We start from the raw sequence: 57,671 nt of genomic DNA, 5'->3' as shown, positions 1-57,671 counted from the left end.
GCAGGAGCGCGCCGAGCGTTCGGAGTAATCCGTCACGCTGACCGACGGTGGCTCACCGCTTGTCAGTTGAATTCTTCCACAGTGAATTTTTCCAGCGTGGTGGTATTGTCGCCTTCATCTCGCAGGCGAATTTGGGTTTCGCTTCTGGGGATGGTGGGTGCGATGTCCAGGTACAGCCGCCTTTCGCCGTCGGCCATAGACTCGAATACTTTCAGCATTTCGTCTTCATCGAAGTGAATGATAAAGAGGTGGCCGTCGCTCTTAAAGCTGATTTCCCGTGGCATAGGTAAGGTGCCATCGCGAGGTTGTTCAACGTTGTAGGGAGGCCGTAGGTGGTAGCGTTCACCGTTCAGGTACTTTAAGTGAACCGGCAAGTGAGGTTCGGGCATTCGATAGAAGCGGGGTTCCCAAGGATATTCTTCACGAAAGCGAGACCACTTGTCGATGGGGACAACACCATTCTGCGCCTCGCTAAGTGCTTTTGAAAACCGGTCTCTGGAGAGTGTTTCCATTCGAAACTGTGCTCTAGGATCGGGGTGCTGACTTTGAAATGTCGACTCCCAGAACTGAGTCCAATCATAGTCAATAGGCTGGGCCTTTCCAAAGAAAATCTCCTCTTGCTTCCCTGAACCCACAAGCCAAACCGCCACATGACCTCCTGGCGTTATACCCGCGACGATTTTTCGGAATGAGGATTGAGGTGCGCCTTCAGCAGCTGCGGTGTATCCCTCATTGAACCTTTTCACAATGAGATTGCGGGGCAAGTCAAATTCCCCTTGGTAAAATTGATCTTCGGTAAACGAGTAGAAAGTGATCGAAAGATTTTCAGGTAGGGGCTTCTTCTCCGGCCCGACGACGTGGGTGGACACGGGTTTTCCCCAGCCGTAATAGAGTAGCTTGCTGTCTGGATTATAAAGACCACTATCTCCGTCCGGGTAGACGAACGTGCCTTTTATGATTTGCATTGGATAGTTTAGAGGGGATGCTTCTGACGCTATCCATTCGTATTCTGCCATGGTCTCCTCGCAGCCTGACAAAGTAAGCAATATTGAAAGGTAAATAATGAGTTTGTAACAACTAGCCGTCATAACGTTTTCTCGACTTTCGGCCGTCCACGATTCTGGGTTCCATACCGATATCTCCGAATCTGGCCGACATGTGGAGGTGCTTGTTTCTGACGATATGCAGGAGAGCATCCTCCCGGTCCCATACGTCTGGCGTGGCGCATTCGCACAAGGATATTCTGGAGTCGATAAAACTCACCTGCTGCTTAAAGCTCACTGACCAACCCTGCTGAGGGGGATAAAGCGCAAACTAAATGAGAAAACATCTTTCAAAAGTATGTCCCAAGACACCACGTTTAAAAGTATGGAGCCCCTATCGGGGTTTCTTGGGTGTGAATGGCTACATAAAATCACCGAACACACTTACTACGACATTCGCGAGCAGGTTCAGGAATGCGCGGAGCGTTCCGAATGATAAGCTACAACTGTCATGAATCGTACTTGCGTAGCTCCTCCACATAGAATTTTTCCAACTTTCGGATGTTGCCATCCTCATTTCTTAGCCTGATCTCGGTCTTTGTTCGGGGTATATACGGAGCAATGTCCAGGTAGAGTCGCTTGTCGCCGTCCGCCAAGGCTTCGAACGCCTCTAGCATCTCGTCTTCGTCGAAATGGATCAAGAATAAGGCGCTGTTGCTGTGAAACGCCAGGTGCTTGGGCATGGGTCGGGTATCGGTGGAGTCTTCTGCATTAAATGGTGGCTCAAGAAAATAGAGCTCTCCATTTACGTAGTCTATGCCGATCCGCTTCTCTGGCACGGCCATACGAAAGAATCGTGGTTCCCAGGGGTAGTGTTTCCTGAGTCGAGCCCACTTGTCGAATGGAACGGTATCGCTCTGTGCCTGTTCGATGGCTTTATGCGCATCAGACCCTTCCATCATTCTAAGGCGGAACTCATCTCTTGGCTGAGCGTGGTTATCCCCAAAGCTTTGCTTCCAAAAAAGCTCCCAATCGTATTCGATCGGATTTGCCTGACCAAAAAAGACTTCTTCACTCTTACCTGCCCCCCTTATCCAGACGGCTACATGACCCCCAGGCGCCACTCCGACGACCAGTTTGCGAAAGTCTAATATCCCTTGATCTTTGATGTTGGACTCATACCCCTCTGCGAAGCGCTGCCGAATAAGGTTGTACGGAAGATCAAACGTACCGTGGTAAAATTGATCCTCGGTAAAAGAGTAAAAAGTGATTTCCAGTCGGTCAGGGAGCGGCTTAACATCTGGGCCTACCACGTGAGTGGAGATGGGCTCTCCCCAACCGTCGTAGATTAGCTTGTGGTTGGGAATATAGAGACCGTTTTCTTGCCCGGGATATAGAAAAGTACCGTTAATAATTTCCATCGGGTATCCCTTCGGGGCCGACTCTGAGGCCAGCCAGTCATAATTTTCCATAGAATCCTCGCAGCCAATAAATGTTTGGGACAGAAGAGCGATTAGTAGTGCTCCGAACTGTTTAACCTTCATAGTACTGTCTCACTCTTATCCCGTCTCTTCGACGAGCACCCATCCCGAAGGATTCCCGTGCGGACATGTGTAAATATTTATTGCGAACGACATTTAAAAGAGGATCGTTCTTTTGCCAAGTCGAAGGGGACGTAATTTCCGGGGATTCTAGCAGTCCCATAATGCGGATCTTGATTGCTTGAAGTTCTTCATCGCTTGCTGGAAGTATTAGAGCGTCATTCATTCTAGCCCGAAAACAAAGAGACTCTTTTTCCATATAATGAACCATGATGTTAAGAGGAATCCGGGAAAACTGATTTCCCACATTGTCCCTGTATACTCGAATATTATAGCCTACCGGGTTTCTAGGGTAGTTCAGGGTCATCTGTTCTTGTTGGTACCAACCCTGTTCAATAAGCCACTGATAATCTTGATTTCGGTCTCTTTGCATTCCAACAAAAACAACCTGTTCCTCGGGGCCTGGCAAATAGCCGCCTCCGACATCAGAGTGGGCTCCCGGAAGGCAAATTCGTTTCCCTTTTGCACCTGCGCTTTCGATTGTGGTTAACGAAAAGTTTTTCCTATATTCCTCTGAGGCCTCTAGCTGAACCACCTTCTTGGCTTGGCTAATGGCGTCTAGTTTAAGAGTGCCTACATCATTGCTAAAAGATAGGCCGTAAGAAGAAACTGTATCGAATAGTCCCACAAAATTGTTAGTGATGGTTTCTGTGGGTATTTTCCAGCTTTCAAGCTGCTCTTTTAGGGGATTGCCGTCCTGGTCGTTTAAGGCATAAATGCAATATCGAGCGCCTGCAGCGCCTCGGCTAAAGCCAAAGTAATCCACATCAATGGTTTTGACAACGTAATTTCCGGAGCGATTTGACAGGTTATCCTGAAGGTCGAGCACTGCTGTTCGGATTCCTCGTTCCACTTTGTTTTTTATGCCGGTTGCGCCCTTCCCAAGTGCGTATCCATAGCGAGAGTCAGCCTCTCTATCCTCGGTGCCTGGTCCTTCCGTGTAAATCGAAACAGTCGCATCATAGCCTGGTGCCTGTTTCTCAAAATTGGCCTCAAGAATGGCAATGTTGGACCGGTCATTTTCATAGCTGCCGTTACCAGCATGCTCTTCATATATGTCAGTGGATTTTTCCCTTTGTTCGACATTGGTTCTATTATTAAGCGTACCGTCAAAGAACAGTAAAAGTCGGACTTTGAGCTCCTGCTGACCCTCTTCACTTTCCATTTCTGGTTTGTCCGGCGGTGGCGGCGCAAAGGCGCCTTCTCCAATTTCCGTCATTCCCTGTCTCCTTCATCCAAACAACTTAGTGATTGCTTCTCCAGCACCACGGCGCCCCTAAGGCCGGCGTCAGAGGAACTGTATACAAGGTATCGCTTGTGATTTGCCCTCCAAAAAAGCTCTTGGCTTGCGAGAGCAATCAGGGCAGGAGCGGTCGCGCAGCCCAGGTCTCCATAGTATTCTGCAGGGTGAACGACGCGAACACTGTTTTGCCAGCGGTCGTTGTTGCGGATTTGCACGACACCCATTTCCTTGGCCCAGTAGCGTTCACCGTTCGCGCTGCTGTAAATGCCGTCGATTTGAGCGTCAGAGACCGGGCCCAAAGCTCCTTTGATGGCCTGGTCCAGCCCTTCGCCGCGGTAGGGCTCGTCGCTGAACCAATGGCCAACCTCCTCTCCTAATGCCGGTGCCCGGACCTGTATTACCTGCCCATTGTGCACCATTGCATTTTCAGCTGAGGCGGTCAGCGCGATGAAGGCCGCGCCCTCACCCGGCGCGTAGCCATCGCAGGGGCCCAGCGACAGGAGCCGGTGTTGTTGATCGGGCACTTCCAGACGGGGGTAGCTGTTTGGGCAGTCACTGCCGCCGATCACGATACCGTCCGGATAATGAGTAACCAAGTGGTCACCAGCGAACTTTATCGCGTCGATGGCGGCGGCTCTGCCTCTGCGGAAGACCCGTAGATTGCGTTCATCGACCCAACCGTGCCCGAACTTGGAAAGGTTCTGTTTCAGAAGCGGTACGTCCAGGGCACTGTCGTTCAGTTCGGGTTCGTTCCCGGTTAAAAGTAATGGGCCGCTTTCTGGCAGAGCCCCCTGCTGTTGCAGTTGAGCGAGTGATTCTTGGCTTCGCTGTAGTGGATGCGCGGTTTTGTGAGGGGAGTCATGGAATGGGAGGGCTGAAGAGAAGAGCTGGTGCGGGCGCTGACAAAAGCGCCCGCACACTCGGGAGAGGGCTTACTGGCGAACACCTTCCACATGCAGTTCCAGGTCGACCACTTCCGAGGCGGGGCCCAGGTTGTAATCGATGCCGAAGTCCTTCAAACGGATTTCGGTGCTGCCTTCAAAACCGGCGCGGTAGCCGCCCCAGGGATCTTTGCCTTCACCGACTTTTTCCGCCTCAATGGTGATTTCCTTGGTGACGCCGTGCAGGGTCAGGTTACCGACGATATCGAACTCTTCGCCACCGTCTTCAATGTTGGTAATGCCGGTGCTGACAAAGCTCGCTTCGGGGTATTTTTCCACGTGCAGGAAATCGCTGCCGCGCAGGTGCTTGTCGCGCTCGGCGTGGTTGCTGTCGACGCTGGCCGGGTCGATGGTGACGTTGACCTTGCTGGCGGCGACGTCTTCGGGATCATAACTGAAGGTGCCTTCGAAATCGTTGAAGCGACCCAGAAGCCAGCTGTAACCCAGGTGCTGGATTTCAAAGTGAATGGAAGCGTGTGCGCCTTCGGTGTCGATCACGTAGTCGGCGGCGAGCGCGGGAACGCTGGCCAGGCCGAGGCTGCTGAGCGTCAGTGCGGCAATGGTTTTTTTCATGGTCATGCTCCTGATGGGTTTGAAAAATCAAAACAGCGAGTGGGTAAATGTCGGTCGTACAGCCTGTTGGGCGACCGGTTCAGCTTTCGGTGCGATCGGGTCTCAACATACGCTTGAGCGTTCGATCGCGGATCACAAAATGGTGCAGTAGGCCGGCGGCGGCGTGGAGTCCGGCCAGAATAATAATCAGCCAGCCCACGATGTTGTGAATCTCCCCCGCCAGGTCGACGCCGTCAGGCCCAAGTTGCCAGGTCGCGGGGATACCGAACCAGTCAAAAAATAGGGCCGGGTCACCTTTGGCAGTGTTGATCAGATAGCCGGTGACGATCATCACAACAATCATCACATAGAACGCGTACTTCATGCTGCTTGAGGCGAGCCGAATCCAGAAGCCGTGTTCCGGAAGAGCTTTCGGGTTACCTTTTTGCCCCAGCCGCCAGACAATGCGAACGAGGGTCAAGAAACCGACCAGCAACCCAAGACTGACGTGCAGCGCCGGCAGGGTGTGATAACCCTCGTCGTAGTAGCTCAGGTCCACCATGTAAAAGCCAATACCGAAAACCGCAGGGATCAACAGTGCGGAAATCCAGTGAAGGGCGATGGTCAACCAGCCATAACTTTGTGGGCGATCGGTCAGCATGAAGGTCATCCTTAATTGTTGCCTGCAACGCTTTTGGGTTGCTTCGGATTGCGTTCAAAACTAGCAGATTCGTGTAAAGACGAGCGTTAAGATTTGTTAGTCGGTGTGGCGAGAGACTGGCCTGGAAGCCCGGGGCGCGCGTCGGCCAGCGACACCCGCGCCCGGCGGAGACATTATTTGGGGACGGGCCGGGTGCGGCCATTGTCGTCTATTGCGACATACACAAACTCACCCTCAGTCACTTTGGTGACTTCCTGCTGTGCGCCATCTTTGATCCAGACTTCAATCAGCGTGCGGATGGAGGTTCGGCCTACATCGATGGTGCTGGCGTAGACGCTCACGGTGGCACCGACCGGCACCGGCCGCAAAAAAACCATACTGCCAACGGCAACGGTGGTGACGCGTCCTCTGGCCACTTCCTGAGCCAGGATGGCGCCACCGAGATCCATCTGGGTCATCAACCAGCCACCAAAGATATCGCCGTAAGGGTTGGTGTCCGCCGGCATGGACAGTGTTTGCAGGGTCAGTTTGCCGTGGGGCGTGGGGTCCTCATCGATGCCTTGCATGGCCATGTACAAAATACCTCGTTCACAATTACAACTGTTGGGGAAGCCAGGTGGCCAGGGTGGGCCAGAGTGCCAGCGTACAGAGTACCAGCAATTGGAGCACAATAAACGGGATCACACCACGATAGATAGCGCCGGTAGGAACGCTATCGGGGGCGACCCCCCGCAAGTAAAACAGCGCAAAACCAAAGGGTGGCGTCAGAAATGAAGTTTGCAGGTTCAGCGCAATCATCACGCCGAGCCAGACCGGATCCACACCCATGGTCAGCAGCACCGGTCCGACGATGGGAACCACCACAAAGGTGATTTCAATAAAATCGAGAATGAAACCGAGCAGAAAAATAATGACCATCACAATCAGCATGGCGGTAAATACTCCGCCGGGAAGCTGATCAAAAAAGTGCGCCACCAGCTCCTCGCCCCCGAAACCGCGAAACACCAGCGAAAACAGCGACGCGCCGATCAAGATCGTAAAAATCATGGCACTGGTGAGGGTGGTGCTGCGGGCGACTTCTTTTAGTCGGGGGACATCCAGCTTGCCTTTTGCCAATGCGAGGATGGCGGCCCCGAGTGCGCCAACGCCCGCCGCTTCGGTCGGGGTGGCGATGCCGGCGAGAATGGAGCCCAGCACCAGCACGATCAGGGAGGTGACCGGTAGCAGGCTCAGCCAAAGGCGCGTCTTCGATACCCCCCTGTCTTCGGCGGCTGGGGCCCGCTCGGGTCGCCAATGGGCGACACTGGCGATATAGACCAGATAGAGCAGAACCAACAGAACACCGGGAATCAGCGCGCCGATAAAAAGGTCGCCCACCGAGAGCGCATCCGGGCTGAACACGCCCTGGGCCAACTGCGCGCGCTGGTAGGCGTTTGAGAGCACATCACCGAGCAGTACCAGCGCGATGGAGGGCGGAATGATCTGGCCCAGGGTCCCGGTGGCGCAAATCGTGCCGGTGGCGAGAGAGGGATGGTAGCCCTGGCGGAGCATGGTGGGTAGGGAAATCAGGCCCATGGTGACGACGGTTGCGCCCACGATTCCGGTGCTCGCCGCCAGCAAGGTACCGACGACCACGACCGACAGCCCCAGCCCCCCGGGCAGGGCGCGACAGGCGCGGCTCATATTCTCCAGCAGTTCCTCGGCCAGGCGGGACTTCTCCAATAGCGTGCCCATAAAGACAAACAGCGGCACGGCTACCAGGGTGTAGTTGGCCATGATGCCGTAAATCCGGCTGGGAAAGGTGCGCAGCAGGCTGGCTTCGAACGTCCCGGTGACGATGCCGACGCCGGCGAACACCAGAGACACCCCCGCCAGGGTGAACGCCACCGGGTAGCCCAACATCAATACCAGGCATACCACCGCGAACATCAGCAGCGGTACCAGTTCAATCAGCATGGCGGCTTGTCCTCCTCGCGCCGGTAGCCCATCAGGAACAGCAGCTCGCGCAGGACTTCCGCCACGGCCTGCAGCGTCAATGTCAGGGCCAGGAGGGGAATGAGGGTTTTCAGCCAGTAGACCCAGGGCAGCCCGCCCGAGTCGGTGGAGACCTCCCGGATGCGCCAGGCGTTACCGACAAAATCCAGGCTGATCCAACCGATAAACACCGCCAGAGGAATCAGGAAGACCAGACCCCCGAGGGCGTCCACCCAGGCTCGGCCCTCAGGTCGAAAACGGCGGTAGAAGATGTCCACGCGCACGTGGTTGCGATGCTTGAGGGCATATCCCGCACCGAGCAGAAACAGCGCGGAGTGCATATAGGTAACCGATTCCTGGAGCGCCACGGAGCCCTCGCCCAGGCCGTAACGCAGAAGCACCACCGCGCAGGTAATCACCACCATCAGGGGGGCCAGCCAGGACACCGCTCTGCCCACCCATTCGGTCAGGGTGTCCAGTGCAGTAACCAGTGTGGCAATGGCTTGGGGCGCCGCCGGGGCGCGGTTCGAAGGCTCTGACATTATGATTATGGCGTTGGTCTTACGTCGGAGCGTGCAGTATACCGAAAATGCCGGGCCGGCGTGCGCCGGCCCGGAGTGGGCTGAGTTACTGAGTCACGCCCAACTGGGACAGTTTGGCCTGGGCCGCCTGGCCCAAGTCGCCGCCACCGGAGGCGGCTTGCTGATAATAATTCACAGCGGCGCTGCGGTCACCGCGCTGTTGTGCCAGTTCGCCCAGGTGGTAGCTGGCCAGCTGGGTGGGCAGGAGGTTCTGGCTGGCTTCCAGGTCGCGCTGCGCCTGTTGGGCGTTGCCCTTCTGCTTGTTCAGCAGGCCACGGTAGACCAGTGGGCGAAAGAACTCGGGGTTGGCCGCCACGGCCCGGTCAAATGCCTTCAGGGCGTCGTCCTCCTGTTCCTGCTCAAGCAACAGACGGCCTTTCAGCTCCCAGAAGAGGTTTTCCCGCGGCTGGTCCTGAATGGCTTTTTCCACCAGCCCGAGTGCTTGACTGTAATTCTCATCAGCCGCCGCTTTCTGGGCTTGTTGATAGTTTTTGTAGGCGTCCTGGTCTTCCCGAAGTTGGGCGATGGCTCTCTGGTAGGCTTCTTCATTGAGGACGCCGTCATTGTATTGTGCGGCCAACTCCCGGTTGCGAGCCACACGCTTCTGAGATGGGGGATGGCTGGACAGAAAACCTTCCAACCAGCCGCTCTGCTTGCCTTCTGACAGGCGCACGAAGGTCTTTTGCAATTCGACGGCTGCCTGTGGGTCGTAGCCGGCCTTGGCCATGTATTCAATACCGTAGCGGTCGGCTTCCAGCTCGTGAGCTTGACTGTACTGCGCTTGCCAGGCGGTGGCGCCGACGCCGACCGCCCCCATGGCGAGCCCGGCGTAGTCGGAATCGGACTGGGAGGCGGCCACGCCCGCGGCGACCATTCCCACCTGCAGCAGCAGGTTCTGGGTCTGTTGCTGGGCGCTGTGGCGGGCGGCGGCGTGAACGATTTCGTGGCCGAGCACCGAGGCCAGTTGGGCCTCATCGTCCAGCTCCATCAGCAATCCGCGATTGATGGCCATTTTGCCGCCGGGCAGAGCCCAGGCGTTGGGCACGTCGTTGTTCAGAACCGTGATCTCATAAGGTAGGCCGGGCCGGTCGCTGACCGCCGCCAGTTTCTTCATGACATCGCTGACATACAGCTCCAGCTCCGGGTCCACCACGTAGCGCCCGCCCTGGGCCTGTCGGCTGGGCAGATAATTCTCGGCGCCGGCGGCAATTTCGTCCTCGGCAGACATGATGGTCAGCTCGCGCTCGCCGGTGACCGGGTTCACCGAGCAGGCGCTAATGCCCAGCGCGAGGGCGACGGCGATGAGGGGAATCAATCGGGTTTTCATTAAACGGGTCCTCCCATGACAGTGGGGGCCGGCATCGGGCCGGCCGGTGTCTGTGTGTATAATGTTGCCCTTTATAGCAGGGGGAACTCCATGACGAAAGCACTGCGCACCATCGAATTGTTTGCCGGCATGCGCCCGGACGGCCAACCCATTGTGGAGCAACTGCCCGTCAGCGAGCAAAAATCCGGTGAGTTGCAGCTGGTGCGATCGCCGGCGTTCGCGCAGGGCATCGCCAGCGGCGACTGCGTTCGCCTGCTGCCTCAGACCCAGGAGGTGGAGCTGGTCCGTCGCAGCGGTAACCTGAGCCTTCGGGTCTACACCAAGGGTGATATGGCGCCTTTGGCGGATGCCCTGGTGCCCGCTCTGGAAAAGCTCGGCGGTGAGCTCGACCTGCACAATGATCGTATGCTGGTGATCTCGATTCACGTCAGCTGCGGCTTCGAGACCATCGAAAAAATCATGGAAGAGACGGTGGGCCGTGACGAGGACAGCACCTGGATGTACGGCAATGTCTATGACCCGGCCGATGGCAGCACGCCCCTGAATTGGTGGCAGGATGTCCTGAAGCCCGAATAATTGGGACACACCCGAAAAATCCCCTGTGTGATCCTGCCTCTGGAATGACCCCGTTGTTGAGAGTGGCCCCTTATGTTGATGTTGATTTCCCCCGCCAAAACCCTGGACTTCGACACCGCGCCGGTGACCGACAAGGCCACCCAGCCGGATTTCCTGGACCAGTCCCGGGAGCTGATCTCGATTCTCCGGGATTTGGCGCCTCAGGATGTTTCGAGCCTGATGGGCATCAGCGACAAGCTCGGTCAGCTCAATTACGATCGCTACCAGCAGTGGCACACGCCGTTCACGGCGGATAACGCCAAACAGGCCGCTTTGGCTTTCAAAGGGGATGTGTACACCGGGCTGGACGCTGAGCGCTTCAAGGCGGGCGACTTCAGCTTTGCCCAGCAGCATCTGAGAATTCTCTCCGGCCTATACGGCCTGCTCCGGCCGCTCGATCTGATCCAGCCCTACCGCCTGGAAATGGGTACCCGTCTGGGCAACCCGCGCGGGGCGAACCTCTACGACTTCTGGGGCGAGCGGCTGACGGCGGCGATCAATGAGCAGCTCAAAGCCCTGAAGCAGCCCGCGGTGGTCAACCTGGCTTCCAACGAATATTTCAAGGCGGTAAAACCCAAGGCCCTGACCGCCCCGCTGGTCACCCCGGTGTTCAAGGACTGGAAAAACGGGCAATACAAGATCATCAGCTTTTATGCCAAGAAGGCCCGTGGCCTGATGGCCGCCTACGCCATCGAAAACCGCATCAAAAGCGCCGAGGACCTCAAGGCCTTTGATCGTGACGGCTACGGCTTCAATGCCGGGCTGTCCACTGACAAGCAATGGGTGTTTACGCGAGATAGCGCATAAAAACACATTTTCTAAACAACAAAATGATCTTAGTGTCACGTTACATTTGACGACGTGATAGGTAAAATTGTGATGCAGGTCAGGAAACTTGCGTCGCCGTCCACCCTCTAATGCGCTGACGGTTTCTCCATTCACTGCATAACCAAAGGAAGTGACCCTTGTCCGTCAGCCATCACGCTCTGAGTCGTGCCCTGCACCATCTGTCTGAGGTGGCTCCGGTGTCGTATCGCCGGATTTTTACCGGAGTCGGGCTCTATCACCAGCACCAGCTGTTTGCCGTGATGGCCAATGATCGCCTGTACTTCCGTGTGGACGAGGATTCGGTGCAGCCCTACCGGCAGCGCTCCATGCCGATGCTCCATCCCCGGGTCGCGGCTCTGTCCGACTGCCACTTTTATCAGTTACCCGAAGCGGTTCTGGAAGACTCCGCCGAGTTGATCTACTGGATGCGCGCGGCGGTGGAAGCGAGCCAGTCTCCCACCCTGCCTGCCAGCGCTGCCCCCGCCGAGCAAACCCCCACCTTGCGCTATCATACCGCCGGTTAGTCACTGCCCAAAAAGCCCGACATCGTCTACCCTTAAATAAGGTTTTCCGTTGTTTCCGGTGTCATTCCGGGTAACATACGCCGAGAGGACGTCCTGCGAGTCGTTTCAGTGGGCTCAAGTCAGCTTATCGGGTCCAGCAAGCCTTCAGATCCAACAAGAGAGTGGTCGCATGGCAATTCGTATTCTGGTGGTGGATGACGCCAGTTTTATTCGCGACATGGTGAAAAAGCATTTGCGTGAGCGTATTCCCGGTGTGGAGGTCTCAGAGGCCGCCGATGGCAACCGGGCGCTGGCAGCGCTCAAGCAAAAGCGGATGGACCTGATCCTTTCGGATTGGGAAATGCCCAATATGAGCGGTGAGGAACTCCTGCGCCACCTGCGGGCTCAACCCGACGGGGGCGACCTGCCGTTTATCATGGTCACCAGCCGGGGCGATCGAAATCATGTGGTGAAGGCTGTGGAAGCCGGGGCCTCGGATTATCTGGTCAAGCCCTTCACCCCGGAAGAGCTGCTGCGCAAAGTGGGCAAACAGCTGGCACGCATCGGTAAAATCCCCAAGGCAGGGCCGCAGGCTGGCGGCCAGGGCTTGGCCGCTGAATCGATCAGTGTGCTGACCGGTGGGCGCGGCGCGAGTGCTCCGGAGCCCGTCAGGAACGACGCCCCGGCCAAATCCAAGAAGCTCAAGGGGCGGGCTCAACTGCGGGTCGGAAACCGGGGCGAGACGTTGCGTTGCGTATTGCGGGAGCTATCGCTGGAGGCGATGACAGTCCTGTGTCAGCGGAGCGAGACCCTGCCCCGTCTGTTTGACCCCGTCGTAGCGGATATTGAGCCCGATCAGGCGGGGGCACCCTCGCAGCTCAACGGGTACATTCACAGCCTTCAGGCGGGGGAGACCTCACCGAATACCCAAGTGATACGCCTGATCGTGCGTTTTGTGGACCAGGATAGCGACAAACAGGAGGCGTTGACGCGCTTTCTAAACTGAATCTCGCAGGCACTGTTTTCCAACAGACTGGTGAGCTGGACAGGACCCTGGCCTCACAGCGACAACAATCATAAATGATGGGTTGATGTATGTTTTGGCGGTTTGAACCCCATCCCGATCAGTTGGAGCCTTTGGTCGCTCACCACCACTTCGGGCTGCTGGCGCTGGCGGTCACCCTGTCGGTGTTGGCCGCTTCCACCTTGCTACCGGTGCTGGAGCGCTATCGAGCGGCGCGCTCGGCCCGCGCCGGTATTGGCTGGGTGCTCGCCGGCGCTCTGGCCATGGGCTGTGGTGTCTGGTCCATGCACTTTACCGCCATGCTTGCGCACCGCCTCCCGGTACCGGTCACCTATGACCCGGCCATCACTTTACTTTCTGTTTTCCCCATCGCCTTGGGAGTGGCAGGCACCTTTGTCTGCGCTCGTCTGAAAATTCCCCGTTCACAGCGTCTGGTATTGGCGTCGGTATGTTTGGGTCTGGGCGTGGGCGCGATGCACTATGTGGGTATGGAGGCGTTGATGGCGCCGGTGGATATGCGCTACCGACCGGGGCTGTTTGGACTGTCGGTGGTGCTGGCGGTGGTCGTGGCCTGGCTGGGACTGGCGAGCAATCTGTTGCTGCTGAAGCGAAACCGGCGCCGCTGGCTGGCTTATCTGGTGGGCGCTGTGCTGTTGGGGCTGGCAGTCACCAGCATGCACTACGTGGCGATGGCGGCCACGCGTTTTTACCTCAAGCCGGAAAAGGTGTTGACCGGACTGCAGATGGACCATCAGGTCCTGGGTGCGCTGATCGCGGTCGCGGTGGTGATCATCGTGGCGTTGTTACTCTTGGCGGTCATGGTGGATCGGCGCTTCAGTCATATTATCCGCTCGCTGAGCAGTAGCGAACGGCGTTTCGAATTGTTGGCTGAAACCAGTGAAAGCGGCATCTTCACCTGCGATAAGGCCTTTGACTACATCAATCCCGCCATGAGGGACATTACCGGCTACAGCGAAGGTGAACTGTATCAGATGCCGGTGGCGGATCTGCTCGGGTTCGAACCGGGCGTGGAATTGGCGCGACAGGCGTCGGAGGACCACCTGTTCAGGGAAACCTTTATTACCACCAAGGGCGGCGCTCACCGCTGGCTCTACATCACCCTGAGTCGGCTGCATGGCGACGGGGAAAGCCGCTACCTGGGTAGCGCCTTTGACATCACCGAGCGCAAGCAGATGGAGCAGGAGCTCCGTTACCTCGCCTTCAATGATCCGCTCACGGATCTACCCAATCGAAAATTCTTCATGAATCGGTTGAATGCGCTAATGCAGGCGGAAGATGCCCAGGCAAGCTCCCCGGACGCCTTTGCCGTGATGTTCGTCGATGTGAACCGGTTCAAACTCATTAATGACAACTTCGGACTGAGCAAGGGCGATCAGTTGCTGAAAGTGATCGCTCGCCGGATCAAGTCGGCTTTGCCCAAAGCTCTTCTGGTTTCCCGCGTGGGGGGCGATGAGTTTGCTTTGTTGTTTGAAGGGGCCGCTCGGGTACAGCAGGTGGAGCGCGAAGCCAAGCGCCTGCACCAGAGCTTCGAGCAGGCTTTCCGGCTCGGGGAGCAGGAGTTTTTTCTGTCCCTGAGTGTCGGGATTGCCCCCTTCCAGCCTCGCTACGTCGACGCCGAGCAGCTTTACCGCGACGCGACGCTGGCCAAAGACGTGGCCAAGCGCGAAGGCCCGGGCAGCACCTGCGTGTTTGACCGCGAAATGCACCAGAGCGCCCAACGCCACCTCGAACTGGAGCGCGATTTGCGCCAGGCGTTGAAGGACGGTGCCTTTGAGCTGTTGTACCAGCCCATTGTGCATCTGCCAGGCGGTGAGCTGCGCGGCTTTGAAGCACTGGTGCGCTGGCGTCAGAGCGATGGGACATTGGTGGCCCCGGGGGAATTTATCGGGCTGGCAGAAGAGACCGGCCTGATCAACCCGCTGGGTGATTGGGTGTTGCGCGAGGCTTGCCGACAGATCGGTGAGTGGCGCCGGGCGGCCATGGGGCCTCAGTCGTTCTACGTCAGTGTGAACCTCTCCAGCGTGCAGTTCTTTCAGGCCGGTTTGATCACCACCGTGGGTGCGGCGGTAGCCCAGCATGGCGTACAGCCGGGGCAGCTCAAACTGGAGCTGACGGAAGGGATTCTGGTGGACGACAACCCGCAGGTGATCGAGCGCATGCAACAGTTACTGGATATGGGTTGTGGCATCATGGTGGACGATTTTGGCACCGGCTACTCGTCACTCAGTTACCTTCAGCGCTTTCCGCTGGAGGTGTTGAAAATCGATCAGAGCTTTACCGCCAAACTGGAAGAAAGCACGGGTCTGCATCTGGTGCGCGCGATCATTTCCATGGCTCACGCCCTGGAGTTGGGAGTGATTGCCGAGGGCATTGAAACCCCGGAAGTGGCCCAAAAGCTTGTGGAGCTCGGTTGCGAGTTGGGCCAGGGTTACCATTTCGCCCGTCCCCTCTCCGCCGGTGCCGCCACCGAGTGGCTGAGTGCCTCCCCGGATGAGCCGCCCCAGGGGGCGCTCTTCCAATAGAAGTAAGGGCCTGATCGTGGCTCTAGAAAGGCCACCATTGCGTGGGCCACTGGCCCTTCTGCAGCAGGGCCGCCATGTCCATACTTAGCGCTACGCCGGCGTGTACCAACACCCCGCCCCAGATCGAGCGCGAACGCAGCGCCAGAATCCCCAGAAACAGCCCAAACAAAATGGCTCCGGTGGCCTCCAGCCAGAGCTTGGGAAAGTGAATCATCAGGTAGGGAACGCACATGATCCAGATGGCATTGGCACCCAGCGCCGGGCGCAACGCCTGCAGGATATAGCCCCGGAAGAAAAACTCGAGCACTACAAACTGGGTCATGTACAGGGCTTCCCAGGCGAGAAAGTCCAGCCAGCTTCGCCCGGCATGTTGGTAAAAGGGGTAGTGATTGACGAAGTCTTCTCCCTGGCTCACCAGGAACACGAAAAACAGAATGGGACTGAGCAGTAGCAGATACCCCGCCCAGTGCCGATGGGTTTCCCCCCAGCGCCAGCCGAACTCCGCCATCGGCAACTTCCAGACGAACCGGATCACCAGCCACGGCAGCAGCACAAAGCAGATCAGGTGCCAGCCGGTCCACCAGGCGTAGCCGATCAGTGACCGCCACTGGGACTCGCGCAACCAGGCGGTATAGGCCCCCGGGCCCTGCCCACGCCACTCGCCCAAAGCCGCCAGGCCGTTATATAGCAGGTAGGAGTTTTTGGCGTAGTGCAGAATCAGCAGGCCGACACAGACGCTGGCCAGGGTGACAAACACCCGCCGCAGGGCGGCGGGGCGGCTCAATGTGTAGGATTCGGGGCCCTGATCAATGTCATCGAGAATGTCGAGAATGTCGAGAATTCGGCCGGGGTGCAGTCGTGGCTTGGGCATGGGTGCGGACACAGGTTCGGATTGGGTGGTCATTACCCGGTCACCGGACCGGAGCGGGTATTTAACCGGATTTAGGCGACCCCGGCCAGCCCAAGCCATTAATCGTTCCGGCGATAGGGCAAATGGGCCCGCGCCTCGTTGCGATAACCCAGCACTTGCACCCGTTCGCGCTCGACAAAATCCTCGACTGCCGCCTGGAAAGCGGGTTCACGCAAACGGTGAAAAGACAGCGTCAGTTGCGGCTCGAAGCCCCGCGCCAGCTTGTGCTCGCCCTGGGCGCCACCATCAAAACGTTGCAGCCCACGGGCCAGCGCGAAATCCAGCCCCTGGTAGTAGCAGGTTTCAAAATGGAGAAATTCGTACTCCTCCCGACAGCCCCAGTAGCGGCCGTAGAGGGTGGTCCGGTCGAACAGAAACAGAGCGGCGGCAATGGCCTGCCCCTCCTTGAACGCCTGCACCATCAACAGCTGCTCCGGCAGATACTCGCCGATCAGGGTAAAAAAGTCTGAAGTCAGGTAGCCGCCGTGGCCGCTACGCTTGAGGTAGGTGAGCTGGTACAGGCCGTAAAACAGAGCCCAGTCCGCCTGGCTTATATCGGTGCCCTCTTTCCACAGAAACTCGATACCCTGCTCTTTGACCTGGCGGCGCTCCTTGCGCAGATTTTTGCGTTTCCGTGAACTGAGCGCCCCCAGGAAATCCTCGAAGTCCCGGTAGCCCCGGTTAAACCAGTGAAATTGACAGCCGGTGCGCTCCGCCAGTGAGGCCTTCCGCCAGGCCGCCGCCTCCCCTTCGCAGGGAAACAGGCAGTGCCAGCCGGAGGCGCCGGTGTCGGAGCTTAATTGATCCAGGGCGGCCACGGCAGGGGGTACCCACCGTGCCTCTTCGCCACCGGCCAATAAACGGGGGCCGGTGCAGGGGGTGAAAGGAATGGCGGCGACCAGTTTCGGATAGTAGTTCAGCCCGTGTTCGGTGTAGGCCTGGGCCCAACCCCAATCAAACACATACTCGCCGTAGGAGTGATCCTTGAGATAGAGCGGCATCGCCGCCCGCAGTTGGCCTTGGTCGTCCCGAAGCAGCAGGTGCCGGGGGCGCCAACCGCTTCGGGCGCCCACGCTGCCACTGTCTTCCAGCGCCGAGAGGAACGCATGCCGGGCGAAAGGATAATCCGAGGGCAGCAGGCGGTCCCAATCTTGGGCGGGAACGTCGCGAATCTGGTCGATAAATTCAGGAATCATGGTCGGACTGCTCGGCCTGTTGCAGAAGGGGTGGGGCCTCGACCTGGCGGTAGTAGTCAGTATAAAGCTCGAGGAACCGGTACACCACTTCCCGAGCGTAACGGTTTTCGGAGTTGGAGAGAAACACCAATCCGAGTTGGTGCTCCCGGTTGAACAGCACCTCGGTGCGCGTTCCCTGAACCCAGCCGCCGTGGTGGACGAAGTGGCGGTTTCCACCGAAATCAAACAGGCGCCAGCCCAGGCCGTAGTGGATGTTGCTCAGCTCCGGGTGGGCCCGGTAATGGGCCTGCCGGTAGCTGGTGGCCACCTGCGGGCTGTGGAGTTGGTCCAGCAGCTCGGGGGGAAGCACATCGGGTCGTTGTCCCAACTGCGCCCGAACCCACAGGGCCATATCCAGGATGCTGGCGTTGGCACCGGCGGCGGGCACCACATGGTAGTAATTGGGGGAAGGCTCTACCGGGTGCCAGCGCCCGCGAACCTTGATGTGCGGTGTGGCCCGATCGGCATTTTGGGTGAAGGCTCTCCACCCGAAGGAGGCATCGTCCATACCCAGGGGTTCGAACAGGCGCCGCTCGACGTAGTCCTCGTAAGTTTCCCCGGTAGCGGCCAGAAGCACATCGCCCACCAGACTGAACGCCACGTTCTGATAGCTGTAGCAGCTCGAGGGCGGGCAAATGAAAGAGACTTCGTCCAGTCGGTCAATGACCTCCCGGTAGGGAACGTTCGCCTCAATCAGGTTGGTATACGCCTGCGGCATCAGGCCTGTGGTGTGGGAGAGCAGGCTCTGCAGGGTGATCTTCCGACTGTATTCCGGGTTCCTGAAGTCCAGCGTCAGATGGTCCTTGACCGGCGTCTCCCAGTGTAAATCGTTGGCGTGCACCGCCAGGCCTGCGGCGGTGCCGGCAATGGTTTTGGAGACCGAGGCCAGTCGAAACACGGTATGGCGCCCGATCGGTTCTGAGCCGCCGTTGCGCTGTGCACCGTACCCCTGGAGCAGCTCGATCTGGCCGTCGGCGATAATGGCCAGGGCGGCCCCGGGGATATGGGGCATCACCTCTTCCACGACGTATTGCTCGGTCGCCAGCACATAGTCGACCGGGCGGTCGGACAACTCACCTTCATCCCCAACAGCCTGGGCCCCGAGCGTCGTAAGGGACCAAAGCGCGGCCAGCTTCAGCCCCCAACAACATCTTACTGCCATCTCAAAAACCTCTGACTGGCGCTAAAAGTTGTGTATTGAACCCCCTTTGGTGTGTGTTCGGCAAGCTAGGTTCCCCGGATCAGTCGCTTTTTGGGGCGGGATCACAGAGTTTTCAGGTACTCCACCAGCGCCCAGCGCTGCTCTTCTGTCATAGCCCGGCGAACGTCGCCGTTGGGCAGCCGGATTTCCCGCGCGCCATATTCGTGGCCTGTATTCTGGTCCCCAAGGCGGTGGGTGGTTTGGGTGAAGCCTTCGTAACCCTCGGTTCGAAAACCCACTTTGACCGGATCGAACTCCCGGCTGCCGACCTGAAATTGCTTTGGTCGGTACTCGCCCTCCTCCGGGTCACCTTCGCGCCGCGAGGGTAGCAACAGGTCGTAGAGCGTGGGGACCGAACCGTTGTGGAGATACGGCGCGGTCGCCCAGATGCCGTTCAGGGGCCGGCCTTTGTAAGCGAGCAGTGAATCATAGGGGCGAGAAGTGGTATCGGGGCGGTAGTGACCGGCCTTCACGCTATATTTAACGTCGTTTTCGAACCAGGACAAGCCCAGGACATAGAACCAGTCCAGACGGCGGCGCGCCCAACTCTTGTCCGCATCCGGCGTGGACACCGCGCCTTTGGTGACGGACGTCAGGATCTGGATGGCCGGCGCCCGGGTTTCCAGCACCAGCGGGCCCACGGTGGTCTTTTGGTAGGTATTTTTGAAGTTTCCGGAGTAGCCTTTGTAATTGACGCTGTTGTACGCCATTGTCGGGTCGGTGCCCAGCACGTCGACATCGGTCATATCGGAGATGGCCACCCGGTCCCAGGCTTTGGGCTCAATAATCTGGTGACAGCTCTGACAGTGGCGGGCGTATAGGCGTCGGCCCAGGGCGACTTTCTCCGGATCGAACTCCCCCAGAATCTCCTGAGGCCATTCGGGCGAGGTTAATCGGCCCAGGTGGGCTTCCAGTCGTTGGAGATTGACCAGGTCAATGCTGGAGGTGAACTCGATGCGCTCCTGTTTGTTGTCCTGCCCCGAAAGCCAGCCGGACAGGCTGAAGCCCGGCTCCTTCACCTGCCAGTCGAGCTTGGCGAATACGCCGATGACTTCGCCCACATTGCGCCCCAACGGCCCCAGCTCGGCGTTGCCCGCCAGGCCGTTCCACTGCACGTAATCCGAATGGGTAATGTCCCAGAGAAAGGGGTAACTCACGGGCGCGTTGGGCTCGTTCAGCAATTGGTTGCGCAGGCGCAGCATATCCCGCTGGGACAGCCCGGGCAGACCTTCTTCCCTGGATTGCAGTCGCTGAACCACCTGAGTGAAATCCCGATCGTCAATCAGCGCCGGGTCCAGCCCCTCGAGCACCCGGTCGACCTGCGCTTCGGTCAACATCAACTGGTCGTCGGGTTTGACGGTGGTGAGCAGCAGCTCGCGCAACTGCTCGCGATTGACCACGTGGCGGAGGACCCGGTTGTAGATCCGACCAAAGGCGTCAAGGCGGGCGTAGCCGTAATCGATATGACTGTGGTTGACGGTGTTGTACATCTGGATCTGATCGGCCCAGTGGGTGATGTCCTCAATCACCGCCTCGCGTTTATCGTAGTCGTTGTCTTCGACGAGCACGCGATCGATGATCCGCTCCTGTTTGGCGGGAATGTCCCGGGCCGCAGTCAGGGCCGCTTCCAGCCCGTGCAGGAAGCCGACCATATCGGCCATGGCCGGTCCACCGTCGATACGAATGGCGTGCCCCTGATAGTTGACCTGGCCCGTGTGGCAGGCGGCGCAGGTGAAGCCCACGTAGTCCGTTCCCTGGTAACTTTCTTTGGCAAAGCCCACTGGCAGTCCGTGAGGGTTGAAGAAAGTAGGCTTCTGGGGCAAGTACCGGTAGCGGTCCATGTTGTGATCGGAGCGGAACAGTTCTTCCGAGTTTTTCTGTTCCAGGGCGAGAAACAGGTCGTAGGGAAGCAGCGCCGAGCCCTGAGTGGTGTTGTAATACCAGAGGGTGTCTGCCGCACTCCAGCCCTGGTCCAGGTAGATGGGGGTGTTGTAGCTCTCGCCGAAAGCGCCGTTTTCCAGGGCGATGGCGCCGCGGTCGGGATCCCGGTCCAGATGTTGGTACACCTTTCCCGAAATGAAGGTGACACCGAGTAGCGCGACGATGACCAGGCCGACAATGGCCAGTAGCTTGAGGCGGTAGCGGGCCGCCATAATACCGAATACCAACAGCCGTAGTAGATGAGGAAGGGGCATAGCAATCTCCTTTGAATGCTGATCCTTACTGCGTGATCACATGGTTGTTATTTCTTGAAAGTCGAATGGCCGGGCACGAGGGCGTGCCCTGTTCTTGGGTCGTGTTAACACCCCGCTACGGCTGAGCGTCCTTGGGCAGGGGCAGGTCGGGCAAGCGCTCGGTGGTGAGCAGCAGGCCCTGCTGATAGTATTCGGTGCTTTTCTTGTGCTCTCCGAGGTGCGCCAGCAACCGGGCCAGTTCGGCGCAGGTTTCGGGGTGACTGTTCAGCTTCAGACTGCTCTGGAAGTAGTCGCGCGCCTTGCCCCAAAGCTGGTTGCGCAAGCTCAGCCGGCCCAGTGTCAGCAGCAGCAGGGGGTCGGCCGGGCGCTTCTTCAACCAGCTTTCAGCGGTAATCAACTGTTGGCCGACATCGCCCGCAGGAATGAGGCCATAGAGTCGCACCAACGCCGGAGACCAGTGCTTGTCCAGAGTTTTCTGGACCAGGTGTTGCGCTTCGATCGGCAGGCCGCTGGCCAGCAGTTGCCGGGCATAGAGCTCTGCCACGTCCGGCTCTTTGCGCAGGGCTCCGGGCACCTCCCGCCACTGGCGGTTTAGCAACTCTTTGGCCCGGTCGGGGCTCAGCCCCCGGGCGCGCTGACCGGCCTGCTCCAGCAGCGCCCGGTGCAGTTGGCTGGCAAGCTTGTCCAGCGCTGCCTCGCCCTGGTTACCGTAAGCGCGCAGGCTTGGCATCAGCGCTTTCAATGCGTCCCAGTCCTGCAGAGCGATATACACCTGACGCAGGAGGTCGAGTACCACCGGATGCTGGGGCGCCTTGCGCTTGACCCGCTCAAGCGTGGCCAGGCACTGTTCGTATCGGCGGCTCATCAGCTGCATTCGGGCCTGAGTCAGGGCCACCGCCAGTTCGCTGTTGGGGCTGCTTTGCTCGGCTTTGTGCAACAGCTCGAGTGCGGTGTGGTTGTCGCCCTGTTCGTAGGAGCAGCGGGCGGCAGCCAGGTAGTTGATCAGGGGCGTTTCGGATTTGGGGGCCGCCCGTAAGAGCTTGCGTTGGGCGTGCTTCCAGTTGCCTTCGATAAAGTCCACCAGACCGCTGGCGGTGCGGCGTTGGGCGCGGGCGCTGGTGCCGGAAAACAGGCTTTCCGAGACTTTGCGCCCGGCTTTGACGCTGCCGCGCAGCAACTTCAGTACCAGCCAAATAAGCCCCCACGTACCCAGCAACAGCAACAGCGCCAGCCAGAAACTCATCTCGACGCTGGTATTGCCCAGGGCAATCAATACATAACCGCTGTCAGCCTGAATGGCGCTCAGGGTCAGGGCCCCGAGCACCATCGCCAGTACCACGAAAATCAGGGCCCGCTTCATGACTCGGCCTCCTCAGCCGGTGCATCCTGAAACCCGGGCGAGAGGCGGTGCTGACGCTCGATATGGGTCTCGAGCAGGTTGAGGGCATCGTCCAGGTCGGGCAATTCCGGGGCGATATCGATCTCGGCGAGCTCCCTCAGCCGCGCCATGACCGTCTCGGTCTGAGGGTTGAGCGCGAAGTGCGCCTCGATCCAGTCGGCGGCGCGGTTCAGGCTGTTCTGGTAGAGCTGACTCTGTTCCCGAAGGAGCGCGGCCTGGGCCTGCTCCAGCATCAGTTGCAATTGCTGGCGCAGCAGGTACTGCTCGCGCGGGTCGGCCAGGGCCTCAATCGGTTTGTCGTGCTGACGGATGCGGATGTGGCTGCTCAGGCGCTCCATCATGCGCTGGAAACTGCCTTTGATGGTATTCCAGACGCCGCCGGCCTGCTCCCCTTGGGCATCGTTGACGGTGCCTTCGCCCTCGGGCGCGCGCATGGGTTCAACAATGGGCAGAGTGGGCAGCTGCTCACCGAGGGCGAGCAAGCGCAGGTAGATGCCTTCCCGGTCCACTTGATCCGCCAGTTTGAGGGCTTCTATATCGCTCGCCAGGGCGCGGCGCACGGGCAGCAGGTCACTGTCGCCCAGATCCCGCAAGATGGCGTCGGCGGTTTCCGCCAGGGCCAGGGCGTTGACGCTGTCCCGTTCCAGCACCAGGCGCTGATTGGCCAGGCGCAAGAGGTACTCGGCTTCCGCCAACTTCCAGTCTTCCCGGTTGGTACTGGCGATCGCGCTCAGGCGCCGGTCGACCCGGTTCATGCGCTGTTCCAGGCTCGACAGCAGTTCGGACTGGCCCCGGCGGGCCTGGTCGAGTTCGGTACTGAACTCGCGTTTGAGCTGTTCGGGTGCCTGGCGGAGTTCACGGTCTTGCCGCTCGAGCGTTTCGCCCTGTTCGGCGATCGTCTCGCGAAGATCGGCGACAGTCGCGCGCTGTTCGTTCAGGTCTTGCCAGACCCACCAGACGCCGTAGCCGGCGGCGAGCGTCAGCCCCACCCAGAATACGGCGAACAGCCAGCGCCCCCAATGCAGGACGCGGCGGCGGCGCGGTTTTTCGCCCTTTGGGGCGGCGGAGGGTGAAGCCGGCCTGGAAGCCTCGGCCGGGGTTTCGGCGGGCTTGTCCTCGGTGTCGGGTTGGGCGTCGGGCTTGTCGTTGTCAGTCACGGTAGCGGGTTCCGTCGGTCTGAAAAAGTGCTGGGTCCTGGCTGGCGGCTCGCAGAGCCTCCAGCATGCTTGGGTCCGTGGCGTTCTCGGCCACCGCCAGGTGGCGGTACCCCAGAGCCCGGGCATGTTGAGCAACACGTTCGCCCGGCACCAGTAAAGGAGCCTGGGCCAGGGCGTTGGGGGCGTCGGTCAGTTGGCACCGCGCCCAATGGTAATTGTCCAGAGTCTCGGCGCTGTGTAAAGCGACGATCAGTCTGGAGGCCGGGCCCTGCGCGATCGCGTTCTGTAACCGCTGTGGGGCGTCGGCGGGGCAACGGCGTTCATACAGTTCGCAGTAATCCACCCGGGCGCCACGTTCGCTCAGAGTCTGGCCGAGCAGACCGCGACCGCCGACCCCGCGAAAAATCACAATGCGCTGTTCGGCCACATTCTGCAACTCCGGCGCTTCCAGCAGCGCTTCGCTGTTCATGGCGCCGCGGGACTGCCAGGCGGTAACTTCGACGTTCTCATCCGCCAGGGCCCGGGCGGTGCGTTCGCCCACGCCGTAGTATTCCACACCCAGAGGCAGTTGGGGCCAGTAGTGATCGAGCCATTCAAAGGCATGGGTCACAGCGTTCTGGCTGACGAAAATCGCTTTCTGGTAGAGGTCGAAGTCCATGATGCAGGCCTTGACCGCCTCTTTGGCCGCCGGCTCCTTCACGGCTTCCAGGCTCATCATCGGCGCCACCAATGGCACGACACCGAGCGCTTTGAGCTGTTCGGACCAGCGCCCGGCCTGGGGTTCCGGCCGGGTCACCAGGACCTGTAGGCCAGAGAGGCTGCTCACCGCGGGCGCTCCTCCCCGTAAACTTCTGCCAGAATCCGGCCGGCGCCTGCGTCCAGCAGACGCTCCGCCAGCGCGATGCCCATGGCCTCGCCCTCGGGGATGGGGCCGCGAATCTCGTCGTAAAGCATTTCGGTCCCGTCCGGCGAGCCCACCAGACCGCGCAACCACAGACCCTCTTCACAGGGAATAGCATAGCAGGCGATGGGCACCTGGCAGCCGCCTTCAAGGCGCCGGTTCATGGCGCGCTCGGCGCGCACCAGCTCGGCGGTGGGTTCGTGATGCAAGGGCTTGATCAGCTCAATGGTGCGCGCATCGTCATTGCGGCACTCAATGCCTACGGCGCCCTGCCCGCCCGCGGGCAGGGATTCTTCCGGGGCGATGCGGCTGCGGATGCGCTCGTCCAGCTCAAGCCGGACCAATCCGGCGGTGGCGAGCACAATGGCGTCGTACTCACCGTCATCAAGTTTGCGCAGGCGGGTCTGGACGTTGCCGCGCAGGAATTTCACATGCAGGTCCGGGCGGGCCGCCAGAATCTGACACTGGCGGCGCAGGCTGGAGGTGCCCACCACACTGCCGGCGGGCATGTCGCTGAGCTGCTCGAACTGGTTGGACACAAAGGCATCGCGCGGGTCTTCGCGCGGACAGATCACCGGCAGGCCCAGCCCTTCAGGGAATTCCATGGGCACATCCTTCATGGAGTGCACCGCAATGTCCGCTTCGTCGTTGGTGATGGCGTGTTCCAGCTCTTTGACGAACAGGCCTTTGCCGCCCACTTTTGCCAGCGGCACATCCAGAATCTTGTCGCCCCGGCTGGTGAGCGGCACCAGCTCCACGGTCAGGCCCGAGTGGTGCTTTTCCAGTTCGGATTTGACATATTCCGCCTGCCACAGAGCCAGCAGGGATTTTCGGGTGGCGATGCGTAAGGTTTCGGGCATAAATCGTCCAGTCGCGGCTGCAAGTAAAAGCGCGATGATACCAGACAGAGGCGGGGGCAACGGGCGCTCTGGTTAGACCGTTTTCCCGCAGCCCTCTAAACTGGACCTTATTCACGAAACCAAGCACGCCGGTTACGGGGCCGAACTGTATGCGAACCATTCTGTCGTTGCTCATTCTGGGGTTGGTGGCCGTCGGCGGCTGGTTCCTGCTTGCCCCGGGGCCTGTCGAGCGCGAGTCAACCGAAATCTCCCCTGCCCCCATTCAGAAGCCGGCGCCCCAAGAGACCGGCGCGAGCGAGCAGGACGAAACCGCCTGGCTCGCCTTGCGGGATAAACTCACGGGTCAAATTGAGCAAAGCACCCAGGCTGACCCGTCGCCCGAGGCGGATGGGCTGCGTGAGCGCATCGCCCGCCTGTCCGATAGCTCCACGGAGGCGGAGTTGGTGGCGGCGGCCGGCATCACACCGGAGGAAGAGGCCGCGGCCCGGGAGTGGGCGCATGCACGTGGGTTTGATCGTGAATCCACCGGCTACCAATACTATGATCAAGAAACCCTGGAGGCTTTGGCGGCCACGGGCGACATGTATGCCCAGCAGCGGTTGGGCTTCAAGGCGGCCCGGGAGCGGGACTTCCTGCGCGCTGAAGTGCTGCTGAAGCAGGCGGCGGTGGGTGGCTCGGTCTTTGCGTTGGATCTGTTGGCGTTCAATGCGACCTCGCGCGCGTTGGAGGCCAATCAGAACGGCCAGAAGGAAGAGGCCCGTCAGCGACTGATGGAAGCGTTCGCCTGGACTGAGATCGCGAACCGGCGTGGATACGACGCGCTCCCCGCCGGCGGGTTTCGGGAAGGGAGTATCGATAGAAACCTGAAGGATATGGGCTTTGAGTTGAGCCCCGAGGATCGGCAGCGGATTGAAAAAATGGCGGAGCGTCGGTATCAGTCACTGGAGCGCGAGCGCGCCGACCGGGGTCACGACCCGTTCGACAACTCAACCCCCGTCCTCTTCGAAAAACTCAACCGGGCCGCTGAGACTTACCAGCAAATCCATTCCGATGATACCGAGTAGCGCGGCCCTCTGCGCTTCTCCTCCCGGACGGACAGTCTGTCGTTGAGGTTATAGGTTCTGAAGCAATTCTTTCAGAGTGCTGGCATGGCGTCGGCTGACCGGGGGCTTTTCCTGAGTGTCCGCCAGCCTGACCCGATAGTGCCCTTCGCTGTCCCGTTCCATGGCCTGAATGTGGGGCACGGACACCAGAGCGCTGCGGTGGGTGCGTAAAAAGCGCTCGCCGAATTCGTCCTCCAGCTCTTTCAGGGTATCGTCCAGCAGGTGTTCGCCGCCGGTGTGGTAGACGGTGACGTATTTCTGGTCCGCCATAAAATAGCGCACGTTCTCAAGCGGTATCAGCTCCACGCCGCGTGGGGTTTTGGCGCTGATGTGATGGCGGCCTGCAGGCGAGCCTTGCTGCGCCTGTTTTTGCAGCTTGTTGGGGGTGCGGGCTTTCTCCAATACCGCTTCGAGCTGTTCGCGGCGCACTGGTTTGAGCAAATACCCCACGGCCCGGGTGCCGAAGGCATCCAGCGCATACTCGTCAAAGGCTGTACAGAAAATCACGGCGGGCGGGTCCTCCAGCGCGCCGATCTGATGGGCGGCTTTGACGCCGTCCTCCCCCGGCATGCGCACATCCAGCAGGACCACATCCGGGTCGTGCTGTTGAATCGCGGTCATGGCGGAGGCGGCATCGCCCGCTTCGGCGACCACACAATAGCCTTCCAGCTGTCCCACCATCCGGGCCAGGCGCGCGCGCGCGAGGGGTTCATCGTCGACGATCAGTACGTCCATGGCTCACTCCATCGGATAAGTGATAATCAGCGTAAACCTACCGCCATCGCGGGTTTCGGACAAGCGGGCGCCCTGGCCGAAGTGGGCCTGCAGGCGGTGGCGGACATTATCCAGCGCCATTTTATTGGTCTGTCGCGCGCTCGAGCGCCCATCGGCGGGCAGGGGATTGTCGATCCGGATCGCCAATTGTGTGCCGGAGCGGGCGATCTGAATCTGGATATCACCGCCCTCCGGGCGCGGTTCGATGCCGTGAAAGACGGCATTTTCCAGCAACGGTTGGAGCAGCAACGCCGGAATCATGATGCGTTCGGGCAGTTCCTCCAGGTGCCAGTCCACCCGCAGCCGGTCACCCAGGCGCAGTTGCTCCATGGCAAGATAGCCCCGGCAGAGTTCCAGCTCCCGGGAAAGCGGGATGAGCGCTGGCTCGGCCAGGCTGGCGCGAAACAATGACGCCAGGTCTTCCACGGCGCGCTCGGCCCGCTCCGGCGCGGTGGTGATCAGACTGGCGATACTGTTGAGGCTGTTGAACAGGAAGTGCGGGCGAATACGCGACTGCAATGCCTGGATGCGGGCGTTGAGTTCGGCCTGCTGCTGGTTGCGCAGTTGTTGCTGCAGGTAAAGGTAGCGCAAACCGATGCCCGCCAGGATGGCGGCAGTCAGCAGGTTTTCGGCCAGGTGCCAAAGGTTCAGTGACCAGGGGGCGCCGAGAAACCCTTGCATCAGCCACTGCCCGAGCAGCGAGAACACCAGTGTCACTACCAGCACCAGCCCGTAGCTGACGATACCGGCGCGCATCGGGGGCCACCGGTTGAGAGCGGGCTGCAGGCGGCACAGCAGTATGGCGCTGACCAACACGATCCACTGCACCTGGAATGAGTAGAGCGCCACGGCATCCCAACTGAACTGCGCGAGACCACGGTTGATCATGGCCAACAGCAACGCCAGCAGTTCCGCCACCAACACCAGGATCAGCACGGCCTGGGGGGCACACAGGTTGGGCAGAAAGCTGTCGCTTTCCGCTCGGTCGGTGCGGCTGGAGGGGGAATCGGTCAAAACAGAGCCCTTCTGGTTTATACTGTGCGCCCTTTTCGAGGCTATCCTACGCGTTTCCCGCGATTTCGGTAGTCCCCGACGCCAAATTTGTTACTCACGTCAAACTACAGCGAGTGTCTTCATGAGTCAGAGCGATCAATCTTCGGAGCAGACCAACCAATCCTGGGGCGGCCGCTTTTCCGAGCCCGTCGACGCCTTTGTCGAACGTTTTACCGCGTCGGTCGGTTTTGATTATCGCCTCTACCAGCATGACATCAAGGGCTCGGTGGCGCACGCCACCATGTTGGCCAAGGTGGGCGTGCTGAGCCTTGAGGAGCGCGACCTGATTCTGGACGGCCTGGAAGCGGTGCGGGCCGATATCGAAGCCGGTCAATTCAAATGGTCGGTGGCGCTTGAAGACGTGCACATGAACGTCGAGGCGGCGCTCACCGAGCGCATCGGCATCGCCGGCAAGAAATTGCATACCGGGCGGTCGCGCAACGACCAGGTGGCCACGGATATCCGCCTCTACCTGCGGGACGAGATTGACGCGGTCAGCGCTGAACTCACCCGGTTGCAACAGGGCCTGCTGGATCTGGCCGAGCGGGAAGCCGACACCATCATGCCCGGCTTTACCCACCTGCAGAGCGCCCAGCCGGTCACCTTTGGCCACCACCTGCTGGCCTGGTTTGAAATGCTCCAGCGCGACCACGGCCGCCTGCTGGACTGCCGCGCGCGCATGAACCAGTCGCCCCTGGGCGCCGCCGCCCTGGCCGGAACCACCTACCCCATCGACCGTGCCATGACGGCCGAGCTACTGGGTTTTGACAAGCCCACGGAAAACTCCCTGGACTCGGTCAGCGACCGGGATTTCGCCATCGAATTCTGCAGCTTCGCCAGTATTCTGATGACCCACCTCTCTCGCGCCAGCGAGGAGTTGGTGCTCTGGACCTCGGCCCAGTTCGGCTTCATCAATCTGCCGGATCGGTTCTGTACCGGCTCCTCGATCATGCCCCAGAAGAAAAATCCGGATGTGCCCGAGCTGGTGCGCGGCAAAACCGGCCGGGTCAATGGCCACCTGATCAGCCTGCTGACATTGATGAAATCCCAGCCGCTGGCCTACAACAAGGACAATCAGGAAGACAAAGAGCCGCTGTTCGATGCGGTGGATACCGTGAAGGATTGCCTGCGCGCGTTCGCCGATATGGTTCCGGCCATCGAATCGCGCAAAGACAACATGTACGAGGCCGCCCGCCGCGGCTTCTCCACCGCCACCGACCTGGCGGACTACCTGGTGCGCAAAGGCACCCCGTTCCGTGACGCCCACGAGGTGGTGGGTAAATCGGTCGCCTACGGCATCAAGACCGGCAAGGACCTTTCGGAAATGACCCTGGATGAGCTCAAGCAGTTCTCCGAGACCATCGAGGAGGACGTGTTCGAGGTCCTGACCCTGGAAGGCTCGGTCGCGGCCCGCAATCACACCGGCGGCACCGCCCCGGAGCAGGTGCGCGCGGCGGTCAAGCGCGCCCGGGCTACGCTAGAGAGCTAAGAGGGGGCGCACAAGCTTTCACTGAAAGACGCCCCAGTAAACCAGCAGGGTGCCGACCGCCGTGACCAGTGTGGCGCCCATCAGGTTCAGTGCCAGCCCGGCAGAGGCCATCTGCCGAACGGTCAATTGGCCCGAGCCGAAAACAATGGCGTTGGGAGGCGTGGCGACCGGCAGCATAAACGCGCAGCTGGCGGCGATCGCGGCGGGCACCGCCAAGGCCTCCGGCGGTAAACCCAGCGCCAGAGCGAGGGCGCCCAGCAAGGGCAGAAACGCCGCCGCCGTGGCGGTGTTGCTGGTGACCTCGGTCAGGAAGATCACCGTAATGGTCACTGTGGCCACGATCGCCACCGTGGGCCACCGGTCCAGGTGCTCCAGGGCGGAGGCGATGGCTTGTGCCAGTCCCGAATCCTGAATGATGCCTGCAAGGGCCAAACCCCCGCCAAATAACAGCAACACACCCCACGGCAGTTTCTGCGAGGTTTCCCAGTTCATCAGACGGTTTTCGCCGTCACCGGCCGGCAGCAAGTGCAATGCGATGGCGCAGGCTATCGCGATCCCGGTATCGGTGAGTGTGTCTTCGGGTAGCCACTGGGCCAGGAACGGCTGAGTGATCCATGCCGCCGCCGTCAGTAAAAAAACCAGAGCGACCCGTTTTTCCATCCGGGTCAGCGGTCCCTGGGCGCTAAGGCGTTCCCGGAACATTGACCGACCGGTGCTGGAGGGAGAGGTATCCTTCTCAATGCCGCCGGTCTTCCCTCGGGCCACCACCTGACTCAGCCAAAACCAGGCGAGTGTCAGCATCACGGCACTGACTGGCAAGCCGATCAGCATCCATTCGCCGAAACCTAATTCAATCTGATGTTGATCGGACAGATAGGCCGCGAGCAGCGCATTGGGTGGAGTACCGATCAGGGTGGCGATGCCGCCGATGCTGGCGGCGTAAGCCACCGCCAACAGCAAGGCGACGGCGTAGGGGTTGCCCTCCAGGGCGTTTTTGTCGGTTCTGACCTGAATCACCGACAGCGCAATCGGCAACATCATGATGCTGGTGGCCGTGTTGCTGACCCACATGCTTAAGAACGCGGTGGCGACCATAAAACCGGCGATCTCGCGCTGGGCTGTTCCTCCCACCACGGAGAGAATCCACAGGGCAATGCGCTCGTGCAGATGCCAGCGTTCCATGGCCAGCCCCAGCACGAAACCACCCAGAAACAGGAAAATCAGCGGGTGGGCGTAGTCCCGCGTGGCCCCCGAGGGCGAGGCCAACCCGAGCGCTGGTCCCAAAACGATGGGCAAAAGCGCCGTAACTGCCAATGGCAGCGTTTCCGCGATCCAGAACACTGCCATCAGCCAGGTTAAACCCAGGGCCCGCCATGCCTCTGGCGAAAGTCCTTCGGGGCCAGGCAGTGAGAGGGTTAACACCAGCCCGGCAATGCCAAGGACACCGCTGAGCCGGGTGGCGTTGAAAAGCGGGAAAGATTGGATATTCATTCAGAATCTCTGTTGCTTTTGGCGTCAAAATCCTTTGGCAAAACGCGTAAAAATGCTCTAGCCTTAAGGCTTGACGGCCCGCTATGTGATAGAGCGTGGCCGGCTTTATGGGCGCCATTGGACATTTTCGGTCGCTCTGGGAGTATAGTGGGCAAAAATGCCGCTGACTTCGAGTGCAAAGGAAGTGATATCAGCGCCGGAATGACCAACCCCATCGGTATGTAACCCATGGCGAGAGATAAGGCATCCCTGCAGGAGCGCATTCGCCAGCTGGAGCAGGAGCTGGCGCAGCTGAAGGCCCAGCAACCGACGGCCAACGACGCCTCGCCGGCCCCAAAGGGGCCGGAGGAGTGGCGTCGTACCCAAGACGCCCTGATTGCCGCCCGAACCCAGGCCGACCTGGCCAATCGCACCAAAAGCGAATTCCTGGCGCGCATGAGCCATGAAATTCGAACGCCGATGAATGCCATCATCGGCCTTGGCCACCTTCTGCGCGACACCCCCCTGAACGACCATCAGCGCAGCTATCTGGACAGCATGGGTGCCGCCGCTGACTCCCTGCTGCATATCATCAACCAGGTACTGGATTTCTCCAAGATCGAGAGCGGGCGTATCGTTCTTGAAAACGCTCACTTTGATCTGGAGCAGGTGCTGGAAAAGCTCTCTCGCCTGTTCGAAGTGAGCGCCATCCATCGTCAGGTGGACATCACCTACGACCTTCATGCCGATGTGCCCCGATTCCTGCGCGGGGATACGGCCCGGCTGGGGCAGATTCTCAGCCACCTGGTCAACAATGCCCTGCAGTACTCCACCAGCCAGCAGATCCTGTTGAGTGTGCGTCAGGTCGACGCTTCGGCGGACGGCGTCAAGCTCCAGTTCGGCATCACCGATTTCGGGGTGGGCATGAGCGCCGAACAGGTGACCCAGCTTGAAGCGAGCTTCAACGCCATGGCCTCGGGGGAGGTGCTCTCCCAGCCCGGCCTGGCCAGTAGCACGGGTCTGGCCATCTGCTACCACCTGATCCGCTTGATGCGCGGGCGGTTGGATATTGACAGCGAACCGGGGAAAGGCTGTCGGATCAGCTTCACCGCCTGGTTCGAGCACAGTCAGATCGGTGCCAAAACCCTGAAAGAGGAACCCAACCGGTTTGAGCATCTGCGCGCACTGATTGTCGATGACAATGCGCTCGCCCGGGAAATCATCGGTCGTACCCTGCAGAGCATGCATATTCTGGCGGACGAAGCCGAGAGCGCCTCAGTCGCGCTCGACAAGGTCCGAGCCGCTGAAGCCGCCGCACTTCCCTACGATCTGGTTCTCATGGATTACCAGATGCCGGAGGTCAACGGTCTGGAGGCGACTGTGCAACTCAAGTCCGACGGGAAATTGAAGCAACCGCCTCAAGTACTGCTGATTTCCTCCTATCATCGGGACGAAATTTTTAACGGTGACGACAATGCCGAACTGGTGGATGGCTTTCTTAACAAACCGGTGAGCGAATCCCGCCTGTTCGATGCGCTCAGCCAGCTTTTCTGTAGCCGCCTGATGGAGCGGGCTGCGGAAACGCCTCCCGTGAGCGAGGAAGACACCCTCGACGGCTTGCGGGTGCTCCTGGCCGAGGATAACCGGGTGAACCAACAGGTGGCTCAGGGCATTCTCGCCAAGCGCGGCGTGGTAGTGACCGTTGCCAGCGATGGACGCGAGGCGCTCGAGCGCTACTATCGGGAAGTGGACCAGTACGATGTGATCCTGATGGACCTGGAGATGCCGGAGGTGGACGGCTACGAGGCCACCCGCATCATTCGCGCCGGCCACCTTCGCCCGGACATTCCCATCGTGGCCCTGACCGCCCAGGCACTGCGCGGTGATCGCGATCGCTGCCTGGCGGAGGGGATGAATGAGTACATCAGCAAACCCATCAAACCGGCCCTGCTGTACCGGACGCTGGCGCAGGTGGTGCAATCGGCCTCGACCGCGCCCGGTAACCAATAGCCGTTGGGGACTGAGGTATGCACTCTCACGTCATTGAGCTGGATGACATTGAATCGGGTCTGGATCGCAAACAGCTTAAACAACTCCGCCAACGTTTTCTCGAGCTGAACCGCGAACGCCACCGCCGGATGCTGGCGGGGTTGAACGAGCGCCAGCAGGACCTGGTGGCGCTATTGCCCCTGATTTTCCACGTTAACCATCCCATGCTGCCGGGTTATGTTTCCCACGGTACGCCCTGTGGTGTGAGCGGTTACAAACCTGAAAAGGACGATATCCGGCGGGCACGGGTCCTTGCGCGCAGTTTCCACCACGGCCGGGACCTGAGCGCCCGAACGCCGGAGATCGACGCCCTGTTTGTGATGGGCAGCATCGGGACCATTGCGCAGAGCGAAGGTAGTGACCTGGACGTCTGGGTTTGCCACCGCCCCGAGCTCGAACGCCAGGGGCGGGACGAGTTGTCGCGCAAGTGTCAGCAACTGTCCCGTTGGGCCCAGGAACAGCTGCGTCTGGAAGTGCACTTTTTTCTGATGGAGCCGGGTCGCTTTCGTACCGGGCAATTGGGCCAGCTGAGTGCCGAAGGCAGTGGCTCGGCTCAGCGTTTTCTGCTGCTTGATGAGTTCTACCGCACAGCGCTCTGGCTCGGGGGCAAGCTGCCCTTGTGGTGGTTTGTGCCGGCAAGCTGTGAAGCGGATTACGCCCAACATGCCCACCGGTTGCTGCACCAGCGTTTTCTGAACGCCAGTGACGTGATCGACTTTGGCGGCTTGCCGGACATTCCCACCGACGAATTTGTGGGCGCCGGCATCTGGCATCTGTACAAAGGGATTGAATCTCCCCACAAGTCGGTATTGAAGCTGATGCTCCTGGAAGCCTACACGCGTGGCCCGGAGCGTCGCCCATTGGCGTTGACCTTCAAGGAGGCGGTCTACCAGCAACCCCCCAACCCGGATAATCTCGACCCCTACATCATGATCTACCGGCGGCTGGAGTCTTATCTCAACGCTGCTGGCGATGACCCATCACGACTGGACCTGGCCCGGCGCTGCCTTTATTTCAAAGTGGATAAGGCCCTGACTCGCCCACCACGCTCGGCTACGAAATCCTGGCAGCGACAATTGCTCGAGCGCTTGGTGGCGGAGTGGGGCTGGAGCCGGGAGGAGTTGGCCCGGTTGGATCAACGGCGCCAGTGGAAGGTGCCGGATGTGATGCGCGAGCGTCGCCGCCTTGTGGTGGAGTTGAGTGCCAGCTACCGGTTGATCAGCGCCATCAGCAAGGACAGTCGCGAAGCCCGAATCAGCGACGAGGAGCTGATGATCCTGGGGCGCAAGCTCCACGCCGCCTTTGAACGCAAGGCCGGGAAAGTGGAATGGCTCAATCCCGATATCTCACAGGACATTGCCGAACCCGCGTTGTTGTTTGTCCAGGAGCCGGAAGCCGCCCCGGGTGCCCAGCGCTTTTGGGAAGTATTTCGCAGTCGAGACGGCCAGCCCGAGGGTCTCCCGCTCAAGCGGGCCCGGCACTTGAGTGAACTGTTGCTGTGGAGCTATGGCAATGGCGTGATGACCGCGGCCACCTGGTACGACGTGGCGGGAGATGAGGTCAGTCTCTCCGCCCCCCAGCGCCAGCAGCTGTGGCAGTGGCTGAGTCACTGGCTACCCCTTCCCCTGGTCACACAGGCCCACGAGCCATTTCAGACCGGCGCCCGCGCCGAGCGCCTGCTGTTGTTGTTCAACCTGGGGGTGGAGCCTCAAAAGCGACTGCATGAGCGCGGCCTGCAAATGCTCAGTGGCCAGAGCGATGCTCTGGATTTCAGCGGCCTGCACGACAATCTGGTGTTGACCCTGGACCTGGTCCAGATTAACAGCTGGCGGGAGGTGCTCTGTCGGCACTACGACCAGGATGCACTCACCAACGGCCTTCAATACTACCTGCGGTTGGCGCCGCCCGGGCGCGGCGTAGCGCCCCCGGAAGTGAGTATTCGCTGCCTCGGCAGCCAGGGGAGCCTGGTGGTCCAGCGTCTGGAAGAGCTCTGGCAAGACATCGTCGGCTGTTACTACTCCGGCACCCGCCCGGCCACCAGTCGCTACGTGCTGGAAACGGCGGACAGCTACGTTCTGATCCAGTTTCTGCAACAGCAGCCCTATGTGAGCCGTTATGGTAGCTACGAGGGCTTGATTGACAAACTGAGCAATGCTCAGATCGAGTACAGTCCCGTCGTGGTGGACCGGCATGCCCTGCGCAATAAGCCCCTGAAGCTGATGGCCGAGCGCGCGCGGGAGCCGGGGGTCTATCTGTTCTACCAGGTGTTGGGCCAAGAGGCGGAAGTGACGTTGGTGGATGAGCTGGGCTCTTTGCTGGTGACCCGATTGAGCTTTTACAGCCACACAACCCTGCTGCGTCCCCTGCACCACTTCCTGCGGGCCGTACTCGCGCGCCTGGCGGCCAGTTCTGATCGGGGCGCCGGGGCGGTTTCCCCGTCCGTGCAACTGTATGAGCTGTGTGGCCCCATCGAGCAGGGGCGGGGTTATCTGGAGGAGCGTGCCAGCGCCGGCGATATCAGCCGACTGACGTTCAGTAACATCCAGGTGATCGCCGAGCCGGGGCCCGAGGGCGACATTCTTTATACCATCTACTGCAATGATCAGGAGTTTTCCGCTCTGGATTACGGGGACGATCTTTTTCGGGAGGTGGCGCGGGAAATCTTCTCACAGCGCCGCTCCGGTGAGCGCTATCCCTGCTATATCACCGACCTCGACCTGAGTGAATGTCGGGACCTGCTGGCCCCACAGCTGGGGTTGCAATTGAGCCATTACCTGGATCTCAAAGCCCAATTGGAGCAGCGCCTGAACTGGGCGCTGGGAGAACTGTAAACGCGGGTAAAAATCGGCTGTGGTGCTGGAAATTGGGCAACGGAATGGGTAATCTTTGCGGCATGAATATCATATAAATCTGACTTAACTCTTGTTGAGTCAACCCTATATAACGAATAACAGGAACCGACCCCATGACTGATACCCTCGACCGCCGTTCATTGTTACGTGGCGCCGTCGCCAGCGCCTTTGGCATCACCAGCCTCAGTGCCCTGGGCGCCCTGGCCCAGAAACCCGGAAATAATACCCCTCTGAAAGGCAACATCCACCACTCCGTTGCTCGCTGGACCTATGACTTTCTTTCGGTGGAGGAGCTGTGTCAGGTGGTCAAACGTATCGGTTTTTCCGCCATTGACCTGATCGGCCCTGGGGAGTGGCACATTCTGAAAGAGCACGGAGTGGACTCGTCCATGTGCAACGGCGCCGAGCCCAGTCTGGAGGAAGGCTGGGGCAATGCCGAGCACCATTCCGGCCTGATCGAAAGCTACCGCAAGCACATTGATCTGGTCAGCGAGGCGGGCTACCAGAACCTGATCTGCTTCAGTGGCAACGCCCGCGGCATGGACCCGGAAGACGGCCTCAAGGCTGCAGTCAAGGGCTTGAAAAAGATCATGGCCCAGGCGGAGAAGCGTGGCGTGGTACTGCAGATGGAGCTGTTCAACAGCAAGGTCAACCATCCGGATTACCTGTGCGACAACACCGACTGGGGTATTGAGCTGTGCAAACGGCTGGATTCGCCCAACTTCAAGTTGTTGTATGACATCTACCATATGCAGATTATGGAGGGTGACATCATCCGCACCATTCGCGACAATCATCAGTACTTCGGTCACTATCACACCGCCGGAGTACCGGGACGCCACGAAATCGACGAGTCTCAGGAGCTGTATTACCCGGCGATCATGCGGGCCATTGAGGCCGTGGATTTCCAGGGCTATGTGGCCCAGGAATTTATTCCGCAGCGCGCTACGGACGAACAGAAAATTGAATCGCTGCAGGCGGCCATTCGCATTTGCGATATCTAACCCGGTGCACCCGGATTCACAATCATTGACGAACGCAGAGATGTACCATGGCGAATAATCATTACGACGCAATCGTGGTGGGCTCCGGCATCAGCGGCGGTTGGGCCGCCAAAGAGCTGACCGAGAAAGGCCTGAAAGTATTGTTGCTCGAGCGGGGCCGCAATATTGAACACGTGAAGGATTATCAAAACGCCAACAAAGAAGTCTGGGATTACCCTCATCGGGACAAACCCACTCAGGAGATGATCAAAAAATACCCGGTGCTCAGCCGGGACTACCCGCTGAATGAATCCACTTATGGCATGTGGGCCGACGAGCAGAAGAACCCCTACACCGAGACCAAACGCTTTGACTGGTACCGGGGCTATCACGTCGGGGGGCGTTCCCTGCTCTGGGGGCGCCAGAGCTACCGCCTCAGCCCGATGGACTTCGAAGCCAACGCTCGCGACGGTATTGCCGTGGACTGGCCCATCCGCTATGACGACATTGCCCCCTGGTACGACTACGTCGAGAAATACGCTGGCATTGCCGGCACCCGAGAGGGGCTGGATGTGCTGCCAGACGGCCAGTTTTTGCCCCCAATTCCGCTCAACTGCGTAGAACAGGACGCGGCCAAGCGCATTGAAAAAGCCTTTGGTGGCCAGCGCCACCTGATTCACAGCCGCACGGCCAATATCACCGAAGCCAAGCCCGAACAGGGCCGGGCGAATTGCCAATATCGCAACAAGTGCTGGCTGGGTTGCCCCTTTGGGGCCTATTTCAGCACCCAGTCCTCCACCCTGCCGGCGGCGGTGAAAACCGGCAACCTGACCCTGCGCCCCTTCTCCATTGTCAGTCAGGTCCTGTACGACAAAGACCGCAAGCGGGCCACCGGGGTGGAGGTGATCGATGCTGAAACCAATCAGACCTACGAGTACACGGCTGATGTGGTTTTCCTCAACGCCTCGACCTTCAACTCGACCTGGATTCTGATGAACTCCGCCACCGACGTGTGGGAAGGCGGATTGGGCAGCAGCAGCGGCGAGCTGGGCCACAACGTCATGGACCACCACTTCCGTTGCGGCGCCTCCGGTGAAATCGAAGGCTACGAGGACAAATACTACTACGGTCGCCGCCCCTGCGGTTTTTACATTCCGCGCTTCCGCAACGTCGGGGATGACCGTCGCCCCTACCGTCGCGGTTTCGGGTACCAGGGGTCCGCCAGCCGCGAGAACTGGGACCGCGATGTGGCGGAATTCGAGGTGGGTGCCGACCTGAAAAACGCCCTGAGTCAGCCCGGCGGCTGGACCATCGGCATGACCGCGTTCGGCGAAATGCTCCCCTACCACGAGAACCGGATCTACCTGAACAAGAGCGTGAAAGACCACTGGGGCCTGCCGGTACTGGCCATGGATGTGGAGATCAAAGACAACGAGCTTCAGATGCGCAAGGACATGATCCAGGATGCGGTGGACATTCTCGAAGCCGCCGGCGCCAAGAACGTGCAGGGCGGCGATTGGGGCTACGCTCCCGGCCAGGGCATTCACGAAATGGGCACCGCGCGCATGGGCCGTGACCCGAAAACCTCGGTACTGAATAGTTTTAACCAAGTGTGGGACGCCCCCAACGTGTTTGTCACCGACGGCGCCTGCATGACCTCCGCCTCCTGTGTAAACCCGTCGCTGACCTATATGGCCCTCACCGCTCGCGCGGTGGACCACGCGGTGAAAGAATTGAAGAAGGGGAACCTGTGATGAACCGACGCGAACTCCTCAAACTGATTACCGCCGCCACCGGTACCGCCATGATTGGTGGCACCGCCGTGCTGGCGGGCTGCTCCACGGGTAACCGCGAAGAGAAGCCCCTCACCTACACCTTCAGTGACGAAGACGTGCGGGTGTTGGACGAAGTGGCGGAAACCATTCTCCCGCGTACCGACACCCCGGGGGCGAAAGACGCTGAGGTCGGCGCCTTTATGAAAGTCTTTGTCACCGACTGCTACACGCCCCAGGAGCAGGCTCTGTTCCACAGCGGCCTGCCGCAGCTGGAAGCCTCTGCCCAAGAGCGCTACGGCCAGGGTTTTATGGCGCTCACCGCAGAACAACGCACGGAATTTATCCGCGACCTGGACCGAGAGGCCAAGGCGGCGGTGGCGGCCGGTGGCCCCATCCACTATTTCACCCTCTTCAAGCAGCTCACGCTGTTTGGCTTCTTTACCTCTAAAGTGGGCGGCACCGACGTATTGCGCTACGTGGCCATTCCCGGACGATATGACGGTTGCATGCCCTATGAAGAGGGCGACCCCGCCTGGGCAACCACGTAAGCCAACTGCTCAGAATGCGGTGAGTGGACGCAACGTGTGGGCGGCCTCCACTCACCGTTGAACAATTGCACCGCTCGGCTTGTCGGTATAGGGTTTAGTGTTCCCCGCCACTCATATCGGACATCACCTCAAGGAGACGCGCTATGCCCCGCTGGTTCTGTACCGTTGTACTGGGTATGACCCTCTCGACGTTTTCGCTGTTGGTCTCGGCGGCCGACGAATCCCCCTCTTACGACGCCCGCCTGAGCGATTACCCCTACCCTTTTGACGTGCACACCTTTGCCTTTGACAGCCAGCGCCAGCCGTTGGAGATGGCCTATATGCACCTCCCGGCGAAAGGTGACAAGTCCACCGTCTTATTGTTGCACGGCAAAAATTTCGCGGCGGACTACTGGGAAAACACCGCCGCCTACCTGCATGCGAAAGGTTACGGCGTGCTGATGCCAGACCAGATCGGTTTCGGTAAATCCTCCAAACCGGCGCACTACCAATTCTCGTTTGAGGCACTGGCGGCCAACACCAAGGCTTTAGTGGACAAGCTTGGCATCGAACAGGTCAGTGTGATGGGTCACTCCATGGGTGGCATGCTGGCGACGCGCTACGCCCTGCAATATGGCGACAGCGTCGAACGGCTGGTCTTGGTCAATCCGGTCGGTCTTGAAGACTACTTGCGTTATGTCCAATACAAGGACCCGAGCTTTTTCTATCAGCAGGAGCTGGGCAAAACCTTGGACAAAGTGCGCGCCTATCAGAAAAAGAACTACTACGACGGCGAATGGAAACCGGAGTACGAAGCGCTCACCCAGATTCATGCCGGCTGGATCAACGGCCCCGACTGGGAGCGGGTGGCCTGGAACAATGCGCTGACCTACGATCTGATCTTTACCGGGGCCGTGGCCAACGAGTTCGATCAACTGACCGTCCCCACCTTCCTGATCATCGGCACACGCGATACCACCGGACCGGGCCGCGGCTGGAAAAAGCCGGGCGTCGATTACGAACTGGGCCGGTACGATCAACTGGGCGAGCGGGTCGCCCAGCAGATCCCGAACGCGACCCTGTTCGAGCTCGAGGACGTGGGCCATATGCCGCAGTTTGAAGCCTTCGATCGCTATCGCGAGCGGCTCGACAAGATCTTTTAGGGTCGCTCCCCCGGAACCCGGCTCTCAAGCCGACCGGGGCTTTCACATTGAGCCCCCGTCGGTCGGGGGTTATACTGCCCGACTTTGTGATCTCGCCCGACACCCTCGTGCCGGATAGTCTCAGGAGCCGCCATGAACTACCGCCCCGCCCTTTTTTGTGCGATTGCCCTGTCGGCATTGCTGTTGGCGGCCTGCGGTCAGAAAGGTCCGCTCTACCTGCCCGAAGAGGCTGAGACCACGCCCCCGGCCGAAGGCGGTACCGAACCGGCTGCCGAAGATACTCAGGGCGAGTAATCCTTGATTTTGAGAGTTCCTATACTTGAGAGCCCCTATGCGCGCCTTTGAACGCCGTGATGGCGAACTGTTTGCGGAAGACGTCCCCCTGGCCAAAGTGGCCCGGGAGTTCGGAACCCCCACCTACGTCTACAGCCGTGCTGCCTTCACCCAGCACTACCTGGCCTATGCCGAAGCGTTGGGGGACCACCCGGGTATGGTGTGCTACGCCATCAAGGCCAACTCCAATCTCGCCGTGTTGAACCTGTTGGCGCGCCTGGGGGCGGGTTTCGACATTGTCTCCGGTGGCGAACTGGAGCGCGTTCTGCGCGCGGGCGGCGACCCGGCCCGTGTGGTGTTTTCCGGCGTGGGGAAAACCCCGGACGAGATGGTCCGGGCACTGGACGCGGGTATTTTCTGTTTCAACGTGGAATCGGAAGCCGAGCTGGAACAGCTGTCCCGGGTGGCCTCTGAGCGCGGCAAGACCGCCAATATCTCCCTGCGAGTCAATCCGGATGTGGATGCCCAGACGCACCCCTACATCTCCACCGGGCTGAAAGAAAACAAGTTCGGCATCGCCATTGAGCGCGCGCCGGCGGTCTATCGTCGTGCTCAGGAGTTGCCGGGCCTGACTGTGCACGGGCTGGATTGCCACATCGGCTCACAACTGACTCAGCTCGATCCCTTTATGGATGCGCTGGATCGGCTGTTGGTGTTGGTGGACGAGCTGGCCGCCGAAGGCATCGAGATCCGTCACCTGGATCTGGGCGGTGGCCTGGGGGTGACCTATCGGGATGAAGTCCCCCCACCGGTGGGTGACTATATGCAGGCCATCAAAGCCAAGCTCGGGGATCGTAAACTCAGTCTGTTGTTCGAGCCGGGTCGCTCCATCGCCGCCAATGCCGGGGTGTTGCTGACCGAAGTACTGTATCTTAAGCCTACCGAACACAAGAACTTTGCCATTATCAATGGCGCGATGAACGACAATATTCGCCCCTCGCTCTATCAGGCCTGGCAGGACATTGTGCCGGTCAGCGAGCACAACGGCGAAATGAAAACCTGGGACCTGGTGGGCCCGGTGTGCGAGACCGGTGACTTTCTCGGCAAAGACCGTAAACTGGCATTGAAGCCCGGCGATCTGCTCGCCATGCTCTCGGCCGGTGCCTACGGCTTTGGCATGAGCTCCAACTACAACAGCCGGGGCCGCCCTGCCGAGGTACTGGTGGACGGCGACCACGCCCACTTGGTGCGTGCCCGTGAAACCATTGACGATCAGTTGCGCGGCGAGCAATTGTTGCCCGACGTTGAGCCCGCCGTGACCTAAGGAATGACCATGCGCCTGCGCTTTACCAAAATGCACGGCCTGGGGAACGATTTCGTCGTGATCGACGGCGTTACCCAAAAAGTGCGTTTGAATGCGGACAAAATCCGCGCGCTCGCCGACCGCCACTTCGGGGTCGGTTGCGATCAGGTATTGCTGGTCGAAACTCCGAGTCGGCCGGACATCGACTTCCGCTATCGGATTTTCAACGCCGACGGTGGCGAGGTGGAAAACTGCGGCAACGGCGCCCGCTGCTTTGCCCGCTTCGTGCTGGAGCGCAAGCTCACCGGCAAGCGCACCATTCGCGTGGAAACCGCCGGGGGCGACATGACCCTGAAGGTGACCCCGAACGGCGAAGTGGAAGTGGACATGGGCGTGCCCAAACTGGCCCCGGCGGAAGTACCCTTCGAGGGCGGTGAGCAGGCGGTCAGTTACGACCTGGAGCTCCCGGGCCAGACCCTCGATATTTCCGTCGTCTCCATGGGCAACCCCCACGCGGTGCTGTTGGTGAACAAAGTCGACAGCGCGCCGGTGGAAGAGCTGGGGCCGTTGATTGAAAGTCACCCCCGATTTCCCAAGCGGGTCAACGCCGGCTTTATGCAGATGGTCTCCCCGAGCGAGATCAACCTGCGCGTGTACGAGCGCGGCGCGGGGGAAACCCTTGCCTGCGGTACCGGCGCCTGCGCCGCCGTGGTGGCGGGCCGGCTGCGTCAGATTCTGGAGGAAACCGTCAAGGTCCACCTGCCCGGTGGCACCTTGACCATCACCTGGCCGGGACCGGGTCACTCCGTTATCATGACCGGGCCCGCGACGACGGTGTTTCACGGACAGGTCAAAATCTGATATGAATGAGCACACCGAACAGCCCACAGTGACCGACGAACAGGTGGCCGAATATCTGGAGGCCCACCCGGATTTCTTCGTTCAGCACCGCAAACTGCTGGCGGACCTCGAATTGCCCCACGAAAGTGGGCCGGCGGTATCCCTGGTGGAACGGCAGGTTTCGGTGCTGCGCGAGCGCAACATGGACATGCGCCACCGCCTGAGCAAGCTGCTCGACAACGCCCGGGAAAACGACAAGCTGTTCGACAAAACCAAGCGGCTGGTGTTGGCGCTGCTGGAAGGTCGCGACATGGGCGATATCGTCGATGCCCTGTTTTTCAGCTTCGACCAGGACTTCAACATCCACTACACCAGCCTGCTGCTGTTCGGTCACCCGGACCGTATTCCCAGCAGTCAGGCCGACATCGTTTCCATCAGCGAGGCCCGCAAACACATTGCGCCTCTGCTAAAAAACAACCGCGCCATGTGCGGCACCCTGGGTGAAGGTGAGTTGAAATTCCTGTTCGGCGACAACGCCGGCCAGATCGGCTCCGTCGCCACCGTCCCCCTGGTCCATGGCAACGCCTACGGCCTGCTCGCCATCGGCAACCGCGACCCTCACTACTATCGCTCCAGCATGGGCACCCTTTTCCTGGGCTACATCGCCGAAGTCCTCAACCGCTTGCTCCCCGACCACCTCCCACGCTAATCTACTATAAAGGCCTCCGGCACCGTGTAGGGTAGGTAAGCGAAAGCGCCACCTACCGCTCATGTCTCGGCTCGATTAAAACCCGGTCTCGACGGATGCACCCATGCCCCACACCTTCCAAACCGAGCGCACCGCCTTCCTCACCTACCTGCGCACCGAGAAACGCCTCTCCCCGCGCACCGAGGAGGCCTACGCCCGGGACCTGGACAAATTTCTGGGCTACTGCGAAAGCCGCGACCTGACCGACCTGAAAGCCATCACCGTGCATAACGTGCGGGAAAATCTCGCCAGCCTGCACCGCAAGGGCCTGGGCGGAAAGAGCCTGCGCCGCTGGCTGTCCTCCCTACGCGCCTTCTTCCGCTTCGGCATCCGCAGAGGCTGGCTCAAGACCAACCCCGCCGACGGCCTACAAGCTCCGAAAATCGCCAAAAAGCTCCCCAAAGTGCTGGATGTGGACCAGGCTGCGCAGTTCGTGGAAGTCAAAGAAGAAGGCTTTCTGGGCAGCCGGGACCGCGCCCTACTGGAGTTGATCTACTCCTCCGGCCTGCGCCTGGCCGAAGCGGTTGGCCTGAACATACAGGACGTGGACCTGCGAGAAGGCGCCGTCATCGTCACCGGTAAAGGCAATAAAACCCGGCAATTGCCGGTGGGCAAACCCGCCCGTGCGGCGCTAAAAACCTGGCTCCAGGAACGCGGCCCCATGGCCCCGCCGGAGGAGTCCGCCCTGTTCATCGGCCAGCGCGGTAAGCGCCTCACCCCACGAGCCGTGCAGCTGAGAATGCAACAACTCAGCATCAAACAGAACATGGACGAACCCGTTCATCCGCATATGCTGCGCCACTCCTTCGCCAGTCATATGCTCGAATCCAGTGGCGACCTGCGACTGGTGCAGGAACTGTTGGGCCACGCCAATATTTCCACTACACAGGTCTACACCCACCTGGATTTTCAGCACTTGGCGAAGGTGTATGATCAGGCGCACCCCAGAGCCTCAAAAGACCGCAAAAAGAGCTCCTGAAGCCCTTTCTCAAAATTGAAGGGTTTTTGATGCCAACTGCTTTCGTTCCCCAAAAGATCAAAATGGCGCCAGGGATGACCATAAGTGTGACGTGAGTCACATTATTTGTGGTGACAGGCGACAGATATATAGTTATCTTGACCATAAAACAGGGTCCTGAGATGTATCAAGGAAGAAGCGCTACGTTGTTCATACCCCGAATCACCTCCGCCTTTCTTCCCGCACTGCCGCCAACCGTTTGGCCCCCTCAGCGCTCTGACCGATAAAACGCAACCTTTAAGGAATCGTCGAAATGCGTCAGGAAGGTGGGTCTTGGATGAAATTATTCTTTGCAAAGAAAGAAAACGCTCTGGATTGGTGCCACTTTTTTTCAAAGCTTAGCATTCTATTAATTGCCATTCTTCTCTCCTCGAATGCGAGCGCTTTTTCCTTTCCATCCTCTCTATCGACGACGGGTAGCAGCAGAACGTTCACGATCACCTTCTCCTGCCCGAGCGGTAAAGACTACTGCTACTTACAAGAGAAGTCCGGATCTAGCTGGGAGAACGTTCAGTATAAGCTTGGTCAGGAAACAGTAAGAAAAAGCTTAACCCGGAACGTGGGGACCCACACATTCAGGATTAGAAGCTGTTACGTTACGGGGACACGATACGGAACTTACAGTACCTGTGGCAACGGCGATTCTAAGAGCATAAGAATATACAAAAAACCATCCAGTTCCCCCGACACTAAAATCAACGGAACGAAGAATGCGTTCTCTAAGACAGGAACCTTTACAATAACTTGGGATAAGCCGCAAAATTCAACACACGTTGTTTTCTACAAAAAAGATCCAGGAGATACTTCTTTCATATCAATTGGCTCGTCCAGCGCGAGCTCGGGTGGATCGATTACCTATACAAAAACCGACGGCGAATACTCGTACAGAGTCAAGGCCTGCAATAGTGGGGCCTGCGCCCCTCAAGGAGAGGAGGCGACGGTTGTAGTTCTCAAAGCTCCGGATCGACCCTCCTTAAACGTAACGTCAGATCACCCCAGTGATGGGAAAATACGCATATCGATAATAGGCGAAGACCAAGACGAAGTAGACTACTATTTGTGGACTCTTTACCGGAACGGTAGCGCCATTAACGGAGGTTCTACCTCCAACGGATATCTGTCCGAAGAAGACCTGTCTGAGGGCAACTACAAGTACAAAGTATATGCATGCAAAGGTGGGCCTAGCAGTTCCTGCTCTTCGAGTGTAACGTCGTCGGAAATGAATGTCGATGCGCCTGACCGCCCTAATGGACTGAGAAGCGAAGCGGTCGATTTTGACGGTGATTTTGCTGTTAGTTGGGACAGGAAAAATAACACTCGTGCGTACACCCTTCAGCAGCTTGAGCCCCATGCTGGAGCAACATGGAAAAATGTTTCCCCTACCAGAACCAGCGCTCTTTCAATACCGGTCAATGTGGACGAAAGCGGGACTTACAGATATCGTTTAAGGGGGCACAACAATGTAGGTGACTCTCCTTACTCATCGTCTATTAGTGTAAAAGTGGCATTGCCACCAAAACAAAGCCCTTCAATTTCCGGCTACCCTCAAGGGCCCTCAAACGGAATATTCTCAATTTCATGGAAATTGTATGACGATGGTGACGCTTCCTTGTACAAGTTGCACCGAATCTCGCCAAGTGGAAGTCTCAAAGTCTACGAAACCGCAGAAAAAGAACTGAATATTTCGGTTAAAGATGCGGGTACTTGGCGCTTTAAGGTGCAAGCCTGTAACCCCGAGGGCGGAAACGACAATTGTGCCGCCCCGGGGCCAACCGTCAATGTTTCCGTTGAGGCCCCGTCTGACACTCCCTCAATCAGGAGTGGCCACAACAATAATGGCAGCAACCTGAAAATCGAGTGGAACGGAGTCTCGCATGCATCAGCTTACAATGTGCAATACAAAAAACCTGGGGCTTCCTCTTGGTCAACCGTAACAAATTCAAGCGGAAACGCGTTGGCTATCGGAGCTACCTATTACGAGCCAAACTTCAGCTTGGTGAATGGTCGATATTATTTCCGGGTTAGAGCAATAAATCGAATTGGAAACACATACTACTCGTCTGCTCATTACGTCGATGTTGCCTTTTCTCCAGACCCTCCCGGCTCTGTAAACGTTGCTAGCATCGGGGCTGGTGGAGTGTTCAACGTATCTTGGCCTGATAGTAAAGACAGAACCACAGAGTACCGGCTTCAGAGAAGGAAAGCGGGACAGAGCTGGGTAACCCTTACGCTCGCCTCTCCATCGACCCGTTCGCATACCGATCCGGTTCCTAGTGAAGGCACTTACGAGTACCGAGTGTCTGGATGTAATAAGGTGGGGTCCCACAGAAACTGCAGCAGCGCCTGGCGAACGAGCGTCAAGGTTACCGCCTACGTTCCGCAGGGTGCGCCCATTTGGGACGACGCCGAACCTCTTCAATCTGAGAGCAATAGCTTTACCCTTCGATGGTCAAGCCTGTCTAATGCTGACGAATACTATTTGCAGATCTTTGATGAAGCAGCCGATCAGTGGGTTGATATTGACAGGGGCAGTGAAAATGTGAACCGTACGGAGCAACCCGTTTCCGTAGGGAGCATGGGTGTATACCGGTTTAGAGTCAGGGCGGAGAACCGCCTGGGTTCAAATGGCACCTACAGCGCTGAGAAAGTAGTTTATGTTGTTGCAAAACCGAACGACGTAACGAATTTTTCTGCAGGAGCGGGAGCAGGTGAAAACTCAGGAAAAGTGAAGCTCTCTTGGGAAAATGTCGTCAACCATAATGACAATTACACCGACTATGAAATTGAGGTAAAGAGAAACAACGAAGGATTTGATCACCTCGTATTGGCGGATGACGATGAATCGAGTCCCCATTACTATTCCGGCCCGAACGGCTCGGGGCTTGACGGTGCGGTTTACCGGTTCCGGGCGAGAGCATGCAACAAAGTGGCTCAAAGTGAAGAGTCTTGCAGTGATAAATGGAATGTTCAACCTCCTCCTGTCTATAAGCCTAAAGGGACTTTTGACTGGACGGTTCCTCCGAACTCCGCCTCCTCTGGTTATCAAGTGGAGTGGGTTTTCTCCACAGAGAGAACGGGCCAGGAGGCGGAAACTTTTCGGTTGAAGCGGTCGCCAGCCTGGAGTGATGGCCCCATTCGGGAGACGACGAGCCCTTTTAGCGAGGTGGTTGATCAATCAGGTGTTTATACCTATAGCGTTCAGGCCTGCAATGATTTTGGTTGTTCTTCGTTCAGTAGTAATGAGGCTACCGTCAAGGTTGCTTTAAAGCCCGACGTCCCGGATTGGGTTTCCAGCTCGGGTGACACGAATGGCATTTTCACACTGGAGTGGAATGCCTCCAACAGACATGTCGAGTACTACAAGGTTCGAGAACGCTACTCTGACGTGAGCGTTGACAGAACGATTACCGTCGACAGTGGGACGACGCTTGATCGCTCTTTGGATGACGCAGGCACCTACCGCTATCAGCTGAGTGCGTGTAGCAAAACCGCGGACTTCGAGTCCTGTGCTACCAACAATACAGAGCTGGAGATGTCCGTTGCGGCGCCTGCCGCTGTGGGTAACGTGCAAGTACCGTCCTCTGCAGTCGCAGGGTCAACGTTCATCGTTAAATGGGTTAACGTGGATACGGCGACGTCTTATACGGTTTGGGAGTATGAGGGGGCCGACCGAAGAAAGGTTGCGGAGGAGATTCCGGGCCTGACACTAGGCGCGTCCGGCGAGGAGGGACGGTATCGTTACGGCGTTCAAGCCTGCAGTCGGATCGGGTGCGCCGAAGAGACGCTATCCCCGTTTGTTCAGGTGATTACAAGGCCTGAGCAACCGACCGATATCACCGCACCTAACCCGAATGACGGGACTTACACGATCAGTTGGGCGGAATCCACTAACGCCACAGCGTATCACGTGTCCGTGCAGAACTCAGGTTCTGACTGGGAAGTCTCCGATGAGATGGTGAGTCCCTCTTACCCGGTGGAGGGACTGGAAGAGGGGAGCTACACGCACCACCTAAAAGCGTGCCGCACCGTCAATGAGAAAACGGTGTGTTCTCCACTCTGGAACTCCCAGGTTTACAGCGTTCAAGCGCCAGAAAATGCGCCGGTATTCGTAAGTGCTCCTTCGGTCAGCTATACGAGTAGCGTCGAACTGAGCTGGGACCCCGTGCAAAATACTCGGGAATACCACGTAGAGTACCGACTGAAAGGCAGCTCAGGAAGCTGGGCAATGATCAAATCTGACGTTCCGGCTGCAACGGTTGAGTCGCTGAAACAGGGTGTGTATGAGTTTCAAGTAACGTCCTGGAACTATCAAGGCAAAAGTGCGCCATCGCTGACTGTGGAAACGGAAGTCAAACTCAGACCCTCTGGGCCAACCGACTTTTCTGCCCACCCGAACTATACGACAGGTAAGAGTCTCCTTGAGTGGTCAGAGAGCGATGTCACGCCCAAAGCCGAATTCTACGAGGTCCGAGAACGGAAGGCCGGCGAAACGTGGTCAGCAGTAAAAGAATACGATGCGGCCGGCTTGGCCGATTGGCACGAGGCGGTATCAGAGCCCGGTATTAGAAGATATTCGGTTCGAGGTTGCAGAGGTGAAGGCGACAGCAAACATTGCTCTGACTGGATCGAGTCCAACGACGTTGATTACACAGCGCCCACGAGTCCATCGCTGAATGTGCCCTACTTTAGCGACGACGGCGTGTACTCAGTTACTTGGAGTGAGGTCGAAAAAGCGAGCCGCTACGAGGTCACCGAGAACCTCGCGGCGATAGAGACGGATTTTCTCAGTGTTCATTACTCGATTGAGAATCCGAAGTCCGCGGGACTCTACACCTATAGAGCTAAGGCCTGTAATGTCGTGGGTTGTTCGCCGGACAGCCCCTCCAGAACTGTGGTCGTACAAACCTTCACGCTGGCATTTCCTGAGGATTCGGGTGGAGACGGCGGTGACTCTGGCTCGGGCTCCAGCGGCGGTTCTGGTGATGAATCAGAGACTCCATACGGTGCCAATGTGCTGGAGTCAGGAGACCTAAGCGCGGCGCCCGGCGCGGCGGCAGATGGGGTTGCTGTAGGGGCGATACCCGGGGAATTTCGAGTTTCTGAGTCTGGCGCAGCGACCTATTCCATTCCCTTGGCTATCCTAAAGGGTACGGCAGGGGTCTCGCCGCAGCTCTCCCTAAATTACTCCAGCCAGAACGGAAATGGTCTTCTTGGCCAGGGTTGGGCGCTGGGTGGACTTTCGGCGATAACCCGCTGTCGGCAAACGCTGGCGCAAGATGGTGAAGCCAACCCGATTTCCTGGAGCGAGGAGGACCGCTTCTGTCTTGACGGGCAGCGGCTGATGGTTGTGTCCGGCAGTTACGGTGCCCCCGGGGCTGAATACAAAACCGAAATTGATCAATTCAAAACGATCAAAGCCCATGGTGGTACGTCGGGCAACCCTGATTACTTCACCGTAACCGGGAAAGATGGATCGGTATCGACGTTCGGTAGCGGCGGTGATGTGTCAAAACTGACATCGGGGGAATTTACCTATCAGTGGTCGATCGACAAGTTCGCTGATAGCGTCGGCAATCATATAGTTTTTCTTTACGAAAACAGTAATGGCAACAACGTAAGAATCAGAACCATCAACTATGCGTTCCCGTCGGTGGGGTCCACTTCGGACGGGGATGCCTCTATTGTTTTCAGTTATCGGGAAGAAGGTAACCCTTCACCAGCGTATTCCTATGTAGGCGGAGCGGCTTTCAAGCAGAGCTCTCTGATTGAGGAAATACAGATAAACAATCGAGGCAATGAGGTTCGTCGCTATGAATTTGAGTATGACAATGCCTCATATGAGACCAAGGTCCCCCTCTTGGAATCTATGGAACTGTGTAGCGAATACACTTGTCTACCGGCAACCACCATATCCTGGAACCGTCCTGAGTGGCCGACACTTTCGGACGCCACGTACCGGCTGCAAATAGACAACCTCCTCACTTACCAATTGCTGGATATCAACGCGGATGGTCGAAAAGACATCGTTTGGCTAAGAGATGACGGCTCTTGGGCGGGCGGAGATTTCCGGAAAGTCAGAATAGGCTACGCCGTTGCGAACTCCGCGGGACGGTTCGTCGAGCAAACATTCCCAATCGATCGATCTTGGTCGGTCAGGCCAGATGACCTTGATGATATCAGCCTAAAGGCTATCGATTTCAACGTTGACGGCCGAGAGGATATTGTCGTATATCTTTCGGGGGATGAGGGTTACATTTACTTGGCAACGCCGAACGAAGATGGCTCCTGGCGCTTGGAGTTCCCTGAATCCTCCAATAATATTGTAGGGGAGCTTCCGCCTGAGATTTACGGTGAGGTCAATTTCGTAGATATTACCAGCAATGGCCTGGTCGATGCCTTCCATGTCGTTGACGAGAAACTGGAGGTCTATCGACTTAAGGCTACAAATACGGATGATGACAATTCTCCTTACAGCTTTATCTACGATGGGTCCTACAATCTTGACGTAGATGGGTCACCGGTCTGTAGCTACGATGGTGACGGAAGCGGACCATGGAAAATTATTGGCGTGGGTGCGAATGGGCAAGCCGGTGATTTCAACGGCGACGGTCGAGTGGATGTCGTTGTGGAAATGTCTCGTGAGCGCGTGGAGATAAGGGACGACCCGCAATATTCTGGTCCCGGTCGTTATGTGTATACCTGTTTCGCCAACGCGGTATTTACTGGCTCCGATCAAGGCTTTCAGTACTTCGATACACTTGAGGAAGCGGCAACCACACTGCCGGGAGGAGAGCAGTACGACGAGTGGGACCCGGAAATCAACCTTGCTGACATAAATGGTGATGGCGTTACCGATGTCATCATTGATCGAAAAGTAAGGTTGAGCACTGGTGCTGAATTCGACACAAAACAGGACCTCGAACTTCTCGAGATACAGGGCGAGGAGTCAGAAAGGCAGGTGCAGCTTGCCGATGTCAACAGAGACGGTTATCCGGATGTGGTCTGGCAGGAAGATGTTAATCTAAATGGACGCGTGATTGTCTATCCGTGGATTAGCGGCGCTGAGAAATTTGGTAGTCACATTGCTCTTTACTCCATAATGTCCGGCGGTTCCAAAAGCTACAGCGCCCTGGATCTCAACGGGTCTGGCACGGTCAATCTGCTCGAGATCAGTAGTGGTGACACCACGGAGATTCGTAGCCTCTTTGACTCTAATGAGACGCATCAGCCAGCCCCGTCTGTCTCTGCCATTGATAATGGTATGGGCGACATTGTGGAAATCGACTACGGGTCGACGTTGCAGCGCGACGGCCACTACAGCTCGGTTTGGGGGGTCAATACCGTGTCTGAAAGTAGCGAGCACTGCATCTATCGCTATGATCGCCACGGATACCCCACGAGTCACGAAATATGCCGCGATGAAGTGACCTATGAAACCGACGTCGCGGCACTTTACGAATCTATTCGTGATCCCTTTGCATATATGCCGGACGGGCAAGTGGCAGAGGAATACTCTCTGAACCATCCGATTGTCGAGCCGACCTTCCCTCTATTTGTAGTCACCGATGTCGAGAGGACGGCCCCAGTAGCAGGTGATAACCCAGGATCGGTCGACGGATCGGCAACGAATCACATGAGTTATGCCTATCATCACTTCCGGGTGCAGGCCGCGGGGCGGGGGTCGCTCGGTTTCCAGAAGCTGACGCGCATCAACCACCAGACCGGTATCCGGACGGAAACCACCTACCGTCAGGACTGGCCATTTGTGGGTCGACCATTGAAGACCGTAACGATAACGGAAGAAGGGGTGGTTCTGAGTGAGGCGGCGAATGATTGGTCTGTCAATAAGGAGACCGCGACCGATGGTACCGCCTATTACCAGCCCTTCATTCAAGAGTCTGTGGAAAAGGGGTACGAACTGAACGGTAACGGGGCCGCCCAAGGTGCTCTGCTTAAGGAGGTCAAAACCACTACCGATCAGGATGAGTATGGAAACGTCACCAATGTCACCTCTGTTACGAGCGCTGGCTCTGACTCCATCACTCAGACCACGAGCCATGACTACGGCCAGGTTGAAGAAGATTTGCGCTTCGGTCGAGTCAAGAGCACCTCTTCCGAGATCGAGAGCAGCGATGGCCGTTCATCCTCACGAAAGTCAGAGTTCACCTACTACGAGGTAGGGAACCAAAAGAATCTTTTGAAAACGGAAAAAGTGGCAGTTGGCACCGACGCGGAGCTGACAAAGACCCACCATTACGATGACTGGGGTAATAAAACGCATACCGTATCAGAGGGCGCCGATGGCAAAAGCCGAACATCCGAAAAAGCGGTGTTCTTCGAGGGCCGATATGTAGAGAAGAAGGTCAATACGAAAGGTCACGTTCTTTACGAGGTTATCCAGAGAGATACGTTTGGAAATGTCACGCAAGCTCAGGATATCCATGAAAATCTGATTCAGAAACGCTATGACGTCCTTGGTCGAGAGTACCAAACTCAGGATGACACGGGGGCCTGGTCCTGGACCGGGAGAAAGCTCTGCAACGACGGCATCGACTGCCCGAGTGGAGCGATCTATCGCATAGAAAACCGTGTGTCCGGCGGAGGTAAGTCCTTCTCATACTACGACGCCAGGCAGAGGCCGATTCGTGAGTCCAGTATTGGCTTCGATGGCACCATGGTTCACACGGACACGGAATACGACCATGCAGGCCGGCCGAAACGGGTGAGCACTCCCTATTTTGCGGGGGGTATACCGGCGGGCTGGATTGAAACGGAATACGACCTGAAGGGGCGCGCTGTAGAGATAACCGATCCCGAAGGGGATGTTGGCCAAACGATTGCTTATGACGGTTTCACCAAAACCATGGTGAATGCGTTAGGTCAGCAAAAGATCGAGATATCGGACTTCCAGGGACAACTGAAAGAAGTTGAGGATCATGAAAAAGGTTCTATTGCCTACGAGTATGATCTGTACGGTAACCTGAAAAAGGCAACGACCGATGCCCCGGATACGTCCGGCGCGGGCCCGGTGTCCGTCAGAATTTGCTACGACGCGTTGGGCCGCAAGGTCGGCATGAATGACCCTGACAAAGGCGGATTCCAGGGCGGTAGTGAACTCAGTTGTACCGACGTCCAGGATAAAACGAATCCGGAAGGCTGGTGGAAATATTCCTATAATTCCCTGGGTGATCTGGTGGCCAAGGTCGACCCTAAAGGTCAAGTAACTGAGTACCAGTATGACCTCCTGGGCAGAAAGACCCGCCAGACCGAATGGGCCTCGATGGATACGGACGCAACACAGGTGCGTTCGATGAAGTGGGTCTACGACGAAAACCTGTCCGGGAGTACGGATTCGGGGGAACTTGGCCAGCTGACCTATGTCATGCAAGCAGACGGTGAACTACCTTCCGAGTGTGATGAGACCGTGTACTGCGAGGTGTACGCCTACGATGGCTATGGAAGGGGGCTAGGGTCGGTCACCTTTATGCCCGGCGGTGAAGTGGCCAATATGACCAGCGTTGAATACGATTCGATTGGCCGGCCATTTGTAGAGAAGGACGTTGCCCACCTCAACAGTGGCGTGCATCATCGGTACAACAGCTACGGGTTCCGCACGACCACCTACGACCTCTACACGGGCGACCTGCTTCAAAAAACAGTCGATATGGACGCCAGAGGGAATGTACTGGAGGAGTGGCGTTCGGATAACGGGCTTCTGTCCACGCAGTACACCTATGACCCCTATTTCGGCCGGCTGAAAACCCAGATCACGACCGGCGGCGTGACTGCGAACCCCATTCAGGATCTGGAGTATTCCTGGGATAATCTCGGCAACCTTGAGTATCGTGTTAACCGGGGCGCCAAAAGCAACACCCAGACTCGCAACATGTCAGAGGGATTCTGTTATGACGGCTTGAATCGACTGGTAAAAGCCACGCAGGGTAATATCAGCCCCGCTTGCGGCCCGAATCTCTCCGATGCTGACGTGGAGTATGACGGATTCGGCAACATCACCCGGAAACGCGGTGTTGGAGATTACACCTACGGGTACGAAGGGGATGGAACGCCGGTTGCGGGACCCCATGCCGTCATTCAGGCAGGAAACAGTACTTATGAGTACGATGGTAATGGCAACCAGACGAGCGGTGGTGGCCGGCGCGAAATTCGTTACACCGTCTTCGATAAAGCGTATGAAATAGAAACCGACGGCGGCCACACCACCCGCTTCGCCTACGGCCCCGGCAACACCCGATATAAGCGAGTCGATATACCGGACCAGGGCCCGGCGAAGACCACTTATTATCTGGGCAACGTCGAACGTATCGAAACCGCCGGTTCCGGCACCATCACCTGGCGCCGCACGGTCGCGGGAACGGTTCATATCATCGAAACGGACCGGGACTACGTGCGGGCGGACAGCATCGACAAGAAAGTGCTGTTCACCGAACACCTCGGCTCGACGGACGTCATTACCGATACCGTCGGTGGTATTGAGCAGTCCATGAGCTTTGACGCCTGGGGCCAGCGCCGCGCGCCGGATGACTGGACCGAAGTAATCGACTCGGTCGAGCTTGAGAGTTTCGATACCAGCATTACCCAGCGCGGCTTTACCGGCCACGAACAACTGGACGAAGCTGGCCTGGTTCATATGGGCGGTCGCCTCTACGACCCGAAACTCGGCCGGTTCCTGCAGGCTGACCCCTTTATCCAGGCAGCGGACAATACTCAGAGCTATAATCGGTACAGTTACGTATGGAACAACCCGCTAAACGCCACCGATCCCAGCGGCTTTTTCTTGGACAAGCTTTGGGATGAGATCAAACCGTTTGTGGGGGCAATCGTAGCCATAGCGGCGAGTATTATCTGCCCGGCGTGCGCCGCGCCTGTGATCGGCATGATCAGTGGTGCTGCCCAGGCGGCGGCGAATGGCGGCAATATCATCAAGGGGGCGGTGTTTGGGGCCTTCGCTGGCGCCGCTTATGAGGCCGGTAGCCTTTTTGCAAGCGGCTTAGTAGGCGGCGTCCAGGCCTATGTCGAGGGAGGCGACTTTGGTCGAGGCTTCCTGGCAGCTGGTGTCGGTGCATTTATGGGCGCGCAGGACATCCAAGGCGGCTGGGGCTTTACGGCCAGCGCGGTAACCGGTGGTGTAGTTTCGGAAATCACGGGAGGTAAATTCAAAAATGGGGCAGCGACGGCTGCCTTCACTTGGGCCTTGTCGCAGGGAGCCCAAAAAGCACATGACCTTCTCGGCAAAGGTAGTCCATCAAATGCACAACGAAATTTCTCCGTTGAGAATAAAGGTTGGGATCTAAAAGTTGAAGATGGTGTGCTAACCGGCGAGCTGACATACGGATGTGGTGTAACTGACACGTCTGGTTGTCATGCTGCTGCAGAGCAGATCCTTACTATTAATGAAAGCGAGAAAGTAAATATAAGCTTAAGTTGGGTGGAGAAAAACGCTGACATAACATTTCAAACACTGGACCGTATACATTTTGGTGTGGGTGGCGAAAGAACACTAGCTAGACATATTCCTTTGAAGAATAGGTGGTTGGGGTTCGGCGGACCTAGGTCACGGATCCAAGTTCTGAACGGCTATCAAAACAATCAAGGTGTAATCCTGCACGAGTTTGGGCACGCGATTGGTGCACCGCATCAGTACAACGATACGAATAGCGTGATGAGCTACTCAGAAAAAGCTAGGACGAATTTTTCGTCGGACGAAATAGACGCAATAATTGATGCCTATAGGTAAAAGCATGCTTAAGTTGATTGCTACTCTTATTTTAATGGTCTTTAGTACAACCTGTTATGGCAGCATTGTGGCTACAAACTGCCAAAATGTAAGGGCACAGGAATATGCTTCACCGCTGTACTTTCTTCACGAAGACTGGAGGGACAAGGTTAAGTACCTACAGTTTTGTCAAGTATCAGGGAAGGTAGAGTTTATGGGGGGGTACCTCGGCGAAAAGATGGTTGTTGGGAGCTATTATTTCATCGAAACGATATCGCCTGTATGGTTATCCCTTCCCAAAGGTAATCGAGGAGATAACAGATATTACCGTATGGTAAATTGTACGGGAAGCTGCGAGTACGATTGCTTGATGGAGGGCGACGCAGTTATTCTTCGAACAAGCAGTCCCGTAGAAAGGTACGAAGAAAGCTATCTTGTCGAGCTTGTTGATCTGACCGAATGTATTGCGGAGAGCGGGTGTTTGAAAGAATTAGCCCAAAATGTTAGCTTTTTAAAGTCTCTTTGGGGGCGGTGGCGATCGGAGTTGATTGAAGTTTCAGAGTTAGGAGACGTCGATGTGTTTGAGATAGATTTGGCGGTTTCAGATGATAGCCGGGTTGGCTTCTATGTTTCTGGCGTTGGTCGTCACTGGTTGTTATTGTTTGATCGGAATTTATCTAAACCTGAGGTCGTAGGGGTGCATAAAGTGGACTACTAACACTAGGGCCAAAGCGTTCGGTGTGATGGGGGCCAAAGGGTCAGAGTTTGTGATCTGACAAGAAAATACTTATAGAGCTAAAGCTGAACCCCTAGGCTGTGGTGCGCACCACATTAATGCTGATCAATAGTTGATGTTTTTGGCGTAATCTAGGAAAATATAGCCACCGGTGCAAATACACCAGCAGGGATGTGGGCTTTGATTTCCCGGAATTCCAGTATGTCAGCACCGGTGTTAAAAGTCCGTAAATTACCAACTTAGATTGTCCTCCCAACCCAAATGGGGTTTCCTTGTTTGCGACCAAGCATCGAGGACACCACCATGTTGAGCCGAGAGGACTTCTACATGATAAAGCAACTTCGCAAAGAGGGGGCACACATCGTGGATATTGCCCACCGTCTGGGCTGCTGTGAGCGCACGGTACGTCGCTACCTGGCACTGCCCGCCCCCAAAACCGGACGCCGTAATCAACCCCGAGGCAGCAAGCTCGATCCCTTCAAGTCGTTCATCGACCAGCAGTTGGCCGAAGGTGTCTGGAACGCTGAGGTGATCCTTCATAAAATCA

43 protein-coding genes and 1 pseudogene (1 of these 44 running past the window's edge) are annotated in these 57,671 nt (G+C 58.2%); 22 read left to right on the top strand and 22 right to left on the bottom strand.

Annotated features, from left to right (window positions below):
- Positions 1 to 28 carry the 3' end of a TRAP transporter substrate-binding protein gene (locus G547_RS0109945; protein WP_036187989.1) on the top strand. The gene continues 1,136 nt to the left of window position 1, outside the view, so the window shows 28 of its 1,164 coding nt (coding positions 1,137-1,164); the start codon falls outside the window, past its left edge; its stop codon occupies positions 26 to 28.
- A gap of 34 nt (positions 29 to 62) precedes the next feature.
- On the opposite strand, the gene G547_RS0109940 is transcribed toward G547_RS0109945, so the two are convergent.
- From G547_RS0109940 to G547_RS0109890, 10 genes are all read right to left on the bottom strand, one after another.
- Positions 63 to 1,016, bottom strand: coding sequence for a DUF2931 family protein (locus tag G547_RS0109940; RefSeq protein WP_245573454.1), 954 nt, complete (start codon positions 1,014 to 1,016; stop codon positions 63 to 65).
- Positions 1,017 to 1,492: 476 nt separating this feature from the next.
- Entirely contained in the window at positions 1,493 to 2,527 is a 1,035-nt protein-coding gene (locus G547_RS0109930; protein WP_027329728.1) for a DUF2931 family protein, read from the bottom strand.
- Positions 2,517 to 3,803 carry a phospholipase effector Tle1 domain-containing protein gene (locus tag G547_RS0109925; RefSeq protein ID WP_027329727.1) on the bottom strand — a complete coding sequence of 429 codons (1,287 nt, stop codon included), beginning with the start codon at positions 3,801 to 3,803 and terminating at the stop codon, positions 2,517 to 2,519. The genes G547_RS0109930 and G547_RS0109925 overlap by 11 nt, the downstream gene beginning before the upstream one ends.
- Positions 3,800 to 4,423 (bottom strand): hypothetical protein, encoded by a 624-nt coding sequence (locus tag G547_RS0109920; protein WP_157209831.1) that lies wholly within the window; start codon positions 4,421 to 4,423, stop codon positions 3,800 to 3,802. Before G547_RS0109920 ends, G547_RS0109925 begins: the two co-directional genes overlap by 4 nt.
- 336 nt (positions 4,424 to 4,759) lie before the next feature.
- Positions 4,760 to 5,341 carry a YceI family protein gene (locus G547_RS0109915; RefSeq protein ID WP_027329725.1) on the bottom strand — a complete coding sequence of 194 codons (582 nt, stop codon included), beginning with the start codon at positions 5,339 to 5,341 and terminating at the stop codon, positions 4,760 to 4,762.
- Positions 5,342 to 5,420: 79 nt separating this feature from the next.
- A complete protein-coding gene (locus tag G547_RS0109910) occupies positions 5,421 to 5,981 on the bottom strand; it encodes a cytochrome b (RefSeq protein ID WP_027329724.1) in 561 nt (186 codons plus the stop codon).
- Positions 5,982 to 6,154: 173 nt separating this feature from the next.
- Entirely contained in the window at positions 6,155 to 6,547 is a 393-nt protein-coding gene (locus G547_RS0109905) for an acyl-CoA thioesterase (protein WP_027329723.1), read from the bottom strand.
- A gap of 28 nt (positions 6,548 to 6,575) precedes the next feature.
- Positions 6,576 to 7,937 carry a TRAP transporter large permease gene (locus G547_RS0109900; protein ID WP_036187986.1) on the bottom strand — a complete coding sequence of 454 codons (1,362 nt, stop codon included), beginning with the start codon at positions 7,935 to 7,937 and terminating at the stop codon, positions 6,576 to 6,578.
- Positions 7,931 to 8,497, bottom strand: a complete 567-nt coding sequence (locus G547_RS20885) for a TRAP transporter small permease subunit (protein ID WP_051235199.1) — start codon at positions 8,495 to 8,497, stop codon at positions 7,931 to 7,933. Before G547_RS20885 ends, G547_RS0109900 begins: the two co-directional genes overlap by 7 nt.
- 85 nt (positions 8,498 to 8,582) lie before the next feature.
- Positions 8,583 to 9,863 (bottom strand): M48 family metalloprotease, encoded by a 1,281-nt coding sequence (locus tag G547_RS0109890; RefSeq protein WP_027329721.1) that lies wholly within the window; start codon positions 9,861 to 9,863, stop codon positions 8,583 to 8,585.
- 90 nt (positions 9,864 to 9,953) lie between these two features.
- Between G547_RS0109890 and G547_RS0109885 the strand changes: the two genes are divergently transcribed.
- From G547_RS0109885 to G547_RS20875, 5 genes are all read left to right on the top strand, one after another.
- Entirely contained in the window at positions 9,954 to 10,439 is a 486-nt protein-coding gene (locus tag G547_RS0109885) for a DUF4265 domain-containing protein (RefSeq protein WP_027329720.1), read from the top strand.
- 72 nt (positions 10,440 to 10,511) lie between these two features.
- Positions 10,512 to 11,285: a peroxide stress protein YaaA gene (yaaA, locus tag G547_RS0109880; protein WP_027329719.1), complete on the top strand. Its 774-nt coding sequence runs from the start codon at positions 10,512 to 10,514 to the stop codon at positions 11,283 to 11,285.
- A 158-nt stretch (positions 11,286 to 11,443) separates the two neighbouring features.
- On the top strand, positions 11,444 to 11,830 hold the full coding sequence (locus G547_RS20880; RefSeq protein ID WP_051235197.1) for a TfoX/Sxy family protein: 387 nt from the start codon (positions 11,444 to 11,446) through the stop codon (positions 11,828 to 11,830).
- 169 nt (positions 11,831 to 11,999) lie between these two features.
- Entirely contained in the window at positions 12,000 to 12,815 is an 816-nt protein-coding gene (locus G547_RS0109870; RefSeq protein ID WP_027329718.1) for a response regulator, read from the top strand.
- A gap of 89 nt (positions 12,816 to 12,904) precedes the next feature.
- Entirely contained in the window at positions 12,905 to 15,376 is a 2,472-nt protein-coding gene (locus G547_RS20875; RefSeq protein ID WP_036187984.1) for an EAL domain-containing protein, read from the top strand.
- 22 nt (positions 15,377 to 15,398) lie between these two features.
- Here G547_RS20875 and G547_RS0109860 read toward each other — a convergent pair whose 3' ends face one another.
- From G547_RS0109860 to hemC, 8 genes are all read right to left on the bottom strand, one after another.
- A complete protein-coding gene (locus tag G547_RS0109860) occupies positions 15,399 to 16,280 on the bottom strand; it encodes a CPBP family intramembrane glutamic endopeptidase (RefSeq protein ID WP_425411496.1) in 882 nt (293 codons plus the stop codon).
- Between the two features lie 65 nt (positions 16,281 to 16,345).
- Positions 16,346 to 17,482, bottom strand: coding sequence for a GNAT family N-acetyltransferase (locus G547_RS0109855; RefSeq protein WP_027329716.1), 1,137 nt, complete (start codon positions 17,480 to 17,482; stop codon positions 16,346 to 16,348).
- Complete coding sequence (locus G547_RS20870; RefSeq protein ID WP_084645859.1) at positions 17,472 to 18,683, bottom strand: serine hydrolase domain-containing protein; 1,212 nt, start codon at positions 18,681 to 18,683, stop codon at positions 17,472 to 17,474. Before G547_RS20870 ends, G547_RS0109855 begins: the two co-directional genes overlap by 11 nt.
- 101 nt (positions 18,684 to 18,784) lie before the next feature.
- Entirely contained in the window at positions 18,785 to 20,917 is a 2,133-nt protein-coding gene (locus tag G547_RS0109845) for a di-heme-cytochrome C peroxidase (RefSeq protein WP_051235192.1), read from the bottom strand.
- Positions 20,918 to 21,032: 115 nt separating this feature from the next.
- Entirely contained in the window at positions 21,033 to 22,277 is a 1,245-nt protein-coding gene (locus G547_RS0109840) for a heme biosynthesis HemY N-terminal domain-containing protein (RefSeq protein ID WP_027329714.1), read from the bottom strand.
- A complete protein-coding gene (locus tag G547_RS20865) occupies positions 22,274 to 23,473 on the bottom strand; it encodes a uroporphyrinogen-III C-methyltransferase (protein ID WP_051235189.1) in 1,200 nt (399 codons plus the stop codon). Before G547_RS20865 ends, G547_RS0109840 begins: the two co-directional genes overlap by 4 nt.
- Positions 23,466 to 24,299 carry a uroporphyrinogen-III synthase gene (locus G547_RS20860; protein WP_036187982.1) on the bottom strand — a complete coding sequence of 278 codons (834 nt, stop codon included), beginning with the start codon at positions 24,297 to 24,299 and terminating at the stop codon, positions 23,466 to 23,468. The genes G547_RS20865 and G547_RS20860 overlap by 8 nt, the downstream gene beginning before the upstream one ends.
- The gene (gene hemC / locus G547_RS0109825; RefSeq protein ID WP_027329713.1) at positions 24,296 to 25,234 is read right to left on the bottom strand and encodes a hydroxymethylbilane synthase; all 939 of its coding nucleotides are present in this window, start codon (positions 25,232 to 25,234) and stop codon (positions 24,296 to 24,298) included. The genes G547_RS20860 and hemC overlap by 4 nt, the downstream gene beginning before the upstream one ends.
- Positions 25,235 to 25,383: 149 nt before the next feature.
- Between hemC and G547_RS0109820 the strand changes: the two genes are divergently transcribed.
- Positions 25,384 to 26,298, top strand: coding sequence for a hypothetical protein (locus tag G547_RS0109820; protein WP_027329712.1), 915 nt, complete (start codon positions 25,384 to 25,386; stop codon positions 26,296 to 26,298).
- 48 nt (positions 26,299 to 26,346) lie between these two features.
- Here G547_RS0109820 and G547_RS0109815 read toward each other — a convergent pair whose 3' ends face one another.
- Both G547_RS0109815 and G547_RS0109810 read right to left on the bottom strand, forming a co-directional pair.
- Positions 26,347 to 27,072 carry a LytR/AlgR family response regulator transcription factor gene (locus G547_RS0109815; protein ID WP_027329711.1) on the bottom strand — a complete coding sequence of 242 codons (726 nt, stop codon included), beginning with the start codon at positions 27,070 to 27,072 and terminating at the stop codon, positions 26,347 to 26,349.
- A 3-nt stretch (positions 27,073 to 27,075) separates the two neighbouring features.
- Positions 27,076 to 28,125, bottom strand: a complete 1,050-nt coding sequence (locus G547_RS0109810) for a sensor histidine kinase (protein ID WP_027329710.1) — start codon at positions 28,123 to 28,125, stop codon at positions 27,076 to 27,078.
- 121 nt (positions 28,126 to 28,246) lie between these two features.
- Here G547_RS0109810 and argH point away from each other — a divergent pair, with 121 nt between their 5' ends.
- A complete protein-coding gene (argH, locus tag G547_RS0109805; RefSeq protein WP_027329709.1) occupies positions 28,247 to 29,653 on the top strand; it encodes an argininosuccinate lyase in 1,407 nt (468 codons plus the stop codon).
- A gap of 18 nt (positions 29,654 to 29,671) precedes the next feature.
- Here the strand turns inward: argH and G547_RS0109800 are convergent, their stop codons facing one another.
- Entirely contained in the window at positions 29,672 to 31,144 is a 1,473-nt protein-coding gene (locus G547_RS0109800; RefSeq protein ID WP_027329708.1) for an SLC13 family permease, read from the bottom strand.
- A gap of 228 nt (positions 31,145 to 31,372) precedes the next feature.
- Between G547_RS0109800 and G547_RS20855 the strand changes: the two genes are divergently transcribed.
- From G547_RS20855 to xerC, 11 genes are all read left to right on the top strand, one after another.
- Positions 31,373 to 33,133, top strand: a complete 1,761-nt coding sequence (locus tag G547_RS20855) for a response regulator (RefSeq protein ID WP_051235187.1) — start codon at positions 31,373 to 31,375, stop codon at positions 33,131 to 33,133.
- A gap of 17 nt (positions 33,134 to 33,150) precedes the next feature.
- On the top strand, positions 33,151 to 36,003 hold the full coding sequence (locus tag G547_RS0109790) for a class I adenylate cyclase (RefSeq protein WP_027329707.1): 2,853 nt from the start codon (positions 33,151 to 33,153) through the stop codon (positions 36,001 to 36,003).
- A gap of 134 nt (positions 36,004 to 36,137) precedes the next feature.
- Complete coding sequence (locus tag G547_RS0109785; RefSeq protein ID WP_027329706.1) at positions 36,138 to 37,028, top strand: hydroxypyruvate isomerase family protein; 891 nt, start codon at positions 36,138 to 36,140, stop codon at positions 37,026 to 37,028.
- A 47-nt stretch (positions 37,029 to 37,075) separates the two neighbouring features.
- Complete coding sequence (locus G547_RS0109780) at positions 37,076 to 38,761, top strand: GMC oxidoreductase (RefSeq protein ID WP_027329705.1); 1,686 nt, start codon at positions 37,076 to 37,078, stop codon at positions 38,759 to 38,761.
- Positions 38,761 to 39,330, top strand: coding sequence for a gluconate 2-dehydrogenase subunit 3 family protein (locus tag G547_RS0109775; RefSeq protein WP_027329704.1), 570 nt, complete (start codon positions 38,761 to 38,763; stop codon positions 39,328 to 39,330). Before G547_RS0109780 ends, G547_RS0109775 begins: the two co-directional genes overlap by 1 nt.
- A gap of 143 nt (positions 39,331 to 39,473) precedes the next feature.
- Positions 39,474 to 40,472 carry an alpha/beta fold hydrolase gene (locus G547_RS0109770; RefSeq protein WP_084645857.1) on the top strand — a complete coding sequence of 333 codons (999 nt, stop codon included), beginning with the start codon at positions 39,474 to 39,476 and terminating at the stop codon, positions 40,470 to 40,472.
- Positions 40,473 to 40,604: 132 nt separating this feature from the next.
- Complete coding sequence (lptM, locus tag G547_RS23035; protein WP_084645855.1) at positions 40,605 to 40,766, top strand: LPS translocon maturation chaperone LptM; 162 nt, start codon at positions 40,605 to 40,607, stop codon at positions 40,764 to 40,766.
- Positions 40,767 to 40,803: 37 nt separating this feature from the next.
- On the top strand, positions 40,804 to 42,069 hold the full coding sequence (lysA, locus tag G547_RS0109760) for a diaminopimelate decarboxylase (protein ID WP_027329702.1): 1,266 nt from the start codon (positions 40,804 to 40,806) through the stop codon (positions 42,067 to 42,069).
- Between the two features lie 9 nt (positions 42,070 to 42,078).
- Positions 42,079 to 42,909 carry a diaminopimelate epimerase gene (dapF, locus tag G547_RS0109755; protein ID WP_027329701.1) on the top strand — a complete coding sequence of 277 codons (831 nt, stop codon included), beginning with the start codon at positions 42,079 to 42,081 and terminating at the stop codon, positions 42,907 to 42,909.
- A 1-nt stretch (position 42,910) separates the two neighbouring features.
- A complete protein-coding gene (locus G547_RS0109750; protein ID WP_027329700.1) occupies positions 42,911 to 43,597 on the top strand; it encodes a DUF484 family protein in 687 nt (228 codons plus the stop codon).
- 103 nt (positions 43,598 to 43,700) lie between these two features.
- Positions 43,701 to 44,615: a tyrosine recombinase XerC gene (xerC, locus tag G547_RS0109745; RefSeq protein WP_027329699.1), complete on the top strand. Its 915-nt coding sequence runs from the start codon at positions 43,701 to 43,703 to the stop codon at positions 44,613 to 44,615.
- A 297-nt stretch (positions 44,616 to 44,912) separates the two neighbouring features.
- On the opposite strand, the gene G547_RS23590 is transcribed toward xerC, so the two are convergent.
- Entirely contained in the window at positions 44,913 to 45,089 is a 177-nt protein-coding gene (locus tag G547_RS23590) for a hypothetical protein (RefSeq protein WP_169449442.1), read from the bottom strand.
- A 784-nt stretch (positions 45,090 to 45,873) separates the two neighbouring features.
- On the opposite strand from G547_RS23590, the gene G547_RS0109735 reads away from it, so the two are divergent.
- The 3 genes and pseudogenes from G547_RS0109735 to G547_RS23370 form a co-directional block, all read left to right on the top strand.
- Complete coding sequence (locus G547_RS0109735; protein ID WP_169449441.1) at positions 45,874 to 56,409, top strand: RHS repeat-associated core domain-containing protein; 10,536 nt, start codon at positions 45,874 to 45,876, stop codon at positions 56,407 to 56,409.
- 4 nt (positions 56,410 to 56,413) lie between these two features.
- Entirely contained in the window at positions 56,414 to 57,106 is a 693-nt protein-coding gene (locus G547_RS0109730) for a hypothetical protein (RefSeq protein ID WP_157209830.1), read from the top strand.
- A 321-nt stretch (positions 57,107 to 57,427) separates the two neighbouring features.
- Positions 57,428 to 57,671: pseudogene (locus tag G547_RS23370) on the top strand (IS21 family transposase); the annotation flags it as partial.

It is taken from the genome of Marinimicrobium agarilyticum DSM 16975, assembly GCF_000423345.1.
Lineage (GTDB): Bacteria > Pseudomonadota > Gammaproteobacteria > Pseudomonadales > Cellvibrionaceae > Marinimicrobium > Marinimicrobium agarilyticum.
The sequence above is the reverse complement of the archived record's forward strand: the minus strand, read 5'-3'. Positions and strand labels throughout refer to the sequence as shown.

Excerpts from the sequence above, each read along its gene's own strand:
- G547_RS0109940 (WP_245573454.1), bottom strand. The coding sequence starts at position 1,016 with ATGGCAGAATACGAATGGATAGCGTCAGAAGCATCCCCTCTAAACTAT.
- G547_RS0109930 (WP_027329728.1), bottom strand. The coding sequence starts at position 2,527 with ATGAAGGTTAAACAGTTCGGAGCACTACTAATCGCTCTTCTGTCCCAA.
- G547_RS0109925 (WP_027329727.1), bottom strand. The coding sequence starts at position 3,803 with ATGACGGAAATTGGAGAAGGCGCCTTTGCGCCGCCACCGCCGGACAAA.
- G547_RS0109915 (WP_027329725.1), bottom strand. The coding sequence starts at position 5,341 with ATGAAAAAAACCATTGCCGCACTGACGCTCAGCAGCCTCGGCCTGGCC.
- G547_RS0109910 (WP_027329724.1), bottom strand. The coding sequence starts at position 5,981 with ATGCTGACCGATCGCCCACAAAGTTATGGCTGGTTGACCATCGCCCTT.
- G547_RS0109905 (WP_027329723.1), bottom strand. The coding sequence starts at position 6,547 with ATGCAAGGCATCGATGAGGACCCCACGCCCCACGGCAAACTGACCCTG.
- G547_RS0109900 (WP_036187986.1), bottom strand. The coding sequence starts at position 7,937 with ATGCTGATTGAACTGGTACCGCTGCTGATGTTCGCGGTGGTATGCCTG.
- G547_RS20885 (WP_051235199.1), bottom strand. The coding sequence starts at position 8,497 with ATGTCAGAGCCTTCGAACCGCGCCCCGGCGGCGCCCCAAGCCATTGCC.
- G547_RS0109890 (WP_027329721.1), bottom strand. The coding sequence starts at position 9,863 with ATGAAAACCCGATTGATTCCCCTCATCGCCGTCGCCCTCGCGCTGGGC.
- G547_RS0109885 (WP_027329720.1), top strand. The coding sequence starts at position 9,954 with ATGACGAAAGCACTGCGCACCATCGAATTGTTTGCCGGCATGCGCCCG.
- yaaA (WP_027329719.1), top strand. The coding sequence starts at position 10,512 with ATGTTGATGTTGATTTCCCCCGCCAAAACCCTGGACTTCGACACCGCG.
- G547_RS0109870 (WP_027329718.1), top strand. The coding sequence starts at position 12,000 with ATGGCAATTCGTATTCTGGTGGTGGATGACGCCAGTTTTATTCGCGAC.
- G547_RS20875 (WP_036187984.1), top strand. The coding sequence starts at position 12,905 with ATGTTTTGGCGGTTTGAACCCCATCCCGATCAGTTGGAGCCTTTGGTC.
- G547_RS0109860 (WP_425411496.1), bottom strand. The coding sequence starts at position 16,280 with ATGACCACCCAATCCGAACCTGTGTCCGCACCCATGCCCAAGCCACGA.
- G547_RS0109855 (WP_027329716.1), bottom strand. The coding sequence starts at position 17,482 with ATGATTCCTGAATTTATCGACCAGATTCGCGACGTTCCCGCCCAAGAT.
- G547_RS20870 (WP_084645859.1), bottom strand. The coding sequence starts at position 18,683 with ATGGCAGTAAGATGTTGTTGGGGGCTGAAGCTGGCCGCGCTTTGGTCC.
- G547_RS0109845 (WP_051235192.1), bottom strand. The coding sequence starts at position 20,917 with ATGCCCCTTCCTCATCTACTACGGCTGTTGGTATTCGGTATTATGGCG.
- G547_RS0109840 (WP_027329714.1), bottom strand. The coding sequence starts at position 22,277 with ATGAAGCGGGCCCTGATTTTCGTGGTACTGGCGATGGTGCTCGGGGCC.
- hemC (WP_027329713.1), bottom strand. The coding sequence starts at position 25,234 with ATGCCCGAAACCTTACGCATCGCCACCCGAAAATCCCTGCTGGCTCTG.
- G547_RS0109820 (WP_027329712.1), top strand. The coding sequence starts at position 25,384 with ATGCGAACCATTCTGTCGTTGCTCATTCTGGGGTTGGTGGCCGTCGGC.
- G547_RS0109815 (WP_027329711.1), bottom strand. The coding sequence starts at position 27,072 with ATGGACGTACTGATCGTCGACGATGAACCCCTCGCGCGCGCGCGCCTG.
- argH (WP_027329709.1), top strand. The coding sequence starts at position 28,247 with ATGAGTCAGAGCGATCAATCTTCGGAGCAGACCAACCAATCCTGGGGC.
- G547_RS0109800 (WP_027329708.1), bottom strand. The coding sequence starts at position 31,144 with ATGAATATCCAATCTTTCCCGCTTTTCAACGCCACCCGGCTCAGCGGT.
- G547_RS20855 (WP_051235187.1), top strand. The coding sequence starts at position 31,373 with ATGGCGAGAGATAAGGCATCCCTGCAGGAGCGCATTCGCCAGCTGGAG.
- G547_RS0109790 (WP_027329707.1), top strand. The coding sequence starts at position 33,151 with ATGCACTCTCACGTCATTGAGCTGGATGACATTGAATCGGGTCTGGAT.
- G547_RS0109785 (WP_027329706.1), top strand. The coding sequence starts at position 36,138 with ATGACTGATACCCTCGACCGCCGTTCATTGTTACGTGGCGCCGTCGCC.
- G547_RS0109780 (WP_027329705.1), top strand. The coding sequence starts at position 37,076 with ATGGCGAATAATCATTACGACGCAATCGTGGTGGGCTCCGGCATCAGC.
- G547_RS0109775 (WP_027329704.1), top strand. The coding sequence starts at position 38,761 with ATGAACCGACGCGAACTCCTCAAACTGATTACCGCCGCCACCGGTACC.
- G547_RS0109770 (WP_084645857.1), top strand. The coding sequence starts at position 39,474 with ATGCCCCGCTGGTTCTGTACCGTTGTACTGGGTATGACCCTCTCGACG.
- lptM (WP_084645855.1), top strand. The coding sequence starts at position 40,605 with ATGAACTACCGCCCCGCCCTTTTTTGTGCGATTGCCCTGTCGGCATTG.
- lysA (WP_027329702.1), top strand. The coding sequence starts at position 40,804 with ATGCGCGCCTTTGAACGCCGTGATGGCGAACTGTTTGCGGAAGACGTC.
- dapF (WP_027329701.1), top strand. The coding sequence starts at position 42,079 with ATGCGCCTGCGCTTTACCAAAATGCACGGCCTGGGGAACGATTTCGTC.
- G547_RS0109750 (WP_027329700.1), top strand. The coding sequence starts at position 42,911 with ATGAATGAGCACACCGAACAGCCCACAGTGACCGACGAACAGGTGGCC.
- xerC (WP_027329699.1), top strand. The coding sequence starts at position 43,701 with ATGCCCCACACCTTCCAAACCGAGCGCACCGCCTTCCTCACCTACCTG.
- G547_RS0109735 (WP_169449441.1), top strand. The coding sequence starts at position 45,874 with ATGAATGTCGATGCGCCTGACCGCCCTAATGGACTGAGAAGCGAAGCG.
- G547_RS0109730 (WP_157209830.1), top strand. The coding sequence starts at position 56,414 with ATGCTTAAGTTGATTGCTACTCTTATTTTAATGGTCTTTAGTACAACC.